This window comes from Longirhabdus pacifica (genome assembly GCF_004115085.1).
Lineage (GTDB): Bacteria > Bacillota > Bacilli > Paenibacillales > DSM-105158 > Longirhabdus > Longirhabdus pacifica.
The window spans coordinates 1-57,671 of record NZ_QXJP01000011.1 but is presented as its reverse complement, the minus strand read 5'-3'; the positions used below and the strand labels follow the sequence as shown (position 1 = coordinate 57,671).

General features: G+C 37.3%; 55 protein-coding genes and 1 other RNA gene (1 of these 56 running past the window's edge). 47 read left to right on the top strand and 9 right to left on the bottom strand.

The window, feature by feature from the left end:
• From D1Z92_RS10135 to D1Z92_RS10115, 5 genes are all read left to right on the top strand, one after another.
• Positions 1–540: the 3' portion of an ABC transporter permease gene (locus tag D1Z92_RS10135; protein ID WP_128895556.1), read on the top strand. It extends 465 nt beyond the left edge of the window; 540 of the gene's 1,005 nt are visible here — the last part of the coding sequence; its start codon lies off the left edge, out of view; it ends in the stop codon at positions 538–540.
• A gap of 27 nt (positions 541–567) precedes the next feature.
• Positions 568–1,467, top strand: a complete 900-nt coding sequence (nikC, locus tag D1Z92_RS10130) for a nickel transporter permease (protein ID WP_128895555.1) — start codon at positions 568–570, stop codon at positions 1,465–1,467.
• An 87-nt stretch (positions 1,468–1,554) separates the two neighbouring features.
• Positions 1,555–2,802 (top strand): MerR family transcriptional regulator, encoded by a 1,248-nt coding sequence (locus D1Z92_RS10125; protein WP_164931557.1) that lies wholly within the window; start codon positions 1,555–1,557, stop codon positions 2,800–2,802.
• Between the two features lie 126 nt (positions 2,803–2,928).
• Entirely contained in the window at positions 2,929–4,230 is a 1,302-nt protein-coding gene (locus tag D1Z92_RS10120) for an MFS transporter (RefSeq protein ID WP_128895553.1), read from the top strand.
• Positions 4,231–4,365: 135 nt separating this feature from the next.
• On the top strand, positions 4,366–5,424 hold the full coding sequence (locus tag D1Z92_RS10115) for a hypothetical protein (protein WP_128895552.1): 1,059 nt from the start codon (positions 4,366–4,368) through the stop codon (positions 5,422–5,424).
• A gap of 229 nt (positions 5,425–5,653) precedes the next feature.
• On the opposite strand, the gene D1Z92_RS10110 is transcribed toward D1Z92_RS10115, so the two are convergent.
• On the bottom strand, positions 5,654–6,067 hold the full coding sequence (locus D1Z92_RS10110) for an organic hydroperoxide resistance protein (protein WP_128895551.1): 414 nt from the start codon (positions 6,065–6,067) through the stop codon (positions 5,654–5,656).
• A 233-nt stretch (positions 6,068–6,300) separates the two neighbouring features.
• Here D1Z92_RS10110 and D1Z92_RS10105 point away from each other — a divergent pair, with 233 nt between their 5' ends.
• Positions 6,301–6,738, top strand: coding sequence for a MarR family winged helix-turn-helix transcriptional regulator (locus D1Z92_RS10105; RefSeq protein WP_128895550.1), 438 nt, complete (start codon positions 6,301–6,303; stop codon positions 6,736–6,738).
• A gap of 161 nt (positions 6,739–6,899) precedes the next feature.
• Here D1Z92_RS10105 and D1Z92_RS10100 read toward each other — a convergent pair whose 3' ends face one another.
• Complete coding sequence (locus D1Z92_RS10100) at positions 6,900–7,889, bottom strand: leucine-rich repeat domain-containing protein (protein ID WP_128895549.1); 990 nt, start codon at positions 7,887–7,889, stop codon at positions 6,900–6,902.
• Between the two features lie 232 nt (positions 7,890–8,121).
• On the opposite strand from D1Z92_RS10100, the gene D1Z92_RS10095 reads away from it, so the two are divergent.
• The 7 genes from D1Z92_RS10095 (at position 8,122) to D1Z92_RS10065 (ending at position 15,497) form a co-directional block, all read left to right on the top strand.
• Positions 8,122–9,825, top strand: a complete 1,704-nt coding sequence (locus tag D1Z92_RS10095) for an alkaline phosphatase (protein ID WP_240666652.1) — start codon at positions 8,122–8,124, stop codon at positions 9,823–9,825.
• Between the two features lie 109 nt (positions 9,826–9,934).
• Positions 9,935–10,636 (top strand): ABC transporter ATP-binding protein, encoded by a 702-nt coding sequence (locus D1Z92_RS10090; protein ID WP_128895548.1) that lies wholly within the window; start codon positions 9,935–9,937, stop codon positions 10,634–10,636.
• On the top strand, positions 10,633–11,958 hold the full coding sequence (locus tag D1Z92_RS10085) for an ABC transporter permease (RefSeq protein WP_128895547.1): 1,326 nt from the start codon (positions 10,633–10,635) through the stop codon (positions 11,956–11,958). Before D1Z92_RS10090 ends, D1Z92_RS10085 begins: the two co-directional genes overlap by 4 nt.
• A gap of 39 nt (positions 11,959–11,997) precedes the next feature.
• Complete coding sequence (locus tag D1Z92_RS10080) at positions 11,998–12,948, top strand: hypothetical protein (protein WP_128895546.1); 951 nt, start codon at positions 11,998–12,000, stop codon at positions 12,946–12,948.
• A gap of 112 nt (positions 12,949–13,060) precedes the next feature.
• Complete coding sequence (deoC, locus tag D1Z92_RS10075; protein ID WP_128895545.1) at positions 13,061–13,726, top strand: deoxyribose-phosphate aldolase; 666 nt, start codon at positions 13,061–13,063, stop codon at positions 13,724–13,726.
• 82 nt (positions 13,727–13,808) lie between these two features.
• Positions 13,809–14,078: a hypothetical protein gene (locus D1Z92_RS10070; RefSeq protein ID WP_206099736.1), complete on the top strand. Its 270-nt coding sequence runs from the start codon at positions 13,809–13,811 to the stop codon at positions 14,076–14,078.
• A 252-nt stretch (positions 14,079–14,330) separates the two neighbouring features.
• Positions 14,331–15,497, top strand: coding sequence for an acyltransferase (locus D1Z92_RS10065; protein WP_128895544.1), 1,167 nt, complete (start codon positions 14,331–14,333; stop codon positions 15,495–15,497).
• Positions 15,498–15,530: 33 nt separating this feature from the next.
• Here the strand turns inward: D1Z92_RS10065 and D1Z92_RS10060 are convergent, their stop codons facing one another.
• Positions 15,531–16,133 carry a hypothetical protein gene (locus tag D1Z92_RS10060; protein WP_128895543.1) on the bottom strand — a complete coding sequence of 201 codons (603 nt, stop codon included), beginning with the start codon at positions 16,131–16,133 and terminating at the stop codon, positions 15,531–15,533.
• Positions 16,134–16,616: 483 nt separating this feature from the next.
• Here D1Z92_RS10060 and rsgA point away from each other — a divergent pair, with 483 nt between their 5' ends.
• From rsgA to D1Z92_RS10015, 9 genes are all read left to right on the top strand, one after another.
• On the top strand, positions 16,617–17,645 hold the full coding sequence (gene rsgA, locus D1Z92_RS10055) for a ribosome small subunit-dependent GTPase A (RefSeq protein ID WP_128895615.1): 1,029 nt from the start codon (positions 16,617–16,619) through the stop codon (positions 17,643–17,645).
• A 308-nt stretch (positions 17,646–17,953) separates the two neighbouring features.
• Positions 17,954–18,784, top strand: a complete 831-nt coding sequence (locus tag D1Z92_RS10050) for an aldo/keto reductase (protein ID WP_128895542.1) — start codon at positions 17,954–17,956, stop codon at positions 18,782–18,784.
• 65 nt (positions 18,785–18,849) lie between these two features.
• Positions 18,850–19,554 carry a DUF421 domain-containing protein gene (locus tag D1Z92_RS10045; protein WP_128895541.1) on the top strand — a complete coding sequence of 235 codons (705 nt, stop codon included), beginning with the start codon at positions 18,850–18,852 and terminating at the stop codon, positions 19,552–19,554.
• A gap of 146 nt (positions 19,555–19,700) precedes the next feature.
• Positions 19,701–19,928: a hypothetical protein gene (locus D1Z92_RS10040; protein WP_128895540.1), complete on the top strand. Its 228-nt coding sequence runs from the start codon at positions 19,701–19,703 to the stop codon at positions 19,926–19,928.
• A gap of 42 nt (positions 19,929–19,970) precedes the next feature.
• Positions 19,971–20,285, top strand: a complete 315-nt coding sequence (locus tag D1Z92_RS10035; protein WP_240666651.1) for a hypothetical protein — start codon at positions 19,971–19,973, stop codon at positions 20,283–20,285.
• A gap of 80 nt (positions 20,286–20,365) precedes the next feature.
• Complete coding sequence (locus tag D1Z92_RS10030) at positions 20,366–21,265, top strand: TIGR01777 family oxidoreductase (protein WP_240666650.1); 900 nt, start codon at positions 20,366–20,368, stop codon at positions 21,263–21,265.
• A gap of 52 nt (positions 21,266–21,317) precedes the next feature.
• Positions 21,318–21,830 (top strand): ferritin, encoded by a 513-nt coding sequence (locus D1Z92_RS10025; RefSeq protein WP_128895538.1) that lies wholly within the window; start codon positions 21,318–21,320, stop codon positions 21,828–21,830.
• Positions 21,831–22,588: 758 nt separating this feature from the next.
• On the top strand, positions 22,589–24,499 hold the full coding sequence (locus D1Z92_RS10020) for an LTA synthase family protein (protein WP_306438815.1): 1,911 nt from the start codon (positions 22,589–22,591) through the stop codon (positions 24,497–24,499).
• Positions 24,500–24,543: 44 nt separating this feature from the next.
• Entirely contained in the window at positions 24,544–25,365 is an 822-nt protein-coding gene (locus D1Z92_RS10015) for a lipoate--protein ligase family protein (RefSeq protein ID WP_128895537.1), read from the top strand.
• Here D1Z92_RS10015 and D1Z92_RS10010 read toward each other — a convergent pair.
• A complete protein-coding gene (locus tag D1Z92_RS10010; protein WP_128895536.1) occupies positions 25,348–26,070 on the bottom strand; it encodes an alpha/beta hydrolase in 723 nt (240 codons plus the stop codon). The genes D1Z92_RS10015 and D1Z92_RS10010 overlap by 18 nt on opposite strands.
• A 339-nt stretch (positions 26,071–26,409) precedes the next feature.
• On the opposite strand from D1Z92_RS10010, the gene pdhA reads away from it, so the two are divergent.
• Genes pdhA through lpdA form a run of 4 tightly spaced genes read left to right on the top strand, consistent with a single transcriptional unit; the run spans position 26,410 to position 31,242 of the window.
• Positions 26,410–27,495: a pyruvate dehydrogenase (acetyl-transferring) E1 component subunit alpha gene (pdhA, locus tag D1Z92_RS10005; RefSeq protein WP_128895535.1), complete on the top strand. Its 1,086-nt coding sequence runs from the start codon at positions 26,410–26,412 to the stop codon at positions 27,493–27,495.
• A gap of 2 nt (positions 27,496–27,497) precedes the next feature.
• The gene (locus D1Z92_RS10000) at positions 27,498–28,478 is read left to right on the top strand and encodes an alpha-ketoacid dehydrogenase subunit beta (protein WP_128895534.1); all 981 of its coding nucleotides are present in this window, start codon (positions 27,498–27,500) and stop codon (positions 28,476–28,478) included.
• Positions 28,479–28,504: 26 nt separating this feature from the next.
• Positions 28,505–29,827, top strand: a complete 1,323-nt coding sequence (locus tag D1Z92_RS09995) for a dihydrolipoamide acetyltransferase family protein (protein ID WP_128895533.1) — start codon at positions 28,505–28,507, stop codon at positions 29,825–29,827.
• Between the two features lie 2 nt (positions 29,828–29,829).
• Entirely contained in the window at positions 29,830–31,242 is a 1,413-nt protein-coding gene (lpdA, locus tag D1Z92_RS09990) for a dihydrolipoyl dehydrogenase (RefSeq protein WP_128895532.1), read from the top strand.
• Between the two features lie 128 nt (positions 31,243–31,370).
• Here the strand turns inward: lpdA and D1Z92_RS09985 are convergent, their stop codons facing one another.
• A complete protein-coding gene (locus D1Z92_RS09985) occupies positions 31,371–32,159 on the bottom strand; it encodes a flagellar motor protein MotB (protein WP_128895531.1) in 789 nt (262 codons plus the stop codon).
• Complete coding sequence (gene motA / locus D1Z92_RS09980; RefSeq protein WP_128895530.1) at positions 32,134–32,949, bottom strand: flagellar motor stator protein MotA; 816 nt, start codon at positions 32,947–32,949, stop codon at positions 32,134–32,136. The genes D1Z92_RS09985 and motA overlap by 26 nt, the downstream gene beginning before the upstream one ends.
• A 275-nt stretch (positions 32,950–33,224) precedes the next feature.
• Between motA and D1Z92_RS17725 the strand changes: the two genes are divergently transcribed.
• From D1Z92_RS17725 to D1Z92_RS09960, 4 genes are all read left to right on the top strand, one after another.
• Positions 33,225–35,192, top strand: coding sequence for a 5'-nucleotidase C-terminal domain-containing protein (locus D1Z92_RS17725; RefSeq protein ID WP_128895529.1), 1,968 nt, complete (start codon positions 33,225–33,227; stop codon positions 35,190–35,192).
• A gap of 204 nt (positions 35,193–35,396) precedes the next feature.
• Entirely contained in the window at positions 35,397–35,831 is a 435-nt protein-coding gene (locus tag D1Z92_RS09970) for a DUF4878 domain-containing protein (RefSeq protein WP_128895528.1), read from the top strand.
• A 12-nt stretch (positions 35,832–35,843) separates the two neighbouring features.
• On the top strand, positions 35,844–36,281 hold the full coding sequence (locus D1Z92_RS09965; protein ID WP_164931556.1) for a DUF4878 domain-containing protein: 438 nt from the start codon (positions 35,844–35,846) through the stop codon (positions 36,279–36,281).
• 156 nt (positions 36,282–36,437) lie between these two features.
• Positions 36,438–36,935, top strand: coding sequence for a YwhD family protein (locus tag D1Z92_RS09960; RefSeq protein WP_128895526.1), 498 nt, complete (start codon positions 36,438–36,440; stop codon positions 36,933–36,935).
• 43 nt (positions 36,936–36,978) lie between these two features.
• Here D1Z92_RS09960 and D1Z92_RS09955 read toward each other — a convergent pair whose 3' ends face one another.
• Positions 36,979–37,536 (bottom strand): GNAT family N-acetyltransferase, encoded by a 558-nt coding sequence (locus tag D1Z92_RS09955; RefSeq protein ID WP_164931555.1) that lies wholly within the window; start codon positions 37,534–37,536, stop codon positions 36,979–36,981.
• A gap of 68 nt (positions 37,537–37,604) precedes the next feature.
• Positions 37,605–39,677 carry a transglycosylase domain-containing protein gene (locus D1Z92_RS09950; RefSeq protein ID WP_164931554.1) on the bottom strand — a complete coding sequence of 691 codons (2,073 nt, stop codon included), beginning with the start codon at positions 39,675–39,677 and terminating at the stop codon, positions 37,605–37,607.
• A 258-nt stretch (positions 39,678–39,935) separates the two neighbouring features.
• On the opposite strand from D1Z92_RS09950, the gene speE reads away from it, so the two are divergent.
• The 4 genes from speE to argS are packed head-to-tail and all read left to right on the top strand — an operon-like array spanning position 39,936 to position 43,827.
• Positions 39,936–40,763: a polyamine aminopropyltransferase gene (speE, locus tag D1Z92_RS09945; RefSeq protein ID WP_128895523.1), complete on the top strand. Its 828-nt coding sequence runs from the start codon at positions 39,936–39,938 to the stop codon at positions 40,761–40,763.
• A gap of 45 nt (positions 40,764–40,808) precedes the next feature.
• Entirely contained in the window at positions 40,809–41,687 is an 879-nt protein-coding gene (gene speB, locus D1Z92_RS09940; protein WP_128895522.1) for an agmatinase, read from the top strand.
• 50 nt (positions 41,688–41,737) lie between these two features.
• A complete protein-coding gene (locus D1Z92_RS09935) occupies positions 41,738–42,148 on the top strand; it encodes a YwiB family protein (protein ID WP_128895521.1) in 411 nt (136 codons plus the stop codon).
• Entirely contained in the window at positions 42,145–43,827 is a 1,683-nt protein-coding gene (gene argS / locus D1Z92_RS09930; RefSeq protein ID WP_128895520.1) for an arginine--tRNA ligase, read from the top strand. Before D1Z92_RS09935 ends, argS begins: the two co-directional genes overlap by 4 nt.
• Before the next feature lie 46 nt (positions 43,828–43,873).
• Here argS and D1Z92_RS09925 read toward each other — a convergent pair whose 3' ends face one another.
• Positions 43,874–45,067, bottom strand: a complete 1,194-nt coding sequence (locus D1Z92_RS09925; protein WP_164931553.1) for a S8 family peptidase — start codon at positions 45,065–45,067, stop codon at positions 43,874–43,876.
• Positions 45,068–45,600: 533 nt separating this feature from the next.
• On the opposite strand from D1Z92_RS09925, the gene rpoE reads away from it, so the two are divergent.
• The 13 genes from rpoE to D1Z92_RS09860 all read left to right on the top strand — a co-directional run bounded on the left by rpoE (position 45,601) and on the right by D1Z92_RS09860 (position 57,325).
• Positions 45,601–46,116 (top strand): DNA-directed RNA polymerase subunit delta, encoded by a 516-nt coding sequence (gene rpoE / locus D1Z92_RS09920; RefSeq protein ID WP_128895518.1) that lies wholly within the window; start codon positions 45,601–45,603, stop codon positions 46,114–46,116.
• Between the two features lie 351 nt (positions 46,117–46,467).
• A complete protein-coding gene (gene pyrG / locus D1Z92_RS09915; RefSeq protein WP_128895517.1) occupies positions 46,468–48,072 on the top strand; it encodes a CTP synthase in 1,605 nt (534 codons plus the stop codon).
• Between the two features lie 243 nt (positions 48,073–48,315).
• Positions 48,316–48,702, top strand: coding sequence for a response regulator (locus D1Z92_RS09910; RefSeq protein ID WP_276318876.1), 387 nt, complete (start codon positions 48,316–48,318; stop codon positions 48,700–48,702).
• 135 nt (positions 48,703–48,837) lie between these two features.
• Positions 48,838–49,692 carry a class II fructose-1,6-bisphosphate aldolase gene (gene fba, locus D1Z92_RS09905; protein WP_128895515.1) on the top strand — a complete coding sequence of 285 codons (855 nt, stop codon included), beginning with the start codon at positions 48,838–48,840 and terminating at the stop codon, positions 49,690–49,692.
• 107 nt (positions 49,693–49,799) lie between these two features.
• Positions 49,800–51,059 (top strand): UDP-N-acetylglucosamine 1-carboxyvinyltransferase, encoded by a 1,260-nt coding sequence (gene murA, locus D1Z92_RS09900; protein ID WP_128895514.1) that lies wholly within the window; start codon positions 49,800–49,802, stop codon positions 51,057–51,059.
• Between the two features lie 330 nt (positions 51,060–51,389).
• Positions 51,390–52,664 (top strand): transcription termination factor Rho, encoded by a 1,275-nt coding sequence (rho, locus tag D1Z92_RS09895; protein WP_128895513.1) that lies wholly within the window; start codon positions 51,390–51,392, stop codon positions 52,662–52,664.
• Between the two features lie 227 nt (positions 52,665–52,891).
• Complete coding sequence (gene rpmE, locus D1Z92_RS09890; protein WP_128895612.1) at positions 52,892–53,089, top strand: 50S ribosomal protein L31; 198 nt, start codon at positions 52,892–52,894, stop codon at positions 53,087–53,089.
• A gap of 238 nt (positions 53,090–53,327) precedes the next feature.
• An RNA gene (gene ffs, locus D1Z92_RS09885) (signal recognition particle sRNA large type) lies at positions 53,328–53,594 on the top strand.
• Positions 53,595–53,847: 253 nt separating this feature from the next.
• Entirely contained in the window at positions 53,848–55,581 is a 1,734-nt protein-coding gene (gene dnaX, locus D1Z92_RS09880) for a DNA polymerase III subunit gamma/tau (RefSeq protein ID WP_128895512.1), read from the top strand.
• Between the two features lie 3 nt (positions 55,582–55,584).
• Positions 55,585–55,896, top strand: coding sequence for a YbaB/EbfC family nucleoid-associated protein (locus D1Z92_RS09875; protein WP_128895511.1), 312 nt, complete (start codon positions 55,585–55,587; stop codon positions 55,894–55,896).
• 46 nt (positions 55,897–55,942) lie between these two features.
• A complete protein-coding gene (recR, locus tag D1Z92_RS09870; RefSeq protein ID WP_128895510.1) occupies positions 55,943–56,542 on the top strand; it encodes a recombination mediator RecR in 600 nt (199 codons plus the stop codon).
• A gap of 259 nt (positions 56,543–56,801) precedes the next feature.
• Positions 56,802–57,068 (top strand): DUF2508 family protein, encoded by a 267-nt coding sequence (locus D1Z92_RS09865; protein WP_128895509.1) that lies wholly within the window; start codon positions 56,802–56,804, stop codon positions 57,066–57,068.
• Entirely contained in the window at positions 57,065–57,325 is a 261-nt protein-coding gene (locus D1Z92_RS09860) for a pro-sigmaK processing inhibitor BofA family protein (protein WP_128895508.1), read from the top strand. Before D1Z92_RS09865 ends, D1Z92_RS09860 begins: the two co-directional genes overlap by 4 nt.
• Positions 57,326–57,671: the final 346 nt, after the last annotated feature.

Sequence of the window (57,671 nt, the reverse complement as noted above, 5' to 3'; positions counted from 1 at the left end):
TCCGTGGAGTTGAATTGGTTGCCTTCATCAGGTAGGGAAAATGTAAGAGATCCGGTAGAGCCGATTACTCATTTATTTCTAATAGATACGTTAATACAAGGGCGTTTAGATCAGTTTGTCGACGTCGTGAGACATCTTATTCTCCCAAGTGTTGCACTAGCAACGATTCCAATGGCCATTATTGCCAGAATTACACGCTCTAGTATGTTAGAAGTGATGAAATCAGATTATATTCGTACCGCTAGGGCGAAAGGAATGCGCATGTTTGGGGTTGTGTATAAACACTCGTTAAAAAATGCCGTTATTCCTGTACTGACGATCATAGGATTACAGACGGGATTATTGCTAGGGGGAGCTATTTTAACAGAAACGATATTTAGTTGGCCAGGCATAGGCAGGTACATATATGGTGCAATTGATGCACGTGATTACCCTGTCATCCAGTCCGGTGTACTCATTGTGGCAACGATGTTTATTTTCATCAATCTCATCGTTGACTTATTATATGCTGCTGTTGATCCGCGAATTAAATACCACTAACATTCACAACGATGAGGGGGAAAAATGATGTCGCAAGTTGCAGAAAACCAAAGCCCTTTGCAGCCCAGCTCGCAACATGATGAGGTTGTTTCGCCGTGGTTAGATGCATGGCGTAAATTTCGCAAAAATAAACTAGCTTTATTCGGTGCGATTACCGTTATATTTTTTATTATATTAGGCATACTTTCACCATGGATAGCACCACAAGGGATTAACGATCAGAATATGGCTAACACATTACAGGCACCTTCAAGTAGTCACCTGTTAGGAACGGATGATTTTGGACGAGATGTCTTATCTAGAATTATACATGGTGCTAGAATATCCTTATGGGTTGGTTTTTTATCTGTTGTAGGCTCTATCGTAATGGGGTGCTTACTAGGTATACTGGCGGGCTATTATGGCCGCTGGGTAGATACAATCATATCCAGGTTATTTGACATTATGTTGGCATTCCCTAGTATCCTACTCGCGATTACGATCGTTGCCGTATTAGGACCATCACTACAAAATGCACTGATAGCGATAGCGATTATTAATGTTCCAAACTTTGGTCGACTCATACGATCGAAAGTGCTAAGTGTTAAACAAGAAGAGTATATTATGGCAGCGAAAGCGATAGGGATGAAAGATTCGAGACTATTAATGAAACATATTTTACCGAACAGTATTAGCCCTATCATTGTACAAGGAACATTATCGATTGGAACAGCAATCATTGAAGCTGCTGCACTAGGCTTTTTAGGATTAGGTGCCCAACCACCTCAACCAGAGTGGGGACAGATGTTAGCAGAGTCGAAGGCGTACATTACTACAGCACCATGGACGATGATTTTTCCAGGGTTAGCGATTATGTTAACCGTGCTAGGATTTAATCTCATGGGTGACGGTTTGAGAGACGCACTAGATCCGAAAATGAAGCATTAAAAAGAAAAAGCTGATGGCATCAGCTTTTTTTATATTCCACTGTTTGTATTATAATAATGAAAAGAAATGAAGATAAGGGTGGATCGTATGAGCAGTGACGACAAAAAAGTGAAAATAGGAAAGTTTGCAGAAATGCACGGTGTAAGTATTGATACAGTAAGACATTACATGGAATTAGGGCTTATCGTACCAGAGAAAAAAGGAGCCCATTACTACTTTAATCAGCAATGTCATGAAGATTTAAGTTTCAGTATGAAGTTAAAATCATTACATTTCACGTTGAAAGAAATACATAAAATATTTTTTGTTTATAGAGGTTTCTCTGGTATCATAGATCAAGCTAACTTTGTGTATAAACAATTGTTAGAGGAGAAGCAATCCGAATTACAACAACAAATTCAGGTGTTGGAAGACAGTAAAAATAAGGTGGAACATGAACTATCAACATTAGATGAATTGGATGCAGAACGAGCCCATCATGTATTCGGTATTCACATGCAATATCTCTCTTTATTTTGTTGTGGATCATGTCAAGGAGAACTTACTTTAATGGATGGGAATATCGTTAAAAATGAACTGATAAATGGGGAACTTCGTTGCAATGCTTGTGGATTAACTTACATTGTAGATGAAGGAATATTAATCTTGAAAAATAAAAAGGAAAGCAAAAAATTAAAGGTAGAAGGTTTACTTGATGCGGATATGAATTGGACAGAAATTGAGATGAGGTATGCGAATAATATATATAAAAACATGCAAACGCTATCTAACAATATGGATATTGCTTACAGTAATAATAAAGTGATACTCGAAATGGGATCGGGATTTGGCATTTTTCTACGCAATATATACGATCAACTACCGGATGATGCCGTATACGTTGTGGTTGATCATTCCCTCGATATACACCGCTTAGTCATGAAAGGTTTGCAAAGTAAAAAAGTGAAAAAAAATATTATATTTATATGCGCTGATTTTCTCAGCATTCCTTTACGTTCTAAAAGTATTGATGTCTTAATAGATGATTATGGTACGACGAATTATTGTATATACAAACACAATGAACAATTCCCACTTCACCACATGGACAAACATATGAAACCTCAAGCAAAATTGATCGGAAGTTACATGATTATTGACTTGTATGCTAAAGACAGTATTATCGACGTATCTAAAAGGCCCCTTTTTCAACAACAATATATTAAAGAGCAATTAGCTGCATTGGGATATGAAACAGAGCATGAGCATATTTCAAGTGAGTTTACATTAGCGGAAGAGAACGTGAAAGATGATTCTGCTTTTAAAGCTTACGGGTTTATTGGAACAAGAAAATAAACGTGGGGTAAGCACCATCATTCCACACTTATTCATCATAAATTCAGCCATTTCAACTATTGATGTGGTGTGTGCTCCATTTCTTATAATGAAATAACACCATAAGATGGAGAAGAGGGATAAGCAATGGGATATCAAAGTGTAACTAGTAGGAAGCAAAATCAAGAAAATACAAATATGTTGTTCTACGCACTAGGAAAGTTAATTTCATTATTGGGAACGTCATTATTCACATTTGCTAGCAGTCTATACATTTTAGACATTACAGGATCAGGTCTTTCGTTTGCAACCAATATGGTTATTGGTCTAATACCTGTCATTCTTATTACCCCTTTTGCTGGGGTCATTGCAGATAAAATCAATCGCAAGCTACTAGTTATAGGTGCGGATACGTTAAATGGAATACTTTTTCTAGCTTTTTTTATGTATTTTTTGAATGTTAATATCACGGTTAGTCTCATATACACATGCACCTTTATGACTAATCTACTAACGACGATATTTAACGCAGCATTTGATGCGGCAAAGCCAAATCTCGTATCTGATGATCGTCTAGCAAAAATCAATGGGATTAGTCAAATCGTCATGTCGGTTTCCACTATTTGCGGACCTGTTTTAGGCGCTATATTATATGTAGCTGTGGATTTAACTTACTTTTTCCTCATCAACAGCATAACCTTTTTTGTCTCTGCTATCATTGAGTGTTTCATTCGTTTTCAATTATATCAGGCACAGCAAACAAAACAAAAGGATACGAAAATTGAGTGGATGAAAGATATCAAAGATGGTTTCGCCTACATGAAACAAAAGAAGCAATTATTTAGTATGATCTTGCTTTTTATGGGTGTTAACTTTTTTATTAGTTTTTCATATATCACCCCTATACCATATATCATTAACGAACAATTACAATTACCTAAAATACAATTCGGTATTATTGAAGGCTCATTGCCTGTAGGCATCATATTAGGATCTATCATAGTCGGTCGTATAGCAAAGGGCTTTCACATGAAGAAGCTTATTCGTTATATATACTGTATTGCGCTTATTATCATCTTGTTTTCTGTACCAACCATCGGACCCAATATCCCCTTAACAGTGTGGTTTATATATTACTGTGTGTTAATGTTTTTGTTCGGTATCGTCTTGCCTCTCATTAATGTTCCAGTAGAAACTTATTTAATGCGAATGATAGATGACGAATATAGAGGGAGAGTATTAAGTTTACTCAGTAGTGGAGTTAGAGTCATTACACCGATTGCGATTGTAATAGGAGGTGCATTAGTGAATTACACTGGTGGATATCTACTTGTATTATGTGGTGGCATTCTTCTTTTCATGTACGCATGGAGCCAGTCTAAATCACCTACCATGCAAACATTAGAGGAACCGATTACTAGCAAAGAGGGAGCTACAGAAGGTTTATAGTATACGTTATATAAAATATTAATAGTAAAAATATACCATTTAATTAACATTTGCATAGTCCGAACCGATGTAATAACTATACATGGTGAATCAGACCTGATAAAAGAATACAACAAAAAGAAAGGAGGGTGAAACATGAACATCCAAGCTTATGCAAACCGAACGTTACCATCCAACATTACAGTGAAAAAACACTCGAACCATACTCCAATCAAACCAATGGTGATAAAAGGTGGGGGAACGGATGCAACTACTTTGGAAATATCCATGCTATCTTTTATTAAAAGTGATTGGTGGAGTAGAAACCCAGTAGATATTGCAGCAAGCTCAAAAGATTTTAGAGATCAAGGGATGAAAGTAGACATATCCTTTGTTAGCCGTTTTGCAGAAACGTATAAAGCAATGCATCATAAATGGGTAGAAGAAGGTACGTTGAAAGAGGAAGCGTTGCAGGAATTAGACAACGTGTTTAAGGATGAACTAGAGAAGGCAGCAAGTGACTTTGCAAAAAACGTTGGAAGAATGTTCTCTTATGGTGGAGAAAAAGATAGGTTTGATGAGTATGCTTTCAAAAATCATATAAAGCAAATAGCAATAGATGCGAAAGCGTATATGATGGAACATGGAAGTGAAGGTATGGAGGCATTCCTGGCGGCAAAATATCACGAAAGTTCCGACTTAGAGCATATGAGCTATGAAGATATAAAGAAAGTTGTTTCCGTTATCGATGGGCTTCCACCCCTGCATACATTGGACGCAGATGAATTAGACAGACTCAACAATAAATGGGAACAAGCGAAACAGAATATGAAAAACTTAAATGTTCCACAACATATAAAAGATGCGCTATTAGAAGGAACGGAAGCGGTACATCAATTATATAAAGATGATGTATTTTTTAGACAAAGAACAATAGAATTTGAAGATAATAAGTGGTTATTAGAAGAAAAGATCGGACAACTCAGAAAGGAACTAGAAGATCTAATGGCATACTTACAACAACTAGAGTTATCTGAATCTACAGATAGATCGGTTCTGCTTCGAATTTTAGAAAGACGAGATGGTATGCAAGAACAAATGAGCTTACTACGTAATGAACTACAGCATGTGAATAAAGAACAAGAAAAGTTTAACGCTGCTCATGAAGAAGCAACGGCAGCATTTTTCGAAGATAGAAGTATAAGTGCATCATGATGCTTCCCTGCTAATCAGATCAATGAGCATAAACGTGTATAGGTAAAACATATCAGAGTATCGTTAAAAGGAGCACATGTTTACATAGTGACTTCAGAAGCTAGAATCCTATCTACCTTCTGAAGTGAACTATGTTACTGTGCTCCTTTTCAATTCTTCATGTATGTTTTCATGATTATAACGTACTATACGTTCAACCATCATCCAAGGTGACGGATAATAAACTGTATTACTTCACGTTTAGCGAAACCTCAATGTTACCGCGAGTCGCTTTAGAGTATGGACATACGTGGTGTGCAGCTTCTACTAACTGTTTTGCTGTCTCCATGTCTGTCCCTTTGACTTCAACATTTAAAGTAACCCCAATTTTATATCCACCGTCTGCAGCATCAGAGAGTAAAGATACTTCGGCTGTCACTGCGCTTTCTATTTTTTGCTTTTTTCTCATCGCTACTAAATTTAAAGCACTATCGAAGCAAGCACTGTATCCAGCAGCAAATAACTGCTCAGGGTTTGTAGCACTTGGTGCTGCGTCTTTTTTCGGCATAGCAAGATTTAAATCAATGATACCATCAGAAGATTTTACCGTTCCTTCTCTACCACCTGTAGCTGTTGCAGATGCTGTAAATAATACTTTTTCCATTTTTCTTTCCCTCCAAAGTATATTTTTTATTTTAATTGCTTAAAATTTAATTGTGTAAAATTTAATTTGTATATATAATATAGCCTGTATAATTAATTTTGTCAAAAAAAATTGTGAAAAAAATTAAAAAAAACGGTCAATACTATTTATTTATTTTCACAATCATGTATAATTATTTGAAAAGAAAAAATATGGTGCGTTAACACAATAAAACTTAAAAGAGGTGAAATCATATGTTAAAGCAAGAGAGTGCTATCAAACTTGAAAATCAACTTTGTTTTGCTGTTTATGCATGTTCACGTGAAATGACACGGTTGTATCGTCCGATCTTATCCAAATACAATTTAACATATCCACAATATTTAGTATTGATTGTGCTGTGGGAGAAAGGGGAATGTACGGTCAAAGACTTAGGAGAGGACTTGTATCTTGATTCTGGTACGTTGACGCCTTTATTAAAAAGAATGCAGGAAGCGGGTTTAGTAGTTAGAACTCGTTCTCAATTAGATGAAAGACAAGTCATCATCGGTTTAACAGAACAAGGGAAAGAGATGCAACATAAGCTCAGCGAGATTCCGAGTATGATTGCAAGTCGTTGTGATCTACAAGAGAGCGAATTTCATTCCTTATTAAATAAATTTCAAGATCTCTTAAAACGAACAAGTGAATGATGTGGATTCGTCCTTAAGATAACCTATTTTTTGTTGTGTATACGATGTATACCAAAATAGGTAGCTCGGGGCAATGGGTATTGAAAACAGAATAAATATTCATTATTTCGCAATTATAAAAAGACAACTTCTCTTCACAGGAAATTGTCTTTTTTATTTTTTTAGGAAGTAATTTCTATATCTATGTGCTCAAGATGCTTCATCTTTTTCAAGAAAATAGGAATTTCCTTTATGTTGCTGTTGTGTAGTGAAATATATTTTAGATTGGTGGCATGTTGAAGTTCATCGGGTAATGACGCTACATTACTAAAATGAATTTCTAGATGCTCTAGTTTTTTAAGTGCACCTATTTCTTTTGGTAATTCACATAAAGCAACGTCTTTGCGGGTAATGATGGTATCCGGTACATCATGATAGGAACAGCAACCAACAATTAATCCTCTCAAATTCACCCATTCTTTTATACGTGGAGAAAAACCTTTGAAATTTGCTGTGTAAATGGTGAGTGTTTCTAATGATTGTATATCATATATTTTTTCAGGAAGTGAAAAAAGGTGCTGCTCGAAAATGAATAAATGTTTTAGATTTTTCAATTCACAAATTTCATTTGGAAGCTCATGAATTCCAAAGGAAGAAATAGAGAGTGATTCAGGTTGATGAACAATCGCATCTTGCAGGAAACAGTCAAATTGTTTGTGCCTTTCTAAACCTAAAAACAACCCTTTTATACGGTTGGACAAAAGAATCGCTTCATCCTCATCCATATAAATTCTACCCATATGTTCATGTGCTATGTTAGTCAGAAGAGGCTTGCCATCAGAATAGAAAAAAGATAAGTCTTCAGGTAATGATGGAAATTCCCACGAAAATAAGCTATTCGCTACTTCTTTTAAAATATGACCTGCTTCCTGACAACAACGATATGTGTAATAATGTGCCCCTTTACTATAAGAAATGGCATTGTTTGTTTGCTGTTGATCATCTAGATGGATGAGATATGGTTCTAATTTTTTAAAAATAGTTCGATAATCGCTATTCACATCCCAAGTGTAATGATGATCTGCAAGCATGAACGTGTCTGCGTGTTCTATGGCATAGTCTATTAAAGCGTAATAGGCATCATTTTTTACGTCTGATCGTAAGTTTATCATGAAATCTCCTTTTGTATGTGATGTGGAATAAATGCATTCTATCATTTTTCCATATGAACTCCTAGTTTCCAACTATACCATTTACAATTTATTAACAAAACGATAACATAATATTAACATAAGATTTAAATTTTCCTAATCTACTCATCCTACAATGTAGGAAGTTTAGTGGGAATGTAGAAATTTTAGTGAAATTGAACTACATATTTATCATTTTTGGGAGGGTTCTAAATTGAAAAAGAACATAATGAAAACATGCATGGCTGTATGCTTATCCGTAGGACTAATCGGAACAGCAGGTGTACCACAAGCAAAAGTAATAGCAGAAGACACAAACACAGCACAGTCTAAAAACCTGATCGTATTTATTGGTGACGGTATGGGCCCAGCTCAAGTTACAGCAGCTCGCATTTACGCGCAAGAGATGTTAGAAATGGACGAGCTAAATATGGATGATTATTATGTAGGTCAAGCGATGACACAAGCAGACAGAAGTTCTAGAGAATCAGGCCTTGTGACGGACTCCGCTTCCTCTGCTACTGCATTTGGTACGGGTAACAAAACGTATAATGGAGCAATCAGCGTTTCCAATGAAGATATAGCAAAACCATTTGCTTCTGTCATTGAGGCAGCAGAAATGAAAGGAAAAGCAACTGGAATTATTAGTACAGCAAGAATCACGCATGCAACACCAGCTTCTTATGCTTCTCATGTTCGCTCTAGAGGGAATGAGAATGCCATTGCTATGCAGTACTTGACTAGTGGTGTTGATGTTATTTTTGGTGGAGGAAAGAGACAGTTCATCACAGAAGATGAAGGTGGAAAGCGTAAAGATAAAAACTTAATCAGTGATTTTGAGCAAGCAGGATATACATTCATTGAAGATAAAGATCAGCTAATGCAATTAAAAGAAGAAGAGCAAGTATTAGGACTATTCTCTAACTCTCACATTCCTTATGTGTTAGATCGTGATGAAAGCGTTCCTACACTAGCTGAAATGACACAACAAGCGATTAACATTTTATCACAAGACGAAGATGGGTTTGTCATGATGATTGAAGCAGGGCGTATTGACCATGCTGGTCATGCAAATGATCTGCCATCTGTGGTGCAAGAAACATTAGAATTTGATGCTGCAGTGAAAGCAGGAATCGAGTTTGCTATGAAAGACGGAAACACTTCCGTAGTAGTAACAGCAGACCATGAAACGGGTGGATTATCTTTATCTCGTGACAACATCTATGAACTAAATGTGGATAACTGGGATGACCAAATGAAATCTTCTTCCTATATTGGAAGTTTGTTAAGAGATGCAGAAACATTGGAAGATGTAAGAGAAATAGTTTCTACGTATACTTGGATCACAGATTTAAGTGATGAAGAAGCACAGCTTATTTTAGATGGAGATGGTACAAGCTATCAAAGAGAAGGCGGTTTTAACGCTGTCGTTTCTAAAAGATTACTCGTTGGCTGGGCTGGTCACGGACATAGTGCTGTTGATGTAGGTGTTTGGGCATATGGACCAATTGCTTCACATGTCAAAGGGACAATTGAAAATACAGTAATCGCTACAGCAGGAGCAGAAATAGCAGGACTAGACTTAGCTGCTGCTACAGATGAATTAAGAAAGCACTATGTTTTTCCTAAATTCAAAATGACACAAGATGAAATTTTATTCCCAGCAAAAGCGATGGCAGAAGCTTTAGGTGCAAAAGTAAATTGGGACGAGTCAGCTAGAACAGTAATGATGATGAGCGATAGCAATACTGTATCTGTTAACGTAGATAGTCAATCCTTGATGCTAAATAATGCTACTAGTGATATGACAGTGGATTTAGATCAAGGTACGTTGTACTTACCATTAGATGCATTCACATCATTGACAACGATGACTTTAGAGTGGGATGCACTTTCTGAGCGTGTGATGATGAAATAATGTTGAATTAAAAATAATCATATGTAGCGAAAACAGGAGATTCAGTATCTCCTGTTTTTACAATGTTTATAAACTGTTTCTCATCATGGCGTAGAAAGGGGAATTATAGATGATCGTATTACATGATGTTAAAAAACATTTTACAATTGGACAGCAAAAGCGCGATATTCTTCATATTCCAGAATGGCAAGTGAAAAAAGGAGAACAGATAGCGATAGTAGGGCCAAGTGGCAGTGGTAAAAGTACATTGCTGCACATCCTAAGCGGGATGATACAAGCCGATGAAGGTGTAATAGAAATAGATGGGCAAAATATTACGCCTTTAAGTGAAGCAAAGCGAGATCAAATTCGATCTCAGCATATCGGGTATATCATGCAGGATCTTCATCTTATTCCTTCCATTACGGCACAACAAAATGTAGAAATTGTCTTGAAAAAAACAAAAGGTAAATTGAATAACAAAGAACATATAAAAGCTTGGTTTGAGAAAGTACAAATGTCTCATTACATGCAACACTTACCTTCCCAACTTTCTCGTGGGCAGAAGCAACGCGTTGCCATCATAAGAGCGTTAATCAATCAACCGTCTATTGTTTTAGCGGATGAGCCAACAGGCAGCTTAGATTGGGAGACGGCGGGGGAAGTCATGAGGCTGTTATTGAAGTTATCGGAAGCACAGCAAACTTCGCTCATCGTGGTGACACATGATAAGCATTTGGCGCAATGTTTCCCGAAGCAACTACATATTGCTGATTTTAATGCAGCAATAGAATCAGCAACCTCTTTTGCAGATAAGGAGGTTGTACAGTGAAAAGCTACAAATTGATATGGCGAAATATTTTACATCGCAAAGCTTTATCTTTACTAACTATCTTCGCTATTAGTATTACCGTTGCATTAGTTGTATTTCTAATTCTTAGTTATGAAAGTATGGAAGAAGGAGCAAAAAACGGTTACGGTCCATTTGAAATCGTCATTGGGGCAGAAGGCAGTGAGACACAACTTGTGCTGAATTCTTTTTATCATATTGGCGCGCCAACGGGAAATATTCCTTATGACATCGTAGAACAATTAGAGGAGAATGATGAAGTACAATATGCTTATCCCATTACGGTAGGAGATAGCATTAATACCTATCCCATTGTAGGAGTAGATGCGGCTTATTTCCCAGTACGTTATGGAGATAAACCGATGAAGCAGGGAACATTGTATGATGCTACTGGGGAAGTGGTAGTGGGAGCGTACGTAGCAGATCAGCTGGATCTTCACATTGGCGATCAATTTTATGGAGGACATGGTCTTGTAGGACAGACAGGTACAATATTAGACAGTGATGATCATAAAGAAGCACAGCATGAAGCAGCAGAAGATCACGAAGGAGAAGCACATCATGAAGAAGAAGCCCACCACGAGGAAGAAGCACATCATGAAGAAGAGGAACATGCAGTAGGGGAAGAAGGTCATCACGATGCACACCAACAATTTAAATACGAAGTAGTTGGAATCCTGCCCATACTAAATAATGCGGATGATAAAGCGGTGTTTACTACTGTAGATCATACTTGGCATGTACACGAATCTTCAGCTGAAGATAGAGAGGTCACAGCTATATTGTTAAAACCGAAATCTCTCTTCGGTATGCAGCAAATCAAAAATGAGATGGATGATATTTCTGGTGTGCAAGCTGTATATAGTGGAAAAGTGTCTGCGGACATTGTGAATACGGTGGATACAGGTTCCGACTATATAAAAGTATTCATGCTGCCATGTATACTACTTGCTGTAGTTTCCATCATGCTTTCCCTCATTGCTTCTGTTAACGAACGTAGAAAAGATGTTGGATTGCTGCGTATTATAGGTAAAACAAGAGCTTACGTATGGTGGATGTTATTTGGAGAAGGCATGGCACTCACGACGATCGGTATTGCAAGTGGGGTAATAGTCGGTCACCTTAGTGGGTGGATGTTGAAAGATTGGTTTTTCCAATTATCCGGAGTACAGCTGAATTGGTTAACTTTCTCACTTTATGAATGGCAGTTAATTGGCGTTGCCCTAATATTAGGAGCTATTGCTTCGACGTTACCGGCATTTACTGCATTCAAGGTCAGTCCTTTGCAACTATTTCAAAATTAGGAGGTGAGGGCAATAAGAAAACAACGATATTTATTTATCATGTTGATTTTTTTACTAGCGGCTTGCTCTAAAGTGGATAAAAATTCAGATACAACAACGAGTTTTAATACAGCTTTACAGTCAGAAGAAAAGCAAGAGCAAGTAAATACAACAGAAGAAAGTGTAGAGCAGCAAGAAATGAATACCGTAGAAGGTACATCAGGACAAGAGATGGAACAGCAACATGAGGCCGAATTAGCAAATCAAGAAACAACAATAGCATCTGAACAGGAACAAAGTGAAGAGCAACAAATCGAAGAGGAACCAAGTGAGACGAGTCAAACAGAAGAAACGGAAAATAACAGCGCAGAGGATACCGTGTCTGAAAAAGATGAAACATCAGCACAAACTGTTGAAGAGCAAGTGCAATCTCAAGCAGTTGATAATCAGCAAGAACCTGTGGCAGAAGAGAGTGAAGCTGAGCAGCAACCAGAACAACTAACACAAGCTGAACAAGTAGAAGCACAACAGCCATCACAACCAGCACAACAGCAAGAAGGGGAAGAGAATTTAACACTAGCAGAAGAACAACCAGTAAAAGAAGATACAGCTAATGAGGAAGCTGCCCCTGTTCAACAAACGAATGAAAATGAACTGACATGGGATGGTTTTTTTGATGGAGACGATCAGACCACTCCATCGCAACATTTTTGGGACAAAAGCGGATCAACGGTTTCTATCAATGGGTACATGGGAGAAGTATTATCTTTAAAGCAAGGTTGGTTCTTGCTCATTCCAGAACCAGGAGCAGAATGTCCATTTGATAATGGGGATGAATCGTATTGGAATAAAATCATGATCGTCTTTGTAGATAACCCAGATGAACTTCGCTTTATGGATGGACCGATAAAAATTACAGGAACATTAGACGTAGGTATAAAAATTGATGAATCTAATTATAAAACGATGTTTCGTATGTATAATGCAACTTACGAGCAGATTACAGAATAAATAACTTGCAATACAGCCAACTTATTGATGTGACACGAGATGAGAGATTAGTGTACAATGAAATGGTGCAAAAGTTTTGTCTACTTACATTTAATTAAAGGGGTTGGCTTCATTGCAAAACATAACGAAATTGATTGATCACACTGTACTTAAACCTACAGTTCAACAGAAAGATATTATGAAACTTACAGAGGAAGCAAAACAATACGGATTTGCTTCTGTTTGTGTTAATCCATATTGGGTTCCGTTAGCAGCGAAGCAATTGCAAGGTAGCGAAGTGAAGGTATGTACTGTTGTTGGATTCCCATTAGGCGCTTCTGCTAAAGAAGTGAAAGCGTTTGAAACGAAAACAGCAATTGCACAAGGTGCTCAAGAAATCGATATGGTCATCAATATCGGTGCACTAATAGATGGAAAAGATGATGAAGTCGAAGCAGATATTAGAGCTGTAGTAGAAGCGGCTAATGGAACGTTAACAAAAGTTATTATCGAAACTTGCTTATTGAATGACGAGCAGAAAGAAAGAGCTTGTGCATTGTCAGTAAAAGCAGGCGCAGATTTTGTGAAAACTTCCACTGGATTCTCTACGGGCGGTGCAACCAAAGAAGACGTTGCTTTAATGAGAAAAACCGTGGGTCCTGATATTGGTGTAAAAGCTTCTGGTGGTGTGAGAAGTTTAGAAGACGCAACGGCAATGGTGGAAGCGGGAGCAACTAGACTCGGAGCAAGCAGTGGGGTTTCCATCGCAAAAGGTGAAACTTCAACAGAAAAATACTAAGTATAAATAGGCATAAAATACGAGGCAGCTTGTCACATTAAGAATGAACAAAAAAATTCTTAAATGTGAGGAGAAGTGAAGCATGCCCCATGGCGATTCAAGTTTGCAATCACAAAGCCCGCTTTCACAAGCGCAAGATTCGTTGGACAAAGTGCATCATGCTGTATCACAAGCACAAACACATCCAGATGAGCAGTTAATTACACAAGCACAACATGCTATAGTCCACGCGGAAAATGCCATTGATCAGGCTAAAAGTGGTGCAGATCAACATACGTTTGAGCAGGTATGTACTGCTTTCGAAAAAGAAAAACGCACGTTTCAGCAGTTGAAAAAGAAACATATGGATTAGTAACGATCATGGAAAAAAAGGGAAGGGCTAGAATTATATAGCCCTTCCCTTTTTGCATTTCAATTGTAAAAGTGGATTGATTTTCAATGGCAAACGATCTAATTACATTACACACTCTACTATTACCTTTATGTTCAATATCATGTAATATATTGATATATAATGGAAGTATATGCTAAAGTAATGGTAAGACTATAAGAACCGATTTTAGTAACTTTAATAAAATAAAAGTAATAGTGGGAATTTAAATAAATGAATACATCCAAACAAATTAATGAAATATACATGAGTCGAGCAATAGGTATCATAGCGGTTATCATTGTACATACATTAGGATCAGCGGTTGTATATGTAGATCACCAAAGCTTGTATTACCCGTTGTACATTTTTTTGCACACTGCATTTAAATTTGGTACTCCTACATTTATTTTAATTAGTAGTTTTGTCATTTTTTATAACTATTATCATCGCTCGATTGATCGTCAACTTATCTCTCATTTTTATCGAAAGCGTTTACTGTACGTTACCGTACCGTATGTGGTCATATCGTTTTTTTATTTTATTTTAAAAATGGATGATTTAACAAGCATTTGGAACTTAATTCAACAGTTTTTCATTCAGCTTTCTTTAGGCACTGCCCATACACACTTGTATTTTGTATTTATAAGCATTCAATTTTATCTAATGTTCCCATTCATATTGTTTTTGTTCAAAAGACATCCTTTCTTTTCAAGTATATCTATTATAATTGGATTTGTTATTCAATGGATATTTGTAATCTTATACTATTATTATAATGAACAGTTATCCTTATTTCCTGTCGGAAAAGGGAGTATTGCTTTATCCTACTTTTCTTTCTATTTAACGGGTGCTTTTTTAGGAATTTATTATGATAAGATCATTCCATTTTTAAAACCTACAAAAGCTGTAATGAAGAAATTCTTCATTTTATATGCTTTACTATGGTCAGGGACGATGTTTAGCATAGGAGGGAATATTTATCTTCAGTATCAATTAAGAGCAAATAATACCCAGTATCATGCATTCATCTATGAACTTTTGTGGAACATGCAAACGTTGCTGACAGCCATTGTACTATTTCAAATTTCATACTTACTTAAAAGAGTGCTAAACACCAAACTAACGAATCTATTAATGCGTTTGGGAGAGGCTTCATTTGGCATATACTTGATTCATCCATTTATATTAGCAATTTACAGAGAATTTATTATGGTAAATGAGTATACGGCAAATCCATTGGTCTATTTATTTATGTTTATCCTCGCCTTGAGCTTATCTTGGTTTATAGTTGAAGTTACTAGTAAGTACTTTAAATTTTCATGGGTTATATTTGGAATGTTACCTAAGAAAAGAACCAATACAGAGAATCAGCAAAATAATAAATCAATGTATACGTAGTTTATGGACGAGTAAATAAAAGAAACATATGGATTATGATCCAGACGATCTTTTGTAAGTGTATATCCCAATACCGATTAACATCATCACAATGAAGATGATGGAAGCCCACATGATCATGAACGTCATACTTTGACTTTGGCTGTTACTTGTTTCTGTGGAAAAATAGGACTGTATGTCGGCTTGTGTTAATGTATCGGCTGTTTTACCACCTCCTAAAATCAATACATCTTCTTCTGCTTCTTCTAGCACATTACTTCTGCTACAAATATTAACCTGTAAAGTCCCATCTTTATCATCTTCAGATAACGCTGTAGAAGAATACGCATATAGGAGATAGTCTTCCCCTTTTTCAAAAGGAAAACCACAACTGGGCCCTTGCCCTGGGGTGTTTACGATGATTTGTGATTGATTTACACCCTTCCAACTTTCCATCACCTCTATTAACACTTTTTTACCAATATCACCTTCCTCTATTTCTAACACTTTCCCACTAAACACAGCTGCCGAACTTTCAAATTGATCTTCTACGGACGGTGTTTCTATACACGAACATGCAATGACCGATTGAGGCAAGATGAATAATGAACTGATAAACACCATTGCCGCAACGATGGAAAAGATCTTTCTAAACATACGTATGCGCTCCCCTTTCTCTTACTCTTTAGGTAAAAACGTTGGTTAAAGACTAGACGTTCAGTGATATACCAAAGTTGCAAGATATAATACTGTATTTACAATTCAAGGAATATCAGCTACAATGAGAATACTAAAACAAGTGAAGGAGGGATGCATGATGGTGATGACAATAAAGGGTGAAACGTTAATTGCATATAAGCCATTGTGCAGCTCTCTGAAATGTCGTGAAAATGTATTTTGTTTATAGTCCTATCTTATGATGACAATAGTATGTAAGGACAGAGATGACATAACCATCTAAGATCATATTCATGATATGTAGCTGTGCAGTGGTGTACTCGCTTGCGACATATCCATGGTAATCAACAATGAAGTAAAGGCCGCAGCGCGGTCTTTTTTGTTGTAAAAATGTAAATGAATATGACTTGGAGGAAATAGAAATTGAATAGATTAAAACAATTCGGATTGACAGAAACGACGATGGAACACTTTAGACACTTTGCAAAAGAAGGATATCAACTCGGAAGAGTAGTGCAGGAGCATAAACATTTGTATGAAGTAGAGACAGAGCATGGGGAAATGCTGGCTCACTTAAAAGGTAAATTTACGTTCGAGGCAAAAGAGAGATCAGATTATCCAGCGGTAGGGGATTGGGTCATCATTAACATTTTGCTAGACGAAAAAAAAGCCGTTATTCATCATGTGCTTCCTCGTATAAGTAAACTATCTAGACAAGCAGCTGGGGAAACAACCGAAGAGCAAGTTATCGCTGCGAATGTAGATACGGTATTTTTTGTCCTAGCATTGAATAATGATTTTAATGTAAGAAGAATGGAACGATATATGACGATGATATGGGAAAGTGGTGCGTCTCCCGTTATTGTTTTAAGTAAATCGGATTTGTGCGAAGATATCCCGGAGAAAATAAAAAAAGTAGAAGTAGCCGCTATGGGTGTCCCCATTTGTGTGGTTAGCTCAGTTGAGGAGAAAGGTTTAGAGCAACTAGCCCCATTTTTAAAAGAAGGCAAGACGATAGCCGTAACAGGCTCCTCCGGTGCAGGAAAGTCCACTTTATTAAATACGATGTACGGGGAAAAGAGGCAGAAAGTAAATGATATTCGAGAGAGTGATCATAAAGGAAAGCACACAACAACAAACCGCGAGTTGTTTTTGCTTCCAAATGGTACGATCGTCATGGATACGCCAGGAATGAGAGAACTCAAACTGTGGGAAAGTGATGAAGATATTATGGATCATACTTTCTCAGATATAGAGCAATTAGCATTACAATGTAAGTATCATGACTGTTCTCATCAAAGTGAACCTGGTTGTGCCGTTCAACAAGCGATTGAAGATAATACATTAAATACATCTCGATATCAAAGTTATGTAAAATTACAAAGAGAATTAGCCTATATAGCTAGGAAAAGTAATAAACGTGCACAACTAGAAGAAAGGAAAAAATGGAAAAAAATTAGCGGTGACCGTACGACCAAACATCGCATGTAAGACATGAAGTTACGGAGCACACGATATCGTTAACAGCAATCCATGAAAGTGTATAGGTTGGATGAATCCTTATATGTGGAGACATAACATTCAACCTGTACACACATTTTATGCACACATTTTTTCACTCTTTTGTTTAAACCTATGCCATAAATTAGGATTGATCGTTTGTCATTTTAGCTGGTATAATTTAGATTAGACATTTATCCCATCATTTCTTCATCTTATCCAATCAATGCATGCCTTTATATTAAGGGTGAAATAATTAAAATATATCAGAACATTCTGAAAAAGGAGGAAGGTTTAGTATGGTAAAGTCACTAGCAGACTGCGTAACATTAAATAATGGGGTGCAAATGCCATGGTTTGGTTTAGGTGTATTTAAAACCAAAGACGGGCATCAAGTCATTCAAGCGGTGAAAGAAGCGATACAAGTAGGATACCGAAGTATCGATACAGCTGCGATCTATCAAAATGAACAAGGTGTAGGTGTTGCCGTACAAGAAAGCGAAGTGAAGCGAGAGGAACTATTCATTACAACGAAAGTGTGGAATAGTAACCAAGGATACGAAGAAACATTAAAAGCTTTTGAAGAAAGCAGAAAAAAACTGCAACTGGAATGGATTGATTTGTACTTAGTTCACTGGCCAGTAAAAGAAAAGTATAAAGAAACGTGGAAGGCATTAGTGAAATTATATGAAGAGGGATACGTTAAAGCGATTGGTGTAAGTAACTTTCAGACACATCATCTTGATGACGTTATACAAGATACGGGTGTCGTTCCATCTGTGAATCAAGTGGAATATCATCCTCAGCTGCAACAGGTGGAGTTGAAGAAGTATTGCGAAAAGCATCATATCCAAATGGAAGCGTGGAGCCCGCTTATGCAAGGTAAACTATTAGATCATCCTACTTTGCAAAAAATTGCGAGTAAACACCATAAAACAACTGCACAAGTGATTTTGAGATGGGATATACAACAAGGTGTAATTACGATTCCGAAATCCGTAAAATTTGAACGTATTCGTGATAATGCAAATATATTTGATTTTAGTTTAGATGAAGAAGACGTAAAGCAAATTGAAAGTATGAACATAGATAAGCGCAACGGCCCTGATCCAGATCATTTTGATTTTTAAAATGACGCATGGTTGTTAGCATAGCTGGATATCCTAGGAACAGTACATAAAAAAGGAGTCCCAGCATGTTCATTTTTACCATTGTAATCGAGCTATGCATTGGTATTTTATTATTATTTCTAGTGACAAAAATTTTAGGGAGATCACAAATACATCAAATTACTCCTTTTGATTTCATCTCTGCTTTAGTATTAGGAGAATTAATTGGAAATGCGATTTACGATGATAAGATCGGTATTTTACATATATTTTTTGCAGTATTTATTTGGGGATTATTGCTTTATTGCATTCAATGGATGGAGCTGAAATCGATAACACTGCGTGAAATTTTAGACGGGAAGCCTTGTCTTGTCATTGAAAAAGGAGTTATTCAACGCAAATTATTGAAAAAGCATAAAATTAGCATCGATCAACTGCAAAATTTGTTAAGACAAAAAAATGTGTTTTCACTTCGTGAAGTCGAGTATGCTCTATTAGAATCCAATGGCATGATATCTGTTTTGCAGAAAATAGAATATCAAACGGCACAAAAAAGAGACATACATACGATGGATCATGGTGATGATCATGAAAATACAAAGGTAACGGCAGAGCTCCCAGTTGTACTCATTAGTGATGGCTCTATATTAAATCAAAATTTAAATGCTGTTGGTATGGATGAGCAATGGCTGTATGGGGAACTGTTTTCCCATGGAATTAAAGATGTGAGTGAAGTCATGTATGCGGAATACACGTCACTTCAAGGATTATATGTGATTGAAAAGCAATAAAATAATAAAACAATACTTAAGACAGTTGGTTTTGGCCGGCTGTCTTTTATTGTTTTCAATCGGCATCAGGATTGATTTACCTCTATAAAACACAGTAAATATGTTAAAAATATAAGCAGATTACATTCATGAAAGAGGTTCTTGCCATGGGTTTATTATTGTTGGTGTTACTACTTTTCATCGTATTGCTGTGTGTATACGGACTCACACAGACGCTGAAAATTGGGATTCGGCGTAATGACAAAGGAATAAACGAACCTGTTGCAAATATTCGTGTAAAACATCCTGCTGTTACCAATCCCATTATATTAGCTTATATATTTACCCCTATTGTCATTATTATCGTTGCTATAATGATTTACATCTTGCGTTAGTAAGAATGAAGAGAAGATTACATGATAAAGGAGAACTTTTCTTTGGATAACAATAAGCAAACATATTATGTTTCTGTACAAGCAAACACTGTTGTCGAAGAACAAGGAGCAGCAGCTTACGAATTTGAAATTGAAGCAAGTGAAAAAGAGTGGATGAAGCTGACGACATTGTTTGAAGAAAAAGAAGATGCGGAAAAGTTCACCTTCGTCTCTACTCCACTACCTGCACTTCCGTACCATGTTATTGATGGAGCAAATGATGAATACGATGCTGTACTAAAAAATGTATATCAATGTATTTATGAATTAGGTACAAAGGAAACGAAAGATCAGATCAATCAAATGAATATCATTTAACGTTTTCGTTATTGAAGCAGTTCGGTTAACTTCATATCCATAATATACTATAATAAAGGAAAGTAGTTAGGGGGTGGCAAGTGGTGCATATTGTTGTAGCTGGCGGGACCGGTTTTGTCGGTCGTCATCTCATCCAATCGTTATTAGATCAAGGTCATAAGATTACGATCATTTCGCGTCATCGTGCTAGCCATGGAGAACATAACGTTCATTATATTCATTGGGAACAATTGAAACAAGATCGAATAAAAGATATGCATGTAGATGCTATTGTCAACTTAGCAGGGGAAACCATCAATCAACGTTGGAGTGAAGCAGCAAAACAACGCATTTTACAATCGAGAATCACAACAACTCGTGCTGTAGCAGATTGGGTTAGTAAGATGGAACATAAACCAAATGTAGTAGTGCAGGGCTCAGGTATAAGTGTTTACGGAAGTTCCTTAGTGGAGACATTCGACGAGACAAGTAACAGTGAAGGTCATGATTTTTTAGCTGAAGTCGTCAAACAATGGGAACATGAAACGAAGGCGATGGAACAACATACTCGTGTAGTCCGTTTAAGGTTAGGTATTGTACTTAGTAACGATGGTGGTGCCTTTCCAAAACTGATGCTTCCTTTTCGTTTCGGTGTAGGAGGAAAGATTGGAAAAGGGAATCAGTGGTTTTCATGGATTCATATACAAGACTGTGTAAACATGATCAACAAATGTTTAGATGATGAAAACGTTCAAGGTGCTGTTAATGCAACTTCTCCTGAACCTGTCACTAACGCAGATCTCACTTACATACTTGCAAAAGTGCTTCATCGACCTCATTTTTTTACTGTTCCTTCTTTTGCTTTAAAATTGTTGCTAGGGGAAATGTCAACGTTAATGGTAGATGGGCAGCGCGTTATACCACAGAAGATGTTAGACCATAGATTTGAATTTTTATATCCAACCTTTCAACAAGCAGCAACGCAAATCATACAAAAATAACCGCATGTGATATAGTGAAAATAAAATTATTAATGACAAGGACGTGTACAACATGATTAGTAATCAATTAGTAAATGAATTGAATAAGCAAATGAACTTTGAATTTCTTTCTTCTCACGTATACATGGCGATGGGTGCATATTGCTTACACGAAAATCTAGACGGATTTGCCAACTTTTTCATTGTACAGGCGGAAGAAGAAAGGTTTCATGCAATGAAATTTTTCAAATTTTTAAATGATATTGGACAGAAAGCTGAGATTTCAGGAATGGATGCTATCCCTAATGGGTTTACCTCTGTCTTAGATTGTTATGAAAAAGCATACGCACATGAAAAAGAAGTGACAAAACGAATTTATCATCTATCTGACATTGCATTGACAGAAAGAGAGCATGCTACCATTCACTTCTTAAAATGGTTTATAGACGAGCAGGTAGAAGAAGAGTCATTGTTTGACAGTATCATTCATAAATTGAAAAGAATCGATGACGACAGCAACGCCTTCTTCATGATGGATACGGAATTTGCAAGCAGAAAATTTGTTGCTCCTTCCTTAAATGAATAAAATAGGTTCAAGCAAATAAACAGTAATGTAATTAAATAATGCCTTACAAAGCAATATGCACAAATCAAACCCGATCCTCTAGTTGTTTTTTTGTTGACGCTAAAGGTTTGGGTTTTTTATATGAACAATCATCAATGACATCGCACTACATAAAAGAGGGAATAAATAAAATCCCATAAATGTAGCATAGAGTTATATTTGTAAGTAAATAGAGAATTTTATACGTAATTTAGTGTTTGAGTCCTTTAGGTTTATCAAAATGAGAAAATTTATTAGTTTCCAAATGCAACTTTTTGATTTACAATTCGTAAATAATAATATGTAATTATTATCCACGATAATATATGCTTAAATACACATGAAAGATTGTACCAATTAAAACAAAATAAACAAGACTCATCCTATTACAAGTTGTCTATGTTATGTTGTTGCTTTTGATTACTCTAACATTTAACAAGTGTAAATGTTGAAATATCTTATTACTAGAGGAGATGTTTAAGGTAACGCATGATAAAGCATAGAAATATAAAGCGAGGAATGAAAAGTACTAAAGAGTGCCTCATTCCAACACCAATGAGAAATTACTGCATCTAGGTGGTTACATCATTGTCATGTAAATATTACCACGCAGTTCATACTTAAGTATATGCATATGAGATGTTATACTGGGTTGATATCATTTCAACCTTTGTTGTGTGTGCTATTTTTGACAATACAGACAAAACGTAGTAGCTCATGAGTGAGAGAGGTGAAGACATTTGCTTGAGAAAATAAAACATAAATTGAGTGTTAAAACATGGTGGTTTTTGTATACCGCATTTTTTCTAATGTGGCTAAAGACGTATTTAGTGCAACGATTTGCATTTGATTTACCAATACAGTCGTTATTTCAAGAAATGATATTACTGATTACACCGATTGCATCGGTAATTCTAATCGTAGGATTTGCTTTGTTGATAAGTAGGAAAAGAAAAGTCTGGACGATTATTATTTTTAGCTTGCTTTCTTCTATTCTATTATTTTCAGACTTAGTATATTATCGTTTTTTCAATGATTTTATTACACTGCCTGTATTGTTTCAAACGAGCAACATGGGTGACTTGCAAAGTAGTATATGGGGACTTATAAAACCCACGGATATATTGATCTTTTTGGATACCATTCTTTTAGTATTCATCGTTTGGTGGAAAAAAGTTTCTAGTATTAGTATCAGACGAAGTCAGCTTGTTTCGGCATTTGCCGTTGCTATTTGCTTCTTATTGGTGAATTGGTCACTTGCAGAAATGTCACGCCCACAATTACTGGCGCGTACCTTTGATAGACAAATTGTAGTTAAAAACATAGGGGCTTACAATTACCACCTCTATGATCTTGTTTTGAATACACGTATGACAAGTAAAAAAGTTTTTGCGGATAATGAAGATTTGATGGAAGCGACAAAATATATTGAGACACAGGAAAACACAAACGAGATTCCTTCTGACTTATACGGTATTGCAGAAGGGAAAAATGTGATACTGATTTCAATGGAGTCGCTGCAAAGTTTTGTTATTAACGAAACGTTATATGACCAAGAAATTACTCCTTTTTTAAATGATTTAATTGGAGAAAGTTATTACTTTGACAATTTTTATCATCAAACGGGGCAAGGGAAAACATCCGATTCTGAATTTATCGTAGATAATGCGCTATACCCTTTACCAAGTGGAGCAGTATTTTTTACACATGCACAAAACACGTACTATGGGACGCCTAATGTGTTGAAAGATGAAGGTTACTATTCTGCTGTATTCCATGCTAACGAAGGAGCATTTTGGAACAGAGATGTGATGTATGATGCGTTGGGCTATGATTTCTTCTATGACAAAGAGTATTATGAAGTCAACGAAGAAAACTCAGTTGGATGGGGTTTGAAAGATGAACCGTTTTTCCAACAAACATTGGATAAGTTAGAAGATTTGCCAGAGCCGTTCTATACGAGGTTAATCACCTTGACCAATCACTATCCATTTGAAATGGAAGAAGAAGATTTGATGATTCCTTTCTTTGATTCAGGTGATGCTACAGTAGATCAATACTTTAGTACGGTCAGATATATGGATGAAGCGCTGAAACAGTTTTTTGAGGATATAAAACAAACCGACTTATACGAAGATACCATTTTCATTTTATATGGAGATCATTACGGTATTTCAGCAAATCATAACGAAGCGATGAGCTTGTTTTTAGATAAGGACATTACACCATATGAGCATGTTCAATTACAACGAGTACCGTTAATTATCCATATTCCAGGTATGGAAGGGAAAACGATCTCTCAAATTGGCGGACAAATTGATTTGCGTTCTACTGTGTTTAATTTATTAGGTGTGGATAATAAAGAGGCACTTACCTTTGGTAGCGACCTATTTCTTCCTAATAAAGAAAATAAGATGGTCATACTAAGGGATAGAAGTTTTATTACAGAAGATGTTGTATATACAGCTGGAAATTGCTACGATAGAGGGACCGGCGAAATGATACTATCTGATACCTGTGAACTATTAGTAGAGCAGGCAGAGCAGCAATTAGATTATTCCGATGAAATCATTTATGGTGATTTAATGAGGTTTATAGAGGAAGACGCAGACAAAGTAGAAGATGAATTAGGAGAAGAGGATGCAGAATAGCATCTTCTTCCTTGCTTTTAAAAGTAAAAGAGGAGATACCAGCTTTGACACATATACATATCAGTGACAAATTACCCGACACCATGTATTACGTTCCGTCAGATCAAATACTTGACAATCATGTCTTATTTCCCTTTGCTTGGGACGATTTGGCGTGCAGAAGATTAGGTGATAACATACCACCTGTTGTTCATATTTGGAGGCATAAAAGAGCGTTTGTTGTGGGGTTGCGTGATCGAAAACTTCCTCATGCCGAAAAAGCAATACGTTGGTTAGCGCAACAAGGTTATGAGGTTGCTGTTCGACATTCTGGGGGGGCAGCCGTTCCGCTCGATGATGGTGTAGTCAATGTTTCTCTCATTTTGCCGAAAAAATCAGGATATCGTGATTTCCATGAGGATTTTCAGCAAATGGCACAGCTGATTGCTGCTACGGTAATCGATCAACAAGTGGATATTGGTGAAATTAGTCATTCTTATTGTCCTGGTGATTATGACTTGAGCATTAATGGGAGAAAATTTTGTGGTATAGCACAGCGCAGGCAGACGAAAGCTTTTATTATTCATGCTTTCGTTAATGTTGGTACACATCAAGATCGAACACAAGACGTTCGCACATTTTATGAGATAGCTAGTGGAAATAACGCTGAACTTCATCCTCCTGTACAACAGTCTAGCACGTCAAATTTGCAAGACGATACCAATATAGCTTCTGCATCAGAATGGATGGAACGGTTTACTTCTGTCATCAAGCAACATGGTGTTCATCTGCAGGCAGGTCATTACGATGTTCTACCTACAGATGATGTTTTACATTGGATGGACAAACTGTATGCCCGGTATACGAAATTAAAAGAAGTGACTTAATGCATGCGGCAGCTCATTTTGCCAAAAGCCCCATATATGCTTTCCTTTATTTTCAACATAATAAAGGGAAGTGTTTTTTTGTTGCAGTATGGTTTTTGTATCTCTATTGAGTGATAAGAAATCAAAAACGCCATAGTCTGTTTTTACATCCGTCTCTTCTGTACCAATGAGCATATACATATCCAGCCAAGACAAATCTTCTTCTTGTTCAAGACGTTGTTGTGTAGAAGGGAAAAAAGCTCCGCTTAGCGCTAAGCATTTATGGGAAAGATGAGGATGATCTAGGACAAGATGTAAAGAAACGGTTGCCCCCAGAGAGTCACCAGCAAAGATACGATGCGCTGGATCTTGTATCGTAGCATAGTTCTTTTCTATTTCTGGTATTACTTCTTGCGTAACAAAATTGCAGTAAGGAATAAAACGATTGCCATTTGGAGCATATTCAGCCGATCTCTGAGGAAGATTAACATCTATACCCACAATAATCATTGGCTGCAAACCTTCTTCTTCTATAAGTTGGCTGGCGTGCGTTGCAATTCTGCCAAAATTAAAAAATTCAGCCCCATCTTGACAGTAAATGACGGGGTAACTTTGCAGCGGATCATATTCTTGCGGTAAATATATACGTAACGTTCTTTCATCGTTTAAAAATTGAGATGAAATAGTATGTTTTTCTATTTTTCGTTTACTGTATTTAAAAGACATGATGCAACATCTCCATTCTTAAAATCGTAAAATATATGGATAAAAATGTTAGTTAATTTTCATTTTCAACAATTTTATATTAAAATAAAGGAATACGCAATTAAGTTGCGTAAAACTAACTGTAGGAATTTAAAAAATCATACTTTCCCAGTTGGCATTTTGCCAACTGTAATATATAATAGTCACATAACTGTTATATTTTCAACTTTATTATTCTCATATTATTCAATATTACTAATGTTTCTTACTGTATTATAACAGATTATAGTTTCGATTGTAACAGCATATATAACAATTGTTAAATGCTACTTATAAATTCTAAATGAGGTGATTGGTACAATGAGTAAGTCTTATGAAGTGTACGCTCAAGATGTAACTCCACTATCCGTCTTAAGTCCGGATGGAACAACCGTTGTAAATGAAAGCGAGATGCCAGACGTAACAGATGAGCAGCTCCAAGAGCTTATGTATCGTATGGTATTTACGCGTACATGGGATCAACGTGCGGTCAGTTTAGCAAGACAAGGAAGACTTGGATTTTACGCACCTGTATCTGGTCAAGAGGCAACAATGATCGGTACACAATTTGCTTTAAATAAAGAAGATTTCATCTGCCCAGGTTATCGCGACATGCCTCAAATTGTATGGCACGGATTACCTATGCATCAAGCTTTCTTATACTCAAGAGGACATCAAGAAGGTGGAAAAATTCCTGACGATGTAAACGTATTAATGCCACAAATTATTATTGGTGCACAAATCGTGCAAAGTGCTGGTATTGCGATGGGCTTTAAGAAGAGAAATAAAGACAATGTTGTTATTACGTATACAGGTGATGGTGGAACATCGCAAGGGGACTTCTATGAAGGATTAAACTTTGCTGGTGCATTCAACTTACCTGCTATTTTCGTTGTGCAAAATAACGGATATGCGATTTCTACACCATTCGAAAAACAAACGGCTGCAAAATCTGTTGCACACAAAGCACTAGCAGCAGGCATTAGAGGCGTTCAAGTCGATGGTATGGACATACTCGCTGTACTTAAAGCAGCACAAGAAGCTGCGGAAGTTGGAAGAAATGGTGGAGGCGCTACATTAATTGAAGCGATCACTTATCGTTTTGGACCGCATTCTATGTCTGGTGACGATCCGAAGAAATATCGTACGAAAGACGAAGAAGGCGTTTGGGAAGAAAAAGATCCTATCGCTCGTTACCGCAAGTACTTAGAGACAAAAGGACTTTGGAGCGAAGAGCAAGAAAATAAAGCGATTGAAGATGCAAAACAAGCAGTAAAAGACGCAATCAAACAAGCTGAGAGTGCGGAAAAAATGACGGTACCTGGATTAATAGATTCTATGTTCGAGCAAACTCCGGCACATCTAGCAGAGCAGAAAGAAGTTTTTGCAGCAAAGGGGGATAAATAATCATGGCACAAATGACAATGATTGAAGCGATACGTGATGCAATGCGCTTAGAGTTAAAGCGTGACAATGATGTACTAGTTTTTGGTGAAGATGTTGGGCATGTCGGTGGTGTATTCCGTGCGACAGAAGGTTTGCAAAAAGAATTCGGAGAAGACAGAGTGTTCGATACGCCACTTGCAGAATCCGCAATCGGAGGTCTAGCAGTTGGGTTAGGCGTACAAGGTTTCAGACCTATCGCAGAAATTCAATTTATCGGTTTTATTTTTGAAGTAATGGACTCCATCTGCGCACAAGCAACACGTATGCGTTATCGTTCTGGTGGGAAATACAACAGTCCAATCGTGTTCAGAACACCATTTGGTACGGGCGTACATGCACCTGAGCTTCATTCTGACAGCTTAGAAGGATTGATGATGCAAACACCGGGAATTAAAGTCGTTGTTCCTTCTAATCCTTATGATGCAAAAGGCTTGTTAGCTTCTGCTATACGAGATAATGATCCAGTCTTTTTCATGGAGCATTTGAAATTATACCGTTCATTCAGAGACGAAGTACCTGAGGAAGATTACACTATTCCTTTAGGAAAAGCGAATATCGTTCGCGAAGGTAGTGACATGACGATCATTGCTTACGGTGCAATGGTACACACAGCGAAAGCAGCAGCAGAAGAATTGGAAAAAACACAAGGAATTAAAGCAGAAGTTATCGACTTGCGTACACTTGTGCCATTAGATATTGATACCATTGTGGCTTCCATTCAAAAAACAAATCGTGCGATTATCGTGCAAGAAGCCCAAAAATCATCTGGTGCAGCAGCAGAGATTATGGCACAAATTAACGAAAAAGCGTTGTTACACTTGGAATCTCCAGTATTGCGTGTAACGGCTCCAGATACAGTAGTTGGATTCGGTGAGATCGAAAAAGAATGGGCACCAGATACTGCGAAAATCATCGCAGCAGTAAATGAATCACTTAACTTTTAATCATTAAAATTGAAGGAGGTTACAACATGGCTTTGTTTGAATATAAATTCCCTGAACTAGGTGAAGGGTTGTCCGAAGGTGAGATTGTTGAGTGGCATATTAAGCCTGGTGATGACATAGAAGAAGATCAGATTATTATGGAAGTTCAAAACGATAAAGCAGTAGTAGAAGTACCGTCTCCTGTTACAGGAAAAGTAGCAGAATTGAAAGTAGAAGATGGTACCGTTTGTACTGTTGGGGATATCGTAGCGACTTTTGAAGTAGAAGGTGACGCAGCGGCTGGTGAAGCATCAACGACAGAAGAAGCTCCTGCTGAAGAATGTGCAGTTGGAAGCAGTGTAGCAGAAAACGTTGCAAAAGCAACAATCGAAACAGCGCCAGCTACTTCTGCTCCAGTTAATGACATCGGAGAAGTGGATACAAGTAAAATATTAGCGACGCCAAGCGTTAGAAAATTAGCAAGAGACAAAGGCATCAACATTGCTCAAATTACTGGAACAGGTAAAAACGGCAAAATTACGAAAGAAGATGTAGAAGCTTTCGCTTCTGGTGGAAGTACAACTGCTGCGGCAGCACCTGTTGCTTCAGAAAATAAAGCAGCAGCATCTGCAAGTGCACCTGCAACTCAGGCAGCTCCAGAGGGAGACTTCCCAGAAGAACGTGTACCACTTAAAGGTATTAGAAAAATTATTGCTAACTCCATGGTCAAATCTGTGTACACAGCACCACACGTTACGATTATGGACGAAGTAGACGTTACAGCATTAGTTGAATTGCGTAAAAAGGCAAAACCTTTAGCGGAGCAAAAAGGTGTGAAATTGACTTACTTGCCATTCATCGTAAAAGCATTAGTTGCGGCTGTTCGTCAATTCCCAGCATTAAACGCTTCTATCGATGATGACAACAATGAAATCGTATATAAAAAATACTACAACATCGGTATCGCTACAGATACAGACAACGGTCTCATCGTTCCTGTTATTGAGCATGCTGATCGCAAAAACATTTGGACTATCGCAGATAAAATCAAAGACCTTGCGGTTCGTGGCCGTGAAGGAAAACTAGCTCCAAATGAAATGAAAGGCAGCTCCATTAGTATCACAAACATCGGTTCAGCTGGCGGTATGTTCTTTACACCAGTCATTAACCACCCGGAAGTTGCTATTTTAGGTACAGGTCGCATTTCTGAAAAGCCAATTGTAAAAGATGGTGAAATTACAGTAGGCCAAATGATGAACTTATCCTTAAGTTTTGATCACCGTCTCATTGATGGTGCTACAGCTCAATATGCGATGAACTATATGAAACAGTTATTATCAGACCCACAAATGTTAATTATGGAGGTGTAAGCATGGTCGTAGGTGATTTTACTACAGACGTTGATTTGATTGTTATCGGAGCTGGTCCAGGAGGATATGTAGCAGCTATTCGTGCTGCACAACTTGGCAAGTCCGTAGTGATCGTAGATAAAGGTAGAATGGGTGGCGTTTGCTTGAATGTTGGGTGTATCCCATCCAAAGCGCTTATTTCAGCAGCACACCGTTATGAAATTATGAAAGACTCCGAAGATATCGGTATTACGGCGGAGAAAGTAGATCTTGATTTCTCCAAAGTACAAGCTTGGAAAGATGGCGTTGTAAACAAATTAACAGGTAACGTAGGCACTTTGCTTAAAGGAAACGATATTCAAATCGTGCAAGGTGAAGCGTTCTTTACGGATAAAAATGTCGTAAGTGTAAGTAATGATGAGGAAGCACATCGTTTTAAATTTAACGATTGTATTATTGCTACTGGTTCTAGACCAATTGAACTTAGAGCCTTCCCTTACAGCGACAACATCATCTCCTCTACAGGAGCATTGAATTTAAAAGAATTACCAAAAAGCATGATCGTTATCGGTGGAGGATACATCGGCATCGAGCTAGGCCAAACTTATGCTAAGTTTGGTACAGAAGTTACTGTACTTGAAGGAGCAGATAACATCTTACCTGGATTCCCGAAAGATATGTCTCGCTTTGTACTTCGTAAAATGAAAAAGCTTGGAGCAACGGTACACACAAGTGCACTTGCACAGACGTTTAAAGAAACCGACGAAGGTGTAGAATTAACGTTTGAAGTCAAAGGAAAAGAACAAAAAGTTACTGCAGAATATGTGCTTGTAACTGTTGGACGTCGTGCGAACACAGATGATATCGGTCTTGAAAACATCGGTGTAGACATGGATGATCGTGGACTAATTAAAATTGATAATCAGTGCAGATCAAGTGTACCTAACATCTATGCTATCGGTGACGTTGTAGAAGGGTTTGCGCTTGCACACAAAGCTTCTTATGAAGGTAAAATTGCTGCGGAAGCAATAGCTGGACACAATAGTGTAATTGATTACAAAGCGATCCCTGCTGTTGTTTTCTCTGATCCAGAAATGGCTAGCGTTGGTCTATCTGAAGATGAAGCAAAAGAACAAGGCTATGAAGTTGTTGTAAGTAAATTTAACTATGCAGCAAATGGTAGAGCGTTAGCAATGAATGCGACAGATGGTTTTGTGAAAATTGTTTCTGATAAAGCAACAGGTGTTGTACTTGGTGGCCACATTGTTGGAGAAGAAGCTTCTAACTTAATTGCTGAATTCGGATTAGCAATTGAAACAGCAACGACGGTAGAGGACATTGCGCTAACGATTCACGCGCATCCATCTTTGGGTGAAATCGTGATGGAAACAGCTGAAATTGCAGTAGGTAACCCTATTCACCAATTAAAGCTGTAATCATCTACTATACATGCAATATAGCATCACAGTATTGCAAATACTATGAACAACTCCCCTTGTTGAAAGGGGAGTTGTTTTCTTTCGTGTGTTATGTTAGATGACTTTATTTCACTCATTTCATTTGATTAATTTACTGACTCCGTAGTTATCGGTGTCTGATTGTATTTACGCATAATATTAATTTCCACTCTTCTGTTAAGTGCACGTCCCTCCATTTCTTCATTGCTTGCAATTGGTCTAAATTCTCCATATCCTACAGCACTAAATCGCTGTGGGTAAGCATTTTCGTCTTGCAGTAACAATTTCATAAAGTTTAATGCTCTATCTGCACTTAGGTCCCAGTTGGAGGGATATTCTCTCGTTGCTATCGGTTGATTATCTGTATGGCCAGCAATAATAATCTCATAATCAGGATATTGAATCATCATCTCTGACAACGCTGAGGCTAATATTTGACCTTCATCTTTTACTGCCGCACTACCCGAATCAAACAATGCTTGTTCTTTAATGGTAATCATTAATTCCACTTCATTCAATACTGTTTCTAATTGTGCAGATAGACCTTTGCTTTCAATATAGCGGTCCATTTGCTCTTGCAATTCAAGCAACTCTATTTCCTCTTGCAGTACTTCATTTTCCTTACTTACCCCATCTTTATCCATATAGAGTTGTTCTCTGTTTGTCACCGAACCTATTTCGTACACTGGCAGTGCTGTGCTGCTTTCGAATAAGTGATTTCCACTAAAAGAGCTGGAGAACGCTTGGCTTAATTGTTCTAGTTTCTTTTGATCTATTTGGCTGGAAGCAAATAAAACGATGAAAAGCGCCAGCATTAAGGTCATTAGATCTGCATATGGAATAAGCCAAGATTCATCCATATGTTCATCCTCAGACTGCTTGCGGTGTTTCCTCAATTGTATCGCCTCCATTCTCTTCATACTCTGCTAAGTTCCTTTGTTCAGGTGCAACATAAATCATCAGCTTTTGTTTCATTGCAATCGTGGAAACACCAGATTGTAATGAAATGATGCCTTCCACTAACATATATTTAATTTGTATCTCTTGTTCAGAAAGTCGTTTTAACTTATTACTCATTGGGTGCCACAGCAAGTACCCGCTAAAAATACCCATTAGCGTGGCAATAAAAGCAGCAGCGATAGACTGGCCTAACGTATTAATATCGTTTATGTTAGCCAATGAAGCAACGAGACCAATAACAGCACCTAATACACCAAGGGTAGGAGCGTACGTCCCTGCTTGTGAAAAAATAAGTGCACCAGCTTTGTGCCTTTCTTGAACGAGATGGATTTCTTCTAATAATAAATCTTTTACAAATTCTTGATCATTTCCGTCCAAAATTAGCTTTAAACCTTCTACTAAAAATGGATCATCCACTTCTTCTAATTTCGAATCTAAAGCAAGCAGCCCTTCTCTTCTTACTAAGTTGGACCAACCTACGAAAAGGGTAATAATTTCTGCTTTACTCATATGTTCTTGCTTTTTAAAAATAATTTTAAATAGCTTTGGGATTCGTTTGAGCTCAGCAGTAGGAAAAGCCATAAAGATGGCGGCTACAGTGCCTCCAAAAATAATCGTAAAAGCGGCCCCATTGAATAATGCAGACAATTCGACACCTTTTAAAAACATGGCGACGATAACAGCTACAAACGCAACGATAATTCCAATGACAGACGATCTCTCCATGAACAACACTCCTCTATATATATGTAGAATAAACTCAATTCGACAAAAAACCCTAAGATCCTTTAAAATATTAACAAATTTACAGAAATAATTTAATAACAGTACGAATAAATAGATAATATAAATACTAATTAACAGTAATAAATAGATAATACTAATAATTTGATAGACAGTAGAAATCAATAGACAAATACATATGAATTGTCGTAACATAGTTTTGTAAAGGCATGTAACACAACATGCATCACAAACAAATTTATTGGGGGAATGATGTTATGATATTTCGTAAGTTATCTAGTATCGCATTGTCAACTGTTTTAGTGTTTACGCTTTCATCCGGTGTGATGTTTGCTGAAGAACAGCAGACAATGTCATCTAAAGAGGAGACATCAACATCTCAGGACAAGAAATATATTACCATTATGCATACGAATGATACGCACGGCAGAGCAGAAGAAGGCAAGTACGACGGAATGGGATTTGCTAAAGTTTCTACATTAGTGCAGCAGTATGAAACTGAAAATCCAGATAAACCCGTTGTGATGCTGGATGCAGGGGATACATTCCACGGTACGACTTTTGCTACCTTGGTACAAGGCGAGAGTATAGCTAAGGTGATGAATGAAGTTGGTTACGATGGAATGGCTGCAGGTAATCATGATTTTAACTACGGATATGAAAGACTATTAGAGATTGAGAGCTTACTAGACTTCCCGCTTCTGAGTGCGAATGTCATAAAAGAAGATGGAGAGCGATTACTCAAGCCATATACGATAGAAGAAGTAAACGGAGTGAAGCTTGGAATTTTTGGATTGTCTACTCCGGAAACACATTATAAGACACATCCTAACAATGTTAAAGGATTAACATTTACAGACCCAGCAGCGGAAGCGAAATTAATGGTAGAACTATTAGAAAATGAAGGCGTGGATGTTATCATTGCTGTTACCCATTTAGGGACAGATGCTTCTAGTACAGATACGAGCATTAAAGTAGCAGAAGAGGCACAAGGGATTGACATCATTGTAGACGGACACAGTCATACGGTAGACAATCTTCCTACAGAAGCGGGAACACTGATTGTAAGTGCAGGAGAATATACAAAAAATCTTGGTGTTGTTGAATTAGTATTCAATCAAGATAATGAATTATTAGAGAAGATACCTTCACGTATTACAAAAGAAGACGCAGCTGAAGTAACACCAGATGCAGATATTGAGTGGATGATTAGTGCCATCAAAACAAGCCAACAAGAAATTTTGTCAGAAGTAGTTGGTCATACGACGGTTGCATTAGATGGGGAAAGAGAGCAAGTTCGTGCAGGTGAAACGAATCTTGGTAACCTTATTGCAGATGCGATGATCGATTTAACTGGTGCAGACGTTGCTTTAACCAATGGTGGAGGAATTAGAGCTTCGATTGAAGAAGGCGACGTAACGAAAGGTGACATTATTAACGTATTACCGTTTGGTAACTATGTGGTGACGAAGATGGTAAGTGGAGCAGATATAAAAGCAGCACTAGAGAATGGTGTATCTGCATACCCAGAAACAAAAGGTGCTTTCCCACATATTTCAGGTATGACATTTACGATTAATACAGATATGGCAGCAGGGGAAAGAGTAGAAGATCTCATGGTAAAAGGGGAGCCAGTTGACTTAGAAAAGGAATACGTACTAGCAACGAATGATTTCTTAGCTGCTGGTGGCGATGAATATACGATGTTTGGAAGTGCAGCTATCGTCAACGAATATCCAGCATTAGATGAAGTGCTTATCGATTTCATGAGCAAACAAGAGAAAGTAAATCCAATGATAGATAATCGCATCGCTGTAAAAGCAAGTGATGTGGAGCAACCTGCAGAGAATGGTGAGTCTGATGCGGAGCAACCAACAGAAGTTTCAGAGGAAATAACAGATAGTGATACGACTACGTTAGCAATTTACGTTGTAAAGCCAGGGGATACGTTAGGTAGCATTGCTAAAATGTATAACACGACTTGGGAAGCGATTCAAAAGGCCAATCAGCTAGCTGATCCAAATATGATTATGCCAGGACAAACAATCACGTTCACGTTCATGGATTCTACGGTAGATAATAATGTCTATATTGTAAAACCAGGAGATAGCTTATATCGTATTGCGACACAACTAGGAACAACATGGCGTGAATTGCAAGCAATGAATCAATTGTCCGACCCTACATTAATTTACCCAGGACAAGAAATTATCGTTCCACAATAAAGATGTAAAAACATATAAAGAAGCTGCCGCTCACATAACGCGCAGCTTCTTTTTAATTTCAATAATTTTCATTTTGTCTATGCTGCTAATTTCGTGCTATATTATAAAATTATATATAAAACCTATATTATATGTAATGTATTAAAACTATTCATAAGATGGAGAAATCTCTGCATCTTATATATAAAAGGAGAGCGATAAAGTATGAAAAAGAAAATGTTACTTATGTTATCATTCGTTATTATATTTGCTTTAGCTGCTTGTTCATCTACATCGGAAGTCACAGCAAGAGAAGCTGTGGAATCTTATGCGGATGCAGTTACAGATGCTAATATAGAAGATGTATTGTTGTTTGTTACGGATGAAGATTTGGAATTGATGACAGGTGGAATGGCAGCAGATGAAGTGAGAGAAATTCTGAAAAACAATCAAGTGAGTGAAGAAGTAAAAGACGAATTTGTCTCTCTAGAAGGGTCTTATAGCATTTTGAACGAAGAAGTTATATCGGAACAATTAGTAAAGTTTACGCTAGAATTGACAAGTATAGAAAATGATGAAACAATAACAAAACAAGAAGAAATCACCATGAAGAAAATAGATGGTAAGTGGTATGTAGATATAGATAGTTTTGCATTATAAAGGATGGATGATATGAACAGACTAGTTTTCTTTTTCATGATGTTTTCTCTGTTTCTTGCTGCTTGTTCCCAAGAAAATCAAGCAGAACAAGTCATCAATAGTTTTATCTCTGCTGCTGGTGAAGGCAATGTAGAGAAGATGTTTGATTATATATCAGACAGTTCGATTGCCCAGTATACAGATGAGAACACTTCCGTAGAGCAAATGAAATCTCAAATCTTTGCGTTATCCAGTCAAATCAGAGCAACTAGTGAAGAAGAATCTATTCGCCATCGTATTATCAATGTGAAAGATGAGTCAGCATATCGTAAAACGGCAAATGTAGAAATCATTTACACACAAGCAAATGGCAATCAACAAACATCAAGTGTGACGTTTGAGTTGGATAAAATAGATGACAATTGGTATATCGCTTTTGATACGGGTATTTTTGAAAGTATGCCATTTTGATCGTCAACACAAAAACATCATGTAAACTCTCCTGCATATGCTGTTCAGGAGAGTTTTTTACTGGAGAGACTTGAAAAAACTTTCATATTGACTCAAAATAAAAGAAGAAGTTGTGATCAAACTAAAATGGTATTGAATAGATAGGAAGTGTCCTTGATGGAAAAGAAAAAAGTATCCCTTAACATCGTATCCAGCAAGTCAAAGTCCAAGCATCAGGGCTTTGGTTCTGGTTCGATTAATTTGAGTAATTTATCATGTGTCATCATTGATGGTGAAGAGGCTTATATCGACCTTGGTGCATTACATGCGAAAAGTAAAGTGGAAAAAGGCATTAAATTCGTAACAGATAAAACAGAAGTCCCTAACGGAAGAACGTGTTGGATTGTATGGGTCGCAATAGACCATACAGAAGAAGGTGGATATTATGCAGGTGTTACTGCAGCAGAAATGTCTGTAGATCCAGAAGCGAGAAGAGGATGGAAAATTCTTGCTAACCATGTCAATCTAATGGATTATGCTCTAAAAAGAAAGATAGTATTAGAAGGGCTAAGTGATAAAGAAAAGACGTTGTTAGTGAACGTGTTGAAGGAGCATAATACAGAATGGTGGGAACGCTCATCTGATGAATTGAAAGCAGCTTTAACCGTAGGTTAAGGGAAGTACAGTGAAAAACGGTGGATGCAGTGCTCCACCGTTTTTATTTTTTACTAGAGTAAATACGTTCCCATTCATGCTTTAGCATACTGTACATCACAAGATGAATATAGTGATCGTACAGCCACTCAGCATCCCGCAAAAATCCTTCTTCTACAAACTGCAATCCTTTAGGTATGGCGCGGCTTTTAACATTTTCTTTTCCGCATAGTATAGTGACACGATGGAGATGCAAGTAGTTAAATATGTAGTTAAGCAACGCTTTGCATGAGCGAATCATAATTCCTTTTCCCGTATAGGATGCACCTAACCAGTATCCTATCTCTGTTTTTCGGTGACTCCAATGAATGTAATGGAGACCAATGTACCCCGCCAACTTTTCCCGATAATATATGCCTGCATTGAACCCCTGATTTCTTGCAAAGGCATGAAGACCAGATTGTATAAAATCCTTTACACTAGCTTCGTTTGCATCTCGTATCCATGTTATATATGGTTGTAAATGCTCTCGTGAATCAGAAATCAACTGATGTAATGGCTTAAGTTCTTGTAACTGTAGAATGTTGAGTTTTATTTCATCATCTACATGTAAGTAAAACAACACCATCCCCCCTACCATCCATTCCTATAATGCATTTTATGCAGGTGAGAATACGGTAACACCAATAATTACTCATTCCACCAACGTTTTAGAGATTTCCACCACGTTTCGCTTTGTTCATCCACAGGAATGCCTTGTTTCGTCGATGCTTCATCATGTAGAGCGCAAAACGACGTGGGTTCTGTGCCAGCTACAAACATCTCCAGTCTTGCATTCTCACAGTCTGATGTGGCTATATCGCCAGTAGCGGGATCAATATATGCACTCACTACGTTGGCATTTGTTATAAAAGGTTTAGGTGGTATAGATGATAGTGATCGTTCCGTGAATGAAGCGAATATAGGTGAGGCTATCATCGATTCTGCTGCGCTAATCATTTTATCTTTATCATATCCGATCCAAACTGCCGTCGATAATTCAGGCGTGAACCCAACCATCCAAGCATCTCGATCTGTCGTTCCTGTCTTCGCTGCTACAGGGCGTTTGACTAAATGGGCAATCCGATGTCCTGTTCCTCCTTGCTCCAGTACACTCTGCATCAAGTTTGTTAACACATAAGTATAGGCGGGCTCTATGACCGGTATGGATCTTTGATTTGCTTCATACATGGTACGACCAAAAGCATCCTCTATTTTTAAAATAGCCAAAGGCTTATGATATTGACCTTGATTAGCAATCGTTGCATAAGCAGAAGCCATTTCTAAAGGGCTAATAGGAGATGTTCCTAATGCTAGAGAGGGTACCGGATCAAGTTCACTTTGTATCCCTAATTTTTTTGCCATTTCCATGACATGCTCCACCCCTGCTTCTTGTAGGGAATGGACGGCGTAAATGTTATCCGAGCGAGAGATAGCATAGCGCATATCGATCTCTTCATTCGCGTATGTGTTGCCAAAGTTTCTAGGCTTGTATACTTCTCTTCCTTCATCATAAATAAAGGAAGTCGGTTCACTTTTGTATTTCGTTATGGCAGTAGCTTTTTGTTGCTCTAGTGCAGTAAGATAAACGATCGGTTTGAACGATGACCCTGGTTGTCTGGCTTTCGTAAGGGAGCGGTTAAATTGATTCTTTTCGTAATCTCTACCACCAACCATGGCTTTAATATGACCTGTTCTTGGATCGATCGCAATGAGAGCAGCTTGAAGTTGCTCATCTTTAGAAGCCGTTTCCTCCTGTATCACTTCTTCGGCAATGTGCTGTACTCGCAAATCTAATGATGTATATACTTTCAGTCCACCTTGTGTGAATGTTTTTTCATCTATGCCTAGCTCATGTATAGCGATCTGTTTTACATAATCACGAAAGTATGGTGCATGATGTGGGACAGATGTTTCCAACGTTTGAAAAGTCAATTCTTCTGCTATGGCAAGGTCCTTTTGTTCTTCTGTGATCAGAGACAATTCAACCATTTTGTTTAAAATGATGCGTTGTCGTTTTACTGCATTGTCCATGTTTAAAAATGGAGAATAATAGTAAGGTCCATTTGGGATGCCAACCAACAGCGCACTTTCAGCTAAAGTAAGATCTTTCGCATCTTTTCCAAAAAACAGATGGGAAGCAGCTTGTACACCATAAGTAGAATGTCCGAAATAAATTTGATTTAAATACAATTCCAAAATCGTTTTTTTATCGTACTGTGTTTCTAATTGCAATGCATACACAGCTTCTTTTATTTTACGCTCCCAATTTCTCTCTTGGTTTAAAAATAAGTTTCTAGCTAACTGCTGTGTTAATGTGCTCGCACCCTCTACTTGATCAAAGTGTTTCATGTTGGTCACAGCAGCTCTGGCTACACCTTTTAAATCAATGCCAAAATGTTCAAAGAACCGTTCGTCTTCAATAGCCAGCGTTGCTTGAATGACATAAGGAGAAATATGTTTTAATGGTACACTCTCTCTATTTTGTCCTACGTAAAATTGGTCTATCACCTTACCTTGTACATCTAAAATCTGCGAAGATTGTGGAATGACCACATTAGGTAATGGCTGTGCACGTAAGTACAAAATAAATAATAAAGAAGTGAAAAAAACAAAAGCAAATACAGCCAAAGTATGAGATAATATTTTTTTAAATCTATGCGATTTTTTTGTAGAAGACAGCTGCTGGATATGACTAGATTTAAAAAACAAATAGTTAGACATGAATCTGCTCCAATCTGAAAGTGATAGCAATGGATAGGATAAACGAACCTTATTTTCCATTAATAGTATGTCAAATTACGTCTAAACGTATACTATATAAGATATGATGGAATATAAGTTTACGTCTCCGTTGCCAGCCGTAAAGGTTGATATAGGAATTTCTCCATCATGCTATTGCTTTTTTAAATATTTTTTCTATAATACATAGGACATGATAAAAATGAAGGTAAGTTAATTAAATGAAAGAAGGAATGTAAAGTGGAATTATGGTTTACAGAAAAACAAACATCTAACTTTGGAATTACGGCAAAAATTAAACATACACTCGTAGACGAGCAAACAGATTTTCAACATTTATCTATTGTAGATACTTTAGAATTTGGAAGAATGTTAGTATTGGATGGAATGGTAATGACGACGGTCAAAGATGAATTTGTTTATCATGAAATGGTGACACATCCTGCATTAGTAACACATCCTAATCCGAAACACGTGCTTGTCGTTGGTGGTGGAGATGGTGGAGCAATAAGGGAAGTGCTTAAACATCCTGAAGTAGAAAAGGCAGTATTAGTAGAAATAGATGGGAAAGTCATTGAATACTCTAAAACCTATTTGCCTGAAATCGCGGGAAGTTTAGAGGAACCAAGAGTAGAAGTTATCGTGAATGACGGCTTCATGCATATTCATGAAAACAAAAATACATACGATGTCATTATGGTGGACTCTACTGAACCAGTTGGACCTGCGGTAGATCTATTTAGTAAAGGGTTTTATCAAGGGATTTACGATGCATTGAAAGAAGATGGTATTTTCGTTGCACAAACGGACAACCCTTGGTTTAAAGCTGACCTTATCACACAAGTCAATAAAGATGTGAAAGAGATCTTCCCCATCGTTAACGTATATCAAGCGAATATACCCACCTACCCAAGTGGCATGTGGACGTTTACAATGGGAAGTAAAGTACATGATCCATTGCAAGTAGACAAAAAAACCATTAAAGAGATGGATACTAAATATTACTGTGCTGATCTGCATCATGCGGCATTTGCTCTGCCTAAATTTGTGCAAGATCTAATAAAATAAAAAACAAAACTTTGAACTTTACATGGATAAGAAAGGTGATAAATCATGCGGCTAGATCAAGCATATTCTGGAAATGTTTTTATAGCTAGTAGTGAACAATATGAAAGTGCTAGTGCAGTCATATATGGAATGCCTATGGATTATACGGTTAGCTTTCGTCCGGGATCGAGATTCGGACCAGGGAGAATTAGAGAAGCTTCTGTTGGACTAGAAGAGTACAGTCCCTATTTAGATCGTTGTTTAGATGAAATTCAGTACTTTGATGCAGGAGACTTAATGCTTCCATTTGGAAATGCGGCAAAAAGTTTAGAAACGATAGAGCAATATGTACACAAACTGCTCGCTGACAACAAAATGCCTATCGGTTTAGGAGGAGAACACCTTGTATCATGGCCTGTGATGCGAGAGGTGTACCGTAAATATCAAGATCTTGCAGTTATTCATATTGATGCACACGCTGACTTGAGAGAGGAATACGAAGGAGAGGTGCTTTCTCACTCTACACCGATTCGGAAAATGGCAGAGCTTATTGGCGGAAACAATGTGTATCAGTTTGGCATACGTTCAGGTACACGAGAGGAGTTTACGTACGCAAAAGAACATCTTCATTTCTATCCATTTGATGTACTTGAGCCATTAAAACAAGTTCTTCCTACATTAGCTGGTAGACCAGTATACGTAACGGTAGATATTGACGTACTGGATCCGTCGGCAGCACCAGGAACGGGAACGGCGGAAGCAGGCGGTATCACTTCCAGGGAATTAATTGAATCCATCTGTGCCATTGCATCCTCTAACGTCCAAGTCGTAGGGGCGGATCTAGTAGAAGTAGCACCGATATATGATCCTTCAGAGCAAACACCGATTGTTGCTTCCAAGGTTATTCGCGAAATGCTGTTAGGGTTTATTCCAACAAAAAAATAACATATAACTTTCGTTGTGCATGTTACATAGGATGTCGGAAGGAGCTGCAAATGATAGAGACAAAACCAATAAAACTAAGAATAAGAAATGAACAAGACGGTGAGCAGCAAATACAGACGTACCATGGTAAATGGACAAAAAAAGGGAAAGTCACCTATATTCAATATTTAGAAATACAACCTGATCATGAAGAAGTTTCCACGACGATTAGATGGGACGGTACAGAAATGAAAGTGATTCGTTTTGGTGCCGTACAGTCTAAATTATGTTTTGTGCTTCATCAAGAGAGGTCAGGATTTTTAGAGCTAGAAAATCAACAACTTGCACTTCGAACGTATACAACAGATCTGACCGTTCAAATCAAACAACATAAAGCATTCCTATCATGGACTTATACATTGATGTTGCAACAAGATCATGAAGTAAATATGAATATACAAATAAAGATTGAGGAGGAATGATGGTGAGCATTTTAAAGCAAATAGAACAAACGCTTTTAGCTGAATTACAGCAGGCTGTTGTGAAGGCTGAAATTTGCAGTACAGAACAACTACCAAGTATTCATTTGGAAAAACCGAAAGACGAAACTCATGGTGACTACGCTACGAATGTGGCGATGCAATTGACAAAGATAGCTCGTAAAAATCCAAGAGAAATTGCCCAATCTATTCAACAACATATCGATATGGAGAAAGCACATATCAAAAAAATGGAAATTGCAGGTCCTGGATTTTTAAACTTTTACATGAACAAAGCCTACTTACATCAAGTTATCCATGAAGTAGTAGAGCAAGCTGAACATTACGGACGTAGTACAATAGGTTCTGGCAAAAAAGTACAAGTTGAGTTTGTCAGCGCCAACCCAACGGGAAGTTTGCATCTAGGTCATGCAAGAGGTGCTGCGATAGGCGATGCGCTTTGCAATATATTTGATTTTGCTGGGTTTGATGTCACTAGAGAATATTATGTTAACGATGGCGGGAATCAAATGAACAACTTAGCCATCTCTCTAGAAGCAAGATATATGCAAGCGTTAGGCATGGAAAAAGAAATGCCAGAAGACGGTTATTATGCTAAAGATATCATCCAATATGCAGAAGCATTGAAAAAAGAAAAAGGGGATAGCTTGTTATCTTACTCCAGTGAAGATCGTTTGAACTGGTTTAAAACTTTCGGTTTAGAGAAACAATTAAATAAAATAAAAGCCGACTTACATGACTTTCAAGTCGATTTTGATGTTTGGTTCAGTGAAAGCTCTTTGTATGAGTCAGATGCGATTGATGAAGTGCTACAGCTTTTAAAACAAAAAGGTAAAGTGTACGAAGAAGAAGGAGCGCTTTGGCTAGAGACAATGCCATACGGTGATGATAAAAATCGGGTGCTCATTAAAAAGGATGGAAGCTATACGTATCTCACTCCAGACATCGCGTATCATAAAAATAAATATGATCGCGGATTCGACGTTGTGATGAACATATGGGGAGCAGATCATCACGGATATATCAATCGGGTGAAAGCTGCCATGTCCGCTTTGGACTATGATGCCAATAAATTAGAAATCATTATTTCACAGATGGTTTCATTATTTGAAAATGGCGAGAAAGTGAAAATGTCCAAACGAACGGGCAAAGCCGTGACGATGCAAGAATTGATTGAGCAGGTAGGTGTGGATGCGGTAAGATACTTCTTCATCATGCGGAGTACAGATTCTCACTTAGACTTTGATTTAGATTTAGCAGTGTCAAAATCCAATGAAAATCCAGTATTCTATGTACAGTATGCACACGCAAGAATATGCAGTATACTTACTCAAGCAGAAGAGCAGGGAGTAACACTGGCTTCAATAGATGAAGTGGACTTCTCACTATTGGATAGCAAAGCTGAATTAGCAATACTCAATAAGATCGCTCAGCTACAGCATGAAATTACGTTAGCAGCTGAGCAAAGAGCTCCTCATCGTATCGTTCGATATATATATGAATTGGCTGGTGCATTTCACAGTTATTATAAAGGTCACCGCGTCATACAAGAAGAGGAGCAAGCATTAACGCAAGCAAGATTATATTTGATTACTGCGTTGAGAACGGTGTTGCAAAACGTGTTGAAGCTGATAGGAGTATCTGCACCTGAAAAAATGTAGCATGTGCATGTAGTGGATACTGTGTTTTGCGGTAAGTGATTGAGCATTATCTTTTTATTTTTTTTGAAGTCCTACTTCTTTTTCTTGCCGCTGTTTTCACTGTTCTTTTCAATTTGGTATGTCTTTTTTGTATGAAAGGTTTGAGAATGTTTGCTGCATTGATCTCTCCTACTGGCGTGCTTGTTTTTCTGCTTTCCGAAAGTGGGATGGATGTGTTTTTTAGAATATCCTTGATTTTATCTGGTGTAAGTTGAGGAGATTTTTCAAGTAACAATGCTACGATACCAGTAACGTGAGATGTTGCCATCGAAGTTCCTGACAACGTGGAGTAATTTGAATTTAACCAAGTGGAAACGATGTGTTCACCAGGTGCATAAATATCTGTTTCGGAGTGAATGTTGCTAAAAGAGGCAATATTTCTATTTTTGTCCGTAGCACTGACGGAGATGGTCTCATCATATTTTGCTGGATAGTCCAGCTTGTTTTTCAACCCATCGTTTCCGGAAGAGGCAACGATGACAATGTTATTTCTATGTGCTTTCGCAATGGCTTCTTTTAGAGCGACACTGTCTTTTCTCATTCCGAAACTCATGTTAATGACATCGACTTTATTTCTTATACACCAATCAATACTCATGACGATGTCGGAAATGAAAGCCGTTCCTTCATTATCAAATGCTTTGACAGGATAAATTTTGGACTGGGGAGCGATACCTTTCATTCCATCTTTTGAATTAGCAGCAATAATGCCGATGATATGTGTACCGTGTCCATTGTCGTCATTCGGATAGTTCCAATACTTAACCATATTTACACCGGTTTCCAGGCATTGTTCTAAATCTGGATGCTTGTAATTCACACCTGTATCGATGACGCCAATTTTTATTCCTTTTCCTGTCGCTGTCTTCCATACACTAGGTACTTGTATTTGCTCGATGCTCCAAGGAATCCAAGAGGATGTAGCGTTGGATAAGTGAACAGCAATTTTGTGATCCCTTTCCGTATATCGAAACCCTTTATGCCTTGTCGTTGATCTTGGCAACTTTCCAGGGCAGGTAATGGACTGAATAGTAGGAATAAATCGAATGGATTTTAGTTTTTTGAAGTTGGTTTTTAATTTTGTAATTTGCTGTTTACACTGCTGAAATTCGAGTCTGTTTTTAAATTTTATAATCACCTTCGTATTAGATTTACTGTTAAGGTAAGGATGGATTTTTTGGAGCCAACTTTGATAACTCAATATGCTTCCCCCCTTTACAAAGCAAAAATGATATAAGATGGGAAATGTTGAGATATAAGTTTACGCCTCAGAAGCCAGGCGTAAAGGTTGATGTAAATTTGCCCATCTTATGATTCGTGGTAATAAGTTGGTTGAACAAGTTCATTCAACTTATCTATATAAGATGGGAAATGTTGAGATATAAGTTTACGCCTCAGAAGCTAGGCGTAAAGGTTGGTGTAAATTTCTCCATCATATGCATAGTTGTAATAAGTTGGTTGAACAAGTTCATTCAACTTATCTGTTTTGATGATGTGTTATTTTATGTTGATGGTGAAATGAAAGATTGGGATCATGACCTTGTTTATTAGAAATAGGCTAAAAAGAGTGGTGATCTATTACAAAGAAAATGATAAGAAAAGAAGCAAAGCGAAGTCACATTCGTAGTTATTGCATGTTGCATTTTAAAAAAAAATAGGTTTTACTAAAAGAAGATTGAACACAATAATGATATGGATGGAAAAATACATATAATGTGGAAGGAAGTGCTGGATATGAGTTTACAAAGAGTTAAACTTAATTTCCCTAAAGAGCAAATTCAAGAAATGCCTATGGTGGATTTATCTTATCACGTATTGAAGGAAGTCAATACACCGTTATATTATCGTGATATTATAAATGAAGTGGGAAGCTTAAAAGGAATCTCGCAAGAAGAAATGATGAATTATATTACCCAACTGTACACGGAAATTAATATTGACGGTAGATTCTCTTGTACTGGGAATAATATGTGGGGACTCAAAAAGTGGTATCCTGTTGAAAAAGGAGAAGAGTCAATTGTTACATCTACAAGGGCTAAGCCTATTTCAGAAGTACCATTCGGAGATATAGATACAGCAGAGGAAGATGACTTAGCAGATGCTCCAGAAGAGGATACAGCTGCATTTGATGAAATAGATGAAGATTTGGTGGATGAAGAACTAGAGGAATTAGATGACATGGAAGAAATGGACGAAGAATTAGATGATGTGGATGATGATGAAGAGGAAGACGAAGAAGACGAAATTTAATCCTATCTGATTGTTGATGTTTGCTTGACATTAAATTGTCCAAAGAGTAAACTAGTCCATGGGCTAAACGTAAATTCATGTGAGTTATATTTTGAAGATTAAAGTGCCTCGTTATTTTAATGCGGGAGTGCTTTATTTTTTTTAATGCTAAAAATTATTTTCATGATGTACAAGCTTTCATTAACGTCCTATACAATCTGCATAACATTGTTCATACTATATGCATGTATTGTCATGGCGTTTTATTATTTATATATTTCACAGCATTTTACTGGAATCTTCATGTTTTCCATTTATTTTGCTGTTATATTTTTGTGATTTTAATTCAAACAAAAGGGGGCTGCATTAATTATGTCTAAGTATATTTTTGTTACAGGTGGTGTGGTTTCATCACTAGGTAAAGGGATCACAGCTGCTTCGTTAGGAAGGTTGCTAAAAAATCGCGGCCTGAGCGTAACGATACAAAAGTTTGATCCGTATCTTAATGTCGATCCGGGTACGATGAGTCCATATCAACATGGAGAAGTTTTCGTAACAGATGATGGGGCTGAAACGGACTTAGACTTGGGACACTATGAACGATTTATTGATATTAATTTATCAAAAAATAACAACGTAACAACAGGAAAAGTTTACTCTACGGTAATCACTAAAGAAAGAAGAGGGGACTATCTTGGTGGAACAGTTCAAGTTATTCCACACATCACGAATGAAATTAAAGAACGTGTATATCGAGCTGGTCGTGAAGCGGGTTCCGACGTTGTTATTACCGAAATTGGTGGTACGGTTGGGGATATTGAAAGCTTACCTTTCTTAGAAGCGATTAGACAAATAAAGAGTGAAGTAGGAAGAGATAATGTGATGTATGTACACGTTACGCTTATTCCTTATATTAAAGCAGCAGGTGAAGTGAAAACAAAACCGACACAGCATAGTGTAAAAGAGCTGAGAAGCATTGGTATCCAGCCTAATGTTATCGTTTGTCGTACAGAGCATGCTTTGTCCGAAGAGTTAAAACAAAAACTTGCTCTATTTTGTGATGTGGACACTAAAGCAGTTATTGACTTAGTAGACACGGATATTTTATATAAAGTCCCTCTTTTATTAAGAGAACAAGGATTAGATCAACACGTTGTCGATCATTTGAAATTACCAGACAATTCAATTGATATGACAGAGTGGGAGCAGTTAGTAAACAAAGCAAGTAAGTTGGAGAAGAAAACTGAAATTGCCATTGTAGGTAAATACGTTGCTTTAAGAGATGCTTACTTGAGTATAGCAGAAGCATTAAAACATGCTGGTATCGAACACCACGCTGAAATTTCTATTCGTTGGGTCAACGCAGAAGAAATTTATGATCATAATGTAGCAGAGTTGTTAAAAGGTGTAGATGGCATTCTCGTTCCTGGTGGATTTGGTGATCGCGGTATCGAAGGTAAAATTAGTGCCATTCAGTACGCTCGTGAAAATGACATTCCATTCTTCGGAATCTGTTTGGGAATGCAAGTTGCCGTTATTGAATATGCAAGAAACGTAGCGAATATGATGGGAGCAAACAGTTCTGAAATTAACCCTTCCACTTCATATCCAGTCATTGACTTGTTGCCAGAACAGAAAGATATTGAAGAAATGGGCGGTACAATGAGATTAGGATTGTATCCATGCAAAATTGCTGAGGGTTCTGTTACGAAGGAAATGTATGATGATGAGCTAATTTATGAAAGACATCGTCATCGTTATGAATTTAATAATGAATATCGTGAAATATTAGAATCGCATGGGTTAAAAATTGGAGGGACTTCTCCAGATGGAAGACTAGTGGAAATGATTGAATTACCTGATCACCCTTGGTTTGTTGCAGTACAATTCCACCCTGAGTTTACATCTAGACCAAACCGTCCACAGCCACTATTCAGGCATTTTGTAAAAGCTTCACTAAAGCATAAATATCAATAATGATAAGATAAAAGAAGACAAAGTATGGACGAACTACCACGCATAGCCTAGAATTAACATATTGCTTACGGACAACAAGTCAACATTCGTTTATGTTTAAAACAGGATGAAGACAGGCTATTTGAACATTAAATGTCAATAAAATGGACTTGCTTAAAAAAAAGCAGCAGGAAATTGACAATCATTAGCGAATTAACAACAAAAAGCAACGTGTTTATATCCTGCTCTAGGAGGGAGTTCATGTTGGATGAAAAAAAAGTATTGATTGTGGATGATCAAGCTGGCATAAGAGTGTTATTGTATGAAGTACTAAGCAACGAGGGATATCAAGCATTTGTAGCAGCTAACGGAAAAGAAGCAATGCAAATGATTGAAAAAAGCAAGCCACATTTAATGTTGCTAGATATGAAAATTCCTGGTATGAACGGCTTAGAAATACTAAAACATACAAAACAGAAAGATCCGAATATTAAAGTGATTATGATGACGGCTTATGGTGAGATAGAATTTGTAAATCAGGCGATGGAAGAAGGGGCTTGTATGCATTTCACAAAACCATTTGACATCGACGAATTGAGGAAAGCAGTTAAACAACACATGTTTCCTGATGAACAGTTAAGAAGTGGCTAAATTGTTAATGTTGTGTCATTGCTGTAACATGGTGATGTTCGTCATATCTTTACGTAATGCTTTATGATATAATAACCCCGAGTTTTAAGATATGGGAGTAGGTAACATTTACATTATTAAGGAGATGAATAACAGATGGCTTTAGTATCAATGAATGAATTTTTACCAAAAGCAAAAGCTAACAAGTTTGCTGTAGGTCAATTTAATATGAACAACTTAGAATTTGCACAAGCAATTATGGATGCAGCAATAGCTGAAAACTCCCCTTTTATTTATGGTGTGAGTGAAGGTGCATTGAAGTATATGGGTATTGAAAATACTGTAGCACTTGCAGAAGCAGCTGCTAAAAAATCAGGACTTCCAATTGCACTTCACCTTGATCATGGTAGCAGTTTTGAAGTAGCGATGAAATGTATTCGCGCTGGATTCTCTTCTGTTATGTTTGACGGATCTCACTATTCTTTGGAAGAAAACATTAAGTTGACTAAAGAAGTAGTGAAAGTAGCAAAAGAAATGGGAGTGTCTGTTGAAGGAGAGCTTGGTACTATTGGTGGAGTTGAAGATGACATCAGTGTAGATGAAGCAGATGCACATCTTGCTAAGCCTGAAGAAGCGATTCGTTTCTATGAAGAAACAGGCGTTGATTGCCTAGCGATCGCTGTAGGAACTGCACACGGTATGTATGCTGGTGAACCAAACATTCACTTTGATATCATAGAAGCAGTAACAAGCAAAATTCCTGTTCCAGTTGTACTTCATGGTGGATCAGGTGTACCAGATGAGATGATCAAAAAAGCTATCGCAGCTGGTGCTGGTAAAATTAACGTAAACACGGAAAACCAAGTTGCTTGTACGAATGCTATTCGTGAAGTGTTAAGCAGCAACGATAAAGTGTACGACCCTCGTAAATACTTAGGTCCTGCTAAAGAAGCTATGGTGGAAGTTGTACGTGAGAAAATTAAATTGTTTGGAAGTAACAACCAAGCATAACATATAAATATTTATCATCACAGTTGGATAGTGAAGTGAAGGGGAGCATCTATGATCAGGTGTATTCCCTTTTATTTCTTCACCAGGGTGCAGGAGGAATAAATGATATGGAGAAGCTGATGGTTGCAGGGGGAAACCCTTTAAAGGGCAGAATAAAAATTAGTGGTGCTAAAAACAGCGCTATTGCCTTAATACCTGCCTCAATTCTTTCACAATCTGAAGTGATATTGGATAATATGCCAACACTTAGTGATGTGAATATTTACGCTGAAATTTTACAAGAATTAAATGTACAAGTAAATCAAAAAAAGAAAGATCAACTAGTTGTAAATGCTTCAAATATTCGTGCTGTACCGCTTCCGAACGGAAATGTTCGCAAGTTAAGAGCTTCTTATTATTTAATGGGAGCGCTTTTAGGGAGATGTGGGGAAGCTGTTATCGGCCTTCCAGGAGGTTGCAACTTTGAACCTCGGCCTATTGACCAACATTTAAAAGGATTTCAAGCACTTGGCGCAGAGGTGGAAACCGTCAATGGAAGTATTCACTTAAAAGCGAAACAATTACGAGGTGCTAGAATATATTTAGATGTAGTAAGTGTTGGAGCCACGATTAATATTATGCTGGCAGCAGCATTAGCAGAAGGCACGACTATTATTGAAAACGCTGCTAAGGAACCTGAGATTATAGATGTAGCCACGTTGTTAAACTCCATGGGTGCAAAAATCAAAGGTGCCGGTACGGAAATGATACGTATTCAAGGGGTAAAAGAATTAAATGGATGTAGACATTCTATTATTCCAGATCGAATACAAGCAGGAACGTATATGATTGCAGCAGCAGCAACAAAAGGTGATGTCGTTGTTGATCAAATTATTCCTAAACATATGGAAGCCCTTACTGCAAAACTGATTGAAATGGGCGTACATGTAAAGGAAATGGATGAAAGCATTCATATTGTTGGTAATGAACACTACGACCATGTTGATGTAAAAGCATTAGTCTACCCTGGTTTTGCCACGGATTTACAATCCCCTATGACCTCTTTACTTACACAAGCAAATGGTGTGAGTACCATATCAGACTATATATACAGCAGTCGATTTAAACATATTCCTGAACTAATGAGAATGGGTGCAAAGGTAAAATTAGAAGGTAGAACCGCTATCATAGAGGGTTCGGCCCTACAATCAGCAAAAGTAAAAGCAACAGATTTACGTGCTGGTGCGGCGTTAGTGATAGCTGGATTGACTACAGTCGACGGCGGTATTACCGAAATAACTGGTGTCGAGTTTATTGATCGAGGCTATGATTTTTTAGTGGATCATCTGACGATGTTAGGTGCAGAAGTTTGGCGTGAAAAAGTATAAAACATAGATAGTAAGTATAGAATGTTTCTATATTCTTTTATAATAAGATAAAGAAATGATGGAATAGAAGTTTTCGCCTCAGAAACCAGGCGTAAAAGTTGTAAAGTTGGAATTTCTCCATCTTATGTATAGTGGTAATAAGAATAATTTCATTCAACTTAAATATAAGATAAAGAAATGATGGAATAGAAGTTTACGCCTCAGAAGCCAGGCGTAAAGGTAGTAATGTTGAAATTTCTTCATCTTATGTATAGTGGTAATAAGTTGAATAATTTCATTCAACTTATCTATTGAAGGATTAATTATAATTTAGGTGTGGTGGTTTTTATTATGGATTTACATTTATCGCAACTCGAAGAGTTGAAATTGACGGAGCTGTATAAGCTGGCGAAGAAATTCCAAATTGCTTATTACGGCCAAATGAAGAAAAAGGAACTTATTTTTGCTATTTTAAGAGCACAAGCTGAGCAAGGCGGATTAATGTTCATGCAAGGTGTACTAGAAATCTTACCTGAGGGTTATGGGTTTTTGAGACCCATCAACTACTTACCAAGTGCAGAAGATATATACATATCTGCTTCACAAATAAGAAAGTTCGATCTGCGAACAGGAGACTTAGTTTCCGGTAAATGTAGACCTCCGAAAGAAAATGAAAGGTACTTTGGACTCCTACATGTCGAAGCTGTCAATGGAGAAGATCCTGACAAAGCTGCAGAAAGGCTTCACTTTCCTGCGTTAACCCCACTTTTTCCACAGACTCAAATGATTCTTGAAAACAAGCAGCATTTTCTTGCAACGCGAATTATGGATCTGCTAGTTCCTGTTGGACTGGGACAACGTGGTCTGATTGTTGCACCTCCAAAAGCAGGTAAAACGCTATTGCTAAAAGAGATTGCAAATAGTATTACGGCGAATTACCCAGATACAGAATTGTTCGTACTCCTTATTGATGAACGACCAGAAGAAGTAACAGACATGCAGCGTTCTGTTAATGGTGAAGTTGTCGCTTCCACTTTTGACGAGTTGCCTGAAAACCATATTAAAGTGGCTGAATTAGTTTTACAACGAGCATTGAGGTTAGTGGAGCATAAAAAAGATGTTGTTATTTTGTTAGATAGTATTACACGACTAGCAAGAGCGTACAACCTCGTCATTCCTCCTTCAGGAAGGACGTTATCAGGTGGTATTGATCCAGCAGCATTCCATAGACCAAAACGCTTTTTCGGTTCAGCTAGAAATGTAGAAGAGGGCGGCAGCTTGACTATTTTAGCAACGGCATTAGTTGACACTGGTTCAAGAATGGACGATGTGATTTACGAGGAATTTAAAGGTACGGGTAACATGGAGTTGCACTTGGACAGAAAATTAGCGGAAAAACGTATTTTCCCATCCATCGACATTCGAAGATCAGGTACAAGAAGAGAAGAATTGTTAGTTGGGAAACAGCATTTAGACAGTATCTGGACACTAAGAAAAAATATGTCCGACACTCCTGAATTCATGGAAAGTTTCTTGAAAAATTTAAAAGATACGGAGACGAACGAAGATTTTTTAACTGCACTTAAAAATGGTGGTAAGAAAAAGAAAGCAACGACGACTCCATAACCTACCCCAATTTAGGAAAGCACGGGGCCTCTAATTCCCCTCTGATTTCGGTTCATGTCAACCGATACATCCTCATTGGCTGTAGCATTCATTTAAGTTGTAAACATTTTTATATTTGCATTTACATGATTAGGATTGAACACAATGGTTATCCATGCTATAATGCATTCATGTGTCAATTTAACTCTGGATTTGCAAAAAGTTCAGGGCAGAAAGAGGTGAAGATGATGAAAACTGACATTCATCCTAAATATCATGCGACTACAGTGACTTGTGCATGTGGTAACACTTTTGAGAGTGGTTCTGTAAAACCAGAATTACGTGTTGAAATTTGCTCTGCATGTCATCCATTTTATACTGGTAAGCAAAAATTCATTGATGCCGGTGGTCGTGTGGAAAAATTCAAAAAGAAATATGGTATTTAATTGTATACAACGGCCTTCCTCTGCTTAACCAATGTACGGAAAAGAAGAGGAAGGTATTTTTATGTTCTTTTTTTGCTTCATCATGATATTTACGTGCATGAAGCTTCTTCTTTATTGAACATCATGTGATGATGTAATGTTCTCTGAGTATTTGAAAACATACATGATGATAAGCAATTAATAACAAATATAACGATTAACTTGCTATTTCGACTAGGATCATATATACTTAATTTTGCCGTGCTAGACGGGGAGGTAGCGGTGCCCTGTAACCTGCAATCCGCTATAGCAGGGTTGAATTCCTGTATAGAGGTATTGTTGATGTGAGGACTGGCTTTTACACGTAGTGTTGACGTATGGGTCCCTCGCAATGAATCCCTATGAACCCGGTCAGGTTCGGAAGAAAGCAGCCGTAAGTAGGATCTTTTCATGTGTTGAGGGAGTGCCTGGACTGAGCTGGCGATAAAAGTACGCTTGGATCTCAATATCGAATACAGGTGTACGGTGTATACTCTAACAAAGTACAGCAGTTGATTTTCGTATTAATGGAAATCGAGTGCTTTTTTTCATACACTAAACAGTGTATCATAGTAATATAAGGTGAATACCTAATATATAAGCTGAAGAGATAATGGAATGGAGTATTTTTTGACCATGCCATTATCTATAATCATGTTTATCGTATGCGTCATAGCAATAGGTTGATATACACTTGAAATGAAACCTATCATAGTTTGTAATTATTTGGAGAGGAAGCCATGGATCATATTGCATTGTATAGGGCTTGGAGGCCCCAGCAATTTGCTGAAATTATCGGTCAACAACATATCGTACATACATTACAAAATGCATTGAGAACGGGCCAATTTTCCCATGCTTATTTGTTTTGCGGACCACGTGGTACAGGTAAAACGAGTGCTGCAAAAGTAATGGCAAAAGCATTAAACTGTGAAAACAGTATGGACACCCAAGAACCTTGTAATCAATGTAAAACATGCATCCATATCAATGCTGGTTCTGTCATGGACGTGTTAGAGATTGATGCTGCTTCTAATCGCGGTGTAGAAGAAATTAGAGAATTAAGGGAGAAAGTCAAATATGCTCCCACAGAAGTAAGATGCAAAGTGTATATTATTGATGAAGTGCATATGCTGACCACAGAAGCATTTAATGCTTTATTGAAGACATTGGAAGAACCTCCACCGCATGTTGTATTTATTTTAGCAACGACAGATCCTAATCGTGTGCCGGCAACGATCCTTTCACGTTGTCAACGTTTTGATTTTCGTCGTATTAGGTTGGAAGAGCAAGTGTCTCATTTAAAGCATATTTGTGAAGCTGAGCATGTACAAGCGGATGACAGCGCATTAGAATATATAGCGCGCTTGTCCGATGGTGGTTTGAGAGATGCGGTTAGTTTATTAGATCAAATTCGTTCCTTTGCAGGTCATGACATACAATATCATCATGTCATTGAGATGACCGGCGGCATTGAAGTTGAGCAATTTGAGCAGCTAGCACATGCTATGCAGGAGAAAAACATTGCTAAAGTATTAATAGATGTAAATGAATGGATTATGAATGGGAAAAGCGCTGACCAATGTCTGGAACATATACTACAATATTTTAGAGATTTACTTTGGTTGAAACATGTGGACAATGCAGGATTAGATATTGGTAATATTACAAATGCCCGTACGTTATCTCCACTTACAACGTTGTTTGATAACGACCATCTATTTTACATTATTGATGTATTATCTTATTATCAAAATGAAATGAAATATGCTGCTCATCCACAAATGATTTTAGAAGTTGGATTAATGAAGTCCATCGAGAAAACGAATCATGTTAAAATAAACGCTGGTGACGATAATGCACAGCAACGCATTACTCAGTTAGAACAACAATTAATGGATCTTCAACTACAAATCAAACAAATCTATACATCATCAAATGAGCAAGTGCAACGTGGGGTGAAAGCTAACGAACCAATAAAGCAACAACATACACCACCAGCAACATCCATCGGTGTAAAGAGAAATATAAAGCTGGAACCATTCGTTGCTCATCGTAAGACAGTAGGAAGCATCACATCACAGTGGGCTAATATTTTGCAATTGGTTAAGAACAAAAAAATAACCGTTCATGCATGGCTAGTGGATGGAGAACCTGTTTCTATTTATGAAGATAGACTGCTGGTTGCATTTAAAAATGCCATTCATAGGGAAACAACAGATAAACCTTCTAATACGGAGCTTATACAGCAAGCGATACAAGAGACAATAGGGAAGCCCATACAGCTAGAAACAGTAATGATGAAAGACTGGCAGCATGCGCTTACTGCTGAGGAACCTTCTAATGAACCTAATGAACAAGAAGAGCCATTTCAATTACAACCAGATAAAGAAGGAAAAGAGTGGATCACCGAAGCAAAGCAGCTGTTTGGAGAAAGTAATGTAAAAATAAAAGACGACAAAGAGAGGGTGTAGTAAATGAAAAACATGAATAATATGATGAAACAAGTAAAGAAGATGCAAGATCAAATGTTAAAAGCACAAGAAGAGTTGGCAAACAAATTTGTAGAAGGTACTGCTGGTGGCGGAGTCGTTAAAGTCAAAGTATCTGGGCAAAAAAAGGTAGAAGAAATTATTATTCAACCGGAGGCTGTAGATCCAGAAGATGTGGAAATGTTGCAAGATCTAGTTTTAGCAGCGGTTAATGACGGAATGGCAAAAGCGGATGAGCTAGCAAGTAAAGATATGGGTAAATTTACTGGGGGATTAAACTTACCAGGTATGTTCTAATTATCTTTTTCTTTTTAGTAAATAAAATAACGAAGGAGTTTTGTTGTTGTATTATCCAGAGCCGATCGCAAAACTTATTGATGCATTTAGTCGTTTGCCTGGTATCGGGGAGAAGACTGCTGCAAGATTAGCATTTCATACCCTTCGTATGAAAGAAGAAGATGTCATTGATTTTGCTAAAGCCTTAGTTAATGTTAAAAGGCATCTGCATTATTGCACACATTGTTTTCATATTACGGATGTTGATCCTTGCAACATATGTCAGGATAAATCTAGAGATGTGACCACGATCTGTGTCGTACAAGATCCGAAAGACCTGATTGCAATGGAACGTACTAGAGAATATGAAGGTCTGTATCATGTTCTTCATGGTGCTATATCTCCTATGGAAGGTATCGGTCCAGAAGAACTTAGAATAAAGGAACTGTTGCAGAGAATTAATAATGACAAAGTGCAAGAGCTGATACTAGCGACCAATCCTAATATCGAAGGGGAAGCGACAGCGATGTACTTATCTAAATTAATGAAGCCTTTTGAAATAAAAGTAACGCGAATTGCACACGGTTTACCAGTTGGTGGAGACCTTGAATACGCTGATGAAGTGACGCTGTCTAAAGCGATGGAGGGACGAAGAGAACTGTTATAATAGTAGCTTTGCGTTGATCCTTTGTACTAAACACAGTAATCCACAAGTTTACTGCTTTGCTTACTTCATAGCATAAAAGAATATGCCTAAGCTGCTTTTTATAGCATGCTTAGGTTTTTTGTTTTTATCATCCTCTTTCATACGTTTTGTAGTCATATGGAGGTTGACAAGCTCATATATTTTATTAAACCATCCATTTCATATAGCATATTAGTATGTCTACAGTGGTGAGGTTCATGAATGTATAGGAGGAGTAGCAATGAACATCTTTAAAAGAAGAGTCAAGTCAAGCATTAGCAAAATATATAATCAAAGCAACTATGATGCCCAAGTTATTGAAGAAATTAATTCAGCTCGATATAAGTGGCAATTGGCTTGTCATAATTTCAACTTCGTAGTTCATACTAAAGACATTGATAAAATGATACATCATATTAACGACTCAGAAAAAGAGTATGTGGAATTGTTAAAAAGAGCGAAGAAAAGCAGAAATAATGATCACGCACCATTTACTGAGGCTTTATGAATATACCCTTGTTCGTATTCATATTGGCAAGCGCAGTATTGTTATTTATTTTATTAAGGATAGAGCAAGTTTCATCTTTTCTGAAGATTATGGTCATACAATTTTTCCTATCTGCTGTTATTTTAGTAGTATTGCATTCATTTGAAGTGCTAGAACCTTATGTTGTAGCTATTAATGTATATACAGTGACTACGATAATGGTATTAGGTATCCCTGGTTTATGTATGCTGGTTAGTATTCATTTGTTCATTATTTAGTTTGAAGCATATAGATTAATAAAAATATAAAAATAGTATTGCAAAGCAGTTGCAAGGTGTGTTATATTAGTACTCGCCGCTTCAAACGGGCGGCAAACAAGCAACACCAAGCAAGATGAAACAACACGGAAACAACACAAGCTCTGCTTCATATCTATAAAGAGTGAGACGGAAAATAACTTGTCGAAATGTTGAAAAAAACACTTGCAAAGCAAAACACGATATGATATATTGATTAGGCCGCTGTTGAGGCGGGCAACACAATCAAGCAAATAGCAACACACAACATTTGCACTTTGAAAACTGAATCGCAAGCGAGTCCAACAAGATTCTTCTTATGAAGAAT

Bases quoted from the DNA above. Each gene is read 5' to 3' on its own strand.
- D1Z92_RS10000 (WP_128895534.1), top strand. From the start codon at position 27,498: ATGGCACAAATGACAATGATTGAAGCGATACGTGATGCAATGCGCTTA.
- D1Z92_RS10040 (WP_128895540.1), top strand. From the start codon at position 19,701: ATGGGTTTATTATTGTTGGTGTTACTACTTTTCATCGTATTGCTGTGT.
- D1Z92_RS09995 (WP_128895533.1), top strand. From the start codon at position 28,505: ATGGCTTTGTTTGAATATAAATTCCCTGAACTAGGTGAAGGGTTGTCC.
- D1Z92_RS09965 (WP_164931556.1), top strand. From the start codon at position 35,844: ATGAACAGACTAGTTTTCTTTTTCATGATGTTTTCTCTGTTTCTTGCT.
- nikC (WP_128895555.1), top strand. From the start codon at position 568: ATGTCGCAAGTTGCAGAAAACCAAAGCCCTTTGCAGCCCAGCTCGCAA.
- motA (WP_128895530.1), bottom strand. From the start codon at position 32,949: ATGGAGAGATCGTCTGTCATTGGAATTATCGTTGCGTTTGTAGCTGTT.
- D1Z92_RS10090 (WP_128895548.1), top strand. From the start codon at position 9,935: ATGATCGTATTACATGATGTTAAAAAACATTTTACAATTGGACAGCAA.
- D1Z92_RS09950 (WP_164931554.1), bottom strand. From the start codon at position 39,677: ATGTCTAACTATTTGTTTTTTAAATCTAGTCATATCCAGCAGCTGTCT.
- D1Z92_RS10120 (WP_128895553.1), top strand. From the start codon at position 2,929: ATGGGATATCAAAGTGTAACTAGTAGGAAGCAAAATCAAGAAAATACA.
- D1Z92_RS09875 (WP_128895511.1), top strand. From the start codon at position 55,585: ATGAAAAACATGAATAATATGATGAAACAAGTAAAGAAGATGCAAGAT.
- D1Z92_RS09865 (WP_128895509.1), top strand. From the start codon at position 56,802: ATGAACATCTTTAAAAGAAGAGTCAAGTCAAGCATTAGCAAAATATAT.
- rpoE (WP_128895518.1), top strand. From the start codon at position 45,601: ATGAGTTTACAAAGAGTTAAACTTAATTTCCCTAAAGAGCAAATTCAA.
- argS (WP_128895520.1), top strand. From the start codon at position 42,145: ATGATGGTGAGCATTTTAAAGCAAATAGAACAAACGCTTTTAGCTGAA.
- fba (WP_128895515.1), top strand. From the start codon at position 48,838: ATGGCTTTAGTATCAATGAATGAATTTTTACCAAAAGCAAAAGCTAAC.
- D1Z92_RS10125 (WP_164931557.1), top strand. From the start codon at position 1,555: ATGAGCAGTGACGACAAAAAAGTGAAAATAGGAAAGTTTGCAGAAATG.
- D1Z92_RS10060 (WP_128895543.1), bottom strand. From the start codon at position 16,133: ATGTTTAGAAAGATCTTTTCCATCGTTGCGGCAATGGTGTTTATCAGT.
- rsgA (WP_128895615.1), top strand. From the start codon at position 16,617: ATGGAACACTTTAGACACTTTGCAAAAGAAGGATATCAACTCGGAAGA.
- lpdA (WP_128895532.1), top strand. From the start codon at position 29,830: ATGGTCGTAGGTGATTTTACTACAGACGTTGATTTGATTGTTATCGGA.
- D1Z92_RS10065 (WP_128895544.1), top strand. From the start codon at position 14,331: ATGAATACATCCAAACAAATTAATGAAATATACATGAGTCGAGCAATA.
- speB (WP_128895522.1), top strand. From the start codon at position 40,809: ATGCGGCTAGATCAAGCATATTCTGGAAATGTTTTTATAGCTAGTAGT.
- rho (WP_128895513.1), top strand. From the start codon at position 51,390: ATGGATTTACATTTATCGCAACTCGAAGAGTTGAAATTGACGGAGCTG.
- D1Z92_RS17725 (WP_128895529.1), top strand. From the start codon at position 33,225: ATGATATTTCGTAAGTTATCTAGTATCGCATTGTCAACTGTTTTAGTG.
- rpmE (WP_128895612.1), top strand. From the start codon at position 52,892: ATGAAAACTGACATTCATCCTAAATATCATGCGACTACAGTGACTTGT.
- D1Z92_RS09970 (WP_128895528.1), top strand. From the start codon at position 35,397: ATGAAAAAGAAAATGTTACTTATGTTATCATTCGTTATTATATTTGCT.
- D1Z92_RS09860 (WP_128895508.1), top strand. From the start codon at position 57,065: ATGAATATACCCTTGTTCGTATTCATATTGGCAAGCGCAGTATTGTTA.
- D1Z92_RS10100 (WP_128895549.1), bottom strand. From the start codon at position 7,889: ATGATAAACTTACGATCAGACGTAAAAAATGATGCCTATTACGCTTTA.
- D1Z92_RS09935 (WP_128895521.1), top strand. From the start codon at position 41,738: ATGATAGAGACAAAACCAATAAAACTAAGAATAAGAAATGAACAAGAC.
- D1Z92_RS10010 (WP_128895536.1), bottom strand. From the start codon at position 26,070: ATGTCTTTTAAATACAGTAAACGAAAAATAGAAAAACATACTATTTCA.
- murA (WP_128895514.1), top strand. From the start codon at position 49,800: ATGGAGAAGCTGATGGTTGCAGGGGGAAACCCTTTAAAGGGCAGAATA.
- D1Z92_RS10050 (WP_128895542.1), top strand. From the start codon at position 17,954: ATGGTAAAGTCACTAGCAGACTGCGTAACATTAAATAATGGGGTGCAA.
- D1Z92_RS09960 (WP_128895526.1), top strand. From the start codon at position 36,438: ATGGAAAAGAAAAAAGTATCCCTTAACATCGTATCCAGCAAGTCAAAG.
- pdhA (WP_128895535.1), top strand. From the start codon at position 26,410: ATGAGTAAGTCTTATGAAGTGTACGCTCAAGATGTAACTCCACTATCC.
- D1Z92_RS10070 (WP_206099736.1), top strand. From the start codon at position 13,809: ATGCCCCATGGCGATTCAAGTTTGCAATCACAAAGCCCGCTTTCACAA.
- D1Z92_RS10105 (WP_128895550.1), top strand. From the start codon at position 6,301: ATGTTAAAGCAAGAGAGTGCTATCAAACTTGAAAATCAACTTTGTTTT.
- D1Z92_RS10025 (WP_128895538.1), top strand. From the start codon at position 21,318: ATGATTAGTAATCAATTAGTAAATGAATTGAATAAGCAAATGAACTTT.
- D1Z92_RS10115 (WP_128895552.1), top strand. From the start codon at position 4,366: ATGAACATCCAAGCTTATGCAAACCGAACGTTACCATCCAACATTACA.
- dnaX (WP_128895512.1), top strand. From the start codon at position 53,848: ATGGATCATATTGCATTGTATAGGGCTTGGAGGCCCCAGCAATTTGCT.
- pyrG (WP_128895517.1), top strand. From the start codon at position 46,468: ATGTCTAAGTATATTTTTGTTACAGGTGGTGTGGTTTCATCACTAGGT.
- D1Z92_RS10045 (WP_128895541.1), top strand. From the start codon at position 18,850: ATGTTCATTTTTACCATTGTAATCGAGCTATGCATTGGTATTTTATTA.
- D1Z92_RS10110 (WP_128895551.1), bottom strand. From the start codon at position 6,067: ATGGAAAAAGTATTATTTACAGCATCTGCAACAGCTACAGGTGGTAGA.
- D1Z92_RS10080 (WP_128895546.1), top strand. From the start codon at position 11,998: ATGTTGATTTTTTTACTAGCGGCTTGCTCTAAAGTGGATAAAAATTCA.